Annotated in this window: 51 protein-coding genes and 1 tRNA gene (1 of these 52 running past the window's edge); 36 read left to right on the top strand and 16 right to left on the bottom strand. The window is 33.8% G+C overall.

Annotated features, from left to right (window positions below; translation table 11 throughout):
• From AB671_RS17595 to tilS, 3 genes are all read right to left on the bottom strand, one after another.
• On the bottom strand, positions 1-110 hold the 5' portion of the coding sequence (locus AB671_RS17595; protein ID WP_082987347.1) for a redoxin domain-containing protein. It extends 865 nt beyond the left edge of the window; the window shows 110 of its 975 coding nt (coding positions 1-110); the start codon lies at positions 108-110; the stop codon falls past the left edge of the window.
• Positions 111-283: 173 nt separating this feature from the next.
• Positions 284-835 (bottom strand): RNA polymerase sigma factor, encoded by a 552-nt coding sequence (locus tag AB671_RS17590; RefSeq protein WP_066674680.1) that lies wholly within the window; start codon positions 833-835, stop codon positions 284-286.
• Positions 808-2,136, bottom strand: a complete 1,329-nt coding sequence (gene tilS / locus AB671_RS17585; RefSeq protein ID WP_066674678.1) for a tRNA lysidine(34) synthetase TilS — start codon at positions 2,134-2,136, stop codon at positions 808-810. Before tilS ends, AB671_RS17590 begins: the two co-directional genes overlap by 28 nt.
• A gap of 86 nt (positions 2,137-2,222) precedes the next feature.
• Between tilS and AB671_RS17580 the strand changes: the two genes are divergently transcribed.
• The 6 genes from AB671_RS17580 to AB671_RS17555 all read left to right on the top strand — a co-directional run bounded on the left by AB671_RS17580 (position 2,223) and on the right by AB671_RS17555 (position 7,120).
• Positions 2,223-3,056: an OmpA family protein gene (locus AB671_RS17580; protein ID WP_066674676.1), complete on the top strand. Its 834-nt coding sequence runs from the start codon at positions 2,223-2,225 to the stop codon at positions 3,054-3,056.
• 366 nt (positions 3,057-3,422) lie between these two features.
• On the top strand, positions 3,423-4,070 hold the full coding sequence (locus AB671_RS17575; protein WP_066674674.1) for an O-methyltransferase: 648 nt from the start codon (positions 3,423-3,425) through the stop codon (positions 4,068-4,070).
• A 78-nt stretch (positions 4,071-4,148) separates the two neighbouring features.
• Positions 4,149-4,865: a C40 family peptidase gene (locus AB671_RS17570; protein WP_066674671.1), complete on the top strand. Its 717-nt coding sequence runs from the start codon at positions 4,149-4,151 to the stop codon at positions 4,863-4,865.
• 6 nt (positions 4,866-4,871) lie between these two features.
• Entirely contained in the window at positions 4,872-5,339 is a 468-nt protein-coding gene (locus tag AB671_RS17565; protein ID WP_066674669.1) for a DUF1648 domain-containing protein, read from the top strand.
• A 27-nt stretch (positions 5,340-5,366) separates the two neighbouring features.
• Complete coding sequence (locus AB671_RS17560; protein WP_066674667.1) at positions 5,367-5,882, top strand: hypothetical protein; 516 nt, start codon at positions 5,367-5,369, stop codon at positions 5,880-5,882.
• A complete protein-coding gene (locus AB671_RS17555; RefSeq protein ID WP_066674665.1) occupies positions 5,882-7,120 on the top strand; it encodes a 3-deoxy-D-manno-octulosonic acid transferase in 1,239 nt (412 codons plus the stop codon). Before AB671_RS17560 ends, AB671_RS17555 begins: the two co-directional genes overlap by 1 nt.
• Here the strand turns inward: AB671_RS17555 and AB671_RS17550 are convergent.
• Both AB671_RS17550 and AB671_RS17545 read right to left on the bottom strand, forming a co-directional pair.
• Positions 7,112-7,738 (bottom strand): deoxyuridine 5'-triphosphate nucleotidohydrolase, encoded by a 627-nt coding sequence (locus AB671_RS17550; protein ID WP_066674663.1) that lies wholly within the window; start codon positions 7,736-7,738, stop codon positions 7,112-7,114. The two genes, AB671_RS17555 and AB671_RS17550, sit on opposite strands and share 9 nt — an antisense overlap.
• Positions 7,738-8,490: a glycosyltransferase family 2 protein gene (locus tag AB671_RS17545; RefSeq protein ID WP_066674826.1), complete on the bottom strand. Its 753-nt coding sequence runs from the start codon at positions 8,488-8,490 to the stop codon at positions 7,738-7,740. Before AB671_RS17545 ends, AB671_RS17550 begins: the two co-directional genes overlap by 1 nt.
• Before the next feature lie 143 nt (positions 8,491-8,633).
• On the opposite strand from AB671_RS17545, the gene AB671_RS17540 reads away from it, so the two are divergent.
• The 11 genes from AB671_RS17540 to AB671_RS17490 all read left to right on the top strand — a co-directional run bounded on the left by AB671_RS17540 (position 8,634) and on the right by AB671_RS17490 (position 19,427).
• Entirely contained in the window at positions 8,634-9,101 is a 468-nt protein-coding gene (locus AB671_RS17540; protein WP_066674661.1) for a lipocalin family protein, read from the top strand.
• A gap of 197 nt (positions 9,102-9,298) precedes the next feature.
• Positions 9,299-12,367 carry a leucine--tRNA ligase gene (locus AB671_RS17535; RefSeq protein ID WP_066674658.1) on the top strand — a complete coding sequence of 1,023 codons (3,069 nt, stop codon included), beginning with the start codon at positions 9,299-9,301 and terminating at the stop codon, positions 12,365-12,367.
• A gap of 238 nt (positions 12,368-12,605) precedes the next feature.
• Positions 12,606-13,469 carry a MotA/TolQ/ExbB proton channel family protein gene (locus AB671_RS17530; protein WP_066674655.1) on the top strand — a complete coding sequence of 288 codons (864 nt, stop codon included), beginning with the start codon at positions 12,606-12,608 and terminating at the stop codon, positions 13,467-13,469.
• Positions 13,470-13,529: 60 nt separating this feature from the next.
• Positions 13,530-14,138, top strand: coding sequence for an ExbD/TolR family protein (locus tag AB671_RS17525; RefSeq protein WP_066674652.1), 609 nt, complete (start codon positions 13,530-13,532; stop codon positions 14,136-14,138).
• Positions 14,139-14,151: 13 nt separating this feature from the next.
• On the top strand, positions 14,152-14,694 hold the full coding sequence (locus tag AB671_RS17520; RefSeq protein WP_066674645.1) for an ExbD/TolR family protein: 543 nt from the start codon (positions 14,152-14,154) through the stop codon (positions 14,692-14,694).
• Positions 14,695-14,735: 41 nt separating this feature from the next.
• Complete coding sequence (locus AB671_RS17515) at positions 14,736-15,578, top strand: energy transducer TonB (protein WP_066674643.1); 843 nt, start codon at positions 14,736-14,738, stop codon at positions 15,576-15,578.
• Positions 15,579-15,657: 79 nt separating this feature from the next.
• Complete coding sequence (locus AB671_RS17510) at positions 15,658-15,846, top strand: DUF308 domain-containing protein (protein ID WP_228390879.1); 189 nt, start codon at positions 15,658-15,660, stop codon at positions 15,844-15,846.
• Positions 15,847-15,934: 88 nt separating this feature from the next.
• A complete protein-coding gene (locus tag AB671_RS17505; protein WP_410492660.1) occupies positions 15,935-16,708 on the top strand; it encodes a PstS family phosphate ABC transporter substrate-binding protein in 774 nt (257 codons plus the stop codon).
• Between the two features lie 101 nt (positions 16,709-16,809).
• A complete protein-coding gene (locus tag AB671_RS17500; RefSeq protein ID WP_066674636.1) occupies positions 16,810-18,459 on the top strand; it encodes a tetratricopeptide repeat protein in 1,650 nt (549 codons plus the stop codon).
• 134 nt (positions 18,460-18,593) lie between these two features.
• Positions 18,594-19,313: a bacillithiol biosynthesis deacetylase BshB1 gene (gene bshB1, locus AB671_RS17495; protein ID WP_066674634.1), complete on the top strand. Its 720-nt coding sequence runs from the start codon at positions 18,594-18,596 to the stop codon at positions 19,311-19,313.
• A 37-nt stretch (positions 19,314-19,350) separates the two neighbouring features.
• Positions 19,351-19,427, top strand: a tRNA-His gene (locus AB671_RS17490).
• A gap of 136 nt (positions 19,428-19,563) precedes the next feature.
• Here AB671_RS17490 and AB671_RS17485 read toward each other — a convergent pair.
• Positions 19,564-19,899, bottom strand: a complete 336-nt coding sequence (locus AB671_RS17485; protein WP_066674632.1) for a DUF3276 family protein — start codon at positions 19,897-19,899, stop codon at positions 19,564-19,566.
• Between the two features lie 102 nt (positions 19,900-20,001).
• Positions 20,002-21,663: an ABC transporter ATP-binding protein gene (locus AB671_RS17480; RefSeq protein ID WP_066674629.1), complete on the bottom strand. Its 1,662-nt coding sequence runs from the start codon at positions 21,661-21,663 to the stop codon at positions 20,002-20,004.
• Between the two features lie 90 nt (positions 21,664-21,753).
• On the opposite strand from AB671_RS17480, the gene nusB reads away from it, so the two are divergent.
• The 5 genes from nusB to AB671_RS17455 all read left to right on the top strand — a co-directional run bounded on the left by nusB (position 21,754) and on the right by AB671_RS17455 (position 26,245).
• Entirely contained in the window at positions 21,754-22,659 is a 906-nt protein-coding gene (gene nusB, locus AB671_RS17475) for a transcription antitermination factor NusB (protein WP_066674628.1), read from the top strand.
• An 18-nt stretch (positions 22,660-22,677) separates the two neighbouring features.
• Positions 22,678-23,205, top strand: coding sequence for a DUF1573 domain-containing protein (locus tag AB671_RS17470; RefSeq protein WP_066674625.1), 528 nt, complete (start codon positions 22,678-22,680; stop codon positions 23,203-23,205).
• Positions 23,206-23,209: 4 nt separating this feature from the next.
• Positions 23,210-23,566 carry a preprotein translocase subunit YajC gene (gene yajC / locus AB671_RS17465; RefSeq protein WP_066674825.1) on the top strand — a complete coding sequence of 119 codons (357 nt, stop codon included), beginning with the start codon at positions 23,210-23,212 and terminating at the stop codon, positions 23,564-23,566.
• A gap of 201 nt (positions 23,567-23,767) precedes the next feature.
• Complete coding sequence (locus tag AB671_RS17460) at positions 23,768-25,318, top strand: hypothetical protein (protein ID WP_066674621.1); 1,551 nt, start codon at positions 23,768-23,770, stop codon at positions 25,316-25,318.
• Between the two features lie 201 nt (positions 25,319-25,519).
• On the top strand, positions 25,520-26,245 hold the full coding sequence (locus AB671_RS17455) for an SDR family NAD(P)-dependent oxidoreductase (protein ID WP_066674620.1): 726 nt from the start codon (positions 25,520-25,522) through the stop codon (positions 26,243-26,245).
• A 50-nt stretch (positions 26,246-26,295) separates the two neighbouring features.
• Here AB671_RS17455 and recQ read toward each other — a convergent pair whose 3' ends face one another.
• The 3 genes from recQ to AB671_RS17440 all read right to left on the bottom strand — a co-directional run bounded on the left by recQ (position 26,296) and on the right by AB671_RS17440 (position 29,131).
• Positions 26,296-28,482, bottom strand: coding sequence for a DNA helicase RecQ (gene recQ, locus AB671_RS17450; RefSeq protein WP_066674618.1), 2,187 nt, complete (start codon positions 28,480-28,482; stop codon positions 26,296-26,298).
• Between the two features lie 124 nt (positions 28,483-28,606).
• Complete coding sequence (locus AB671_RS22340; protein WP_157444243.1) at positions 28,607-28,783, bottom strand: hypothetical protein; 177 nt, start codon at positions 28,781-28,783, stop codon at positions 28,607-28,609.
• Between the two features lie 3 nt (positions 28,784-28,786).
• The gene (locus AB671_RS17440; RefSeq protein WP_157444242.1) at positions 28,787-29,131 is read right to left on the bottom strand and encodes a hypothetical protein; all 345 of its coding nucleotides are present in this window, start codon (positions 29,129-29,131) and stop codon (positions 28,787-28,789) included.
• Positions 29,132-29,541: 410 nt separating this feature from the next.
• Between AB671_RS17440 and AB671_RS17430 the strand changes: the two genes are divergently transcribed.
• Positions 29,542-30,147, top strand: a complete 606-nt coding sequence (locus AB671_RS17430; RefSeq protein ID WP_066674609.1) for a hypothetical protein — start codon at positions 29,542-29,544, stop codon at positions 30,145-30,147.
• 133 nt (positions 30,148-30,280) lie between these two features.
• Here the strand turns inward: AB671_RS17430 and AB671_RS17425 are convergent, their stop codons facing one another.
• The 5 genes from AB671_RS17425 to AB671_RS17405 form a co-directional block, all read right to left on the bottom strand.
• Positions 30,281-30,826, bottom strand: a complete 546-nt coding sequence (locus AB671_RS17425) for a hypothetical protein (RefSeq protein WP_066674606.1) — start codon at positions 30,824-30,826, stop codon at positions 30,281-30,283.
• Positions 30,827-30,873: 47 nt separating this feature from the next.
• Positions 30,874-32,628, bottom strand: a complete 1,755-nt coding sequence (gene aspS, locus AB671_RS17420; protein ID WP_066674603.1) for an aspartate--tRNA ligase — start codon at positions 32,626-32,628, stop codon at positions 30,874-30,876.
• A 142-nt stretch (positions 32,629-32,770) separates the two neighbouring features.
• Positions 32,771-33,205 carry an ankyrin repeat domain-containing protein gene (locus AB671_RS17415; RefSeq protein ID WP_066674600.1) on the bottom strand — a complete coding sequence of 145 codons (435 nt, stop codon included), beginning with the start codon at positions 33,203-33,205 and terminating at the stop codon, positions 32,771-32,773.
• 333 nt (positions 33,206-33,538) lie between these two features.
• Positions 33,539-34,198, bottom strand: coding sequence for a DUF937 domain-containing protein (locus tag AB671_RS17410; RefSeq protein WP_066674598.1), 660 nt, complete (start codon positions 34,196-34,198; stop codon positions 33,539-33,541).
• A 108-nt stretch (positions 34,199-34,306) separates the two neighbouring features.
• Entirely contained in the window at positions 34,307-34,816 is a 510-nt protein-coding gene (locus tag AB671_RS17405) for a DUF2480 family protein (RefSeq protein WP_066674595.1), read from the bottom strand.
• A 121-nt stretch (positions 34,817-34,937) separates the two neighbouring features.
• On the opposite strand from AB671_RS17405, the gene lpxB reads away from it, so the two are divergent.
• The 10 genes from lpxB to AB671_RS17355 all read left to right on the top strand — a co-directional run bounded on the left by lpxB (position 34,938) and on the right by AB671_RS17355 (position 48,411).
• Positions 34,938-36,047 (top strand): lipid-A-disaccharide synthase, encoded by a 1,110-nt coding sequence (gene lpxB, locus AB671_RS17400; RefSeq protein ID WP_066674592.1) that lies wholly within the window; start codon positions 34,938-34,940, stop codon positions 36,045-36,047.
• A 55-nt stretch (positions 36,048-36,102) separates the two neighbouring features.
• A complete protein-coding gene (locus tag AB671_RS17395; RefSeq protein WP_082987346.1) occupies positions 36,103-37,902 on the top strand; it encodes a ComEC/Rec2 family competence protein in 1,800 nt (599 codons plus the stop codon).
• Positions 37,903-38,047: 145 nt separating this feature from the next.
• A complete protein-coding gene (locus AB671_RS17390) occupies positions 38,048-38,710 on the top strand; it encodes a succinate dehydrogenase cytochrome b subunit (protein ID WP_066674590.1) in 663 nt (220 codons plus the stop codon).
• A gap of 15 nt (positions 38,711-38,725) precedes the next feature.
• On the top strand, positions 38,726-40,738 hold the full coding sequence (locus tag AB671_RS17385) for a fumarate reductase/succinate dehydrogenase flavoprotein subunit (RefSeq protein WP_066674588.1): 2,013 nt from the start codon (positions 38,726-38,728) through the stop codon (positions 40,736-40,738).
• A 24-nt stretch (positions 40,739-40,762) separates the two neighbouring features.
• Complete coding sequence (locus tag AB671_RS17380; protein WP_066674586.1) at positions 40,763-41,530, top strand: succinate dehydrogenase/fumarate reductase iron-sulfur subunit; 768 nt, start codon at positions 40,763-40,765, stop codon at positions 41,528-41,530.
• Between the two features lie 141 nt (positions 41,531-41,671).
• Positions 41,672-43,207, top strand: coding sequence for a TlpA family protein disulfide reductase (locus AB671_RS17375; protein ID WP_066674583.1), 1,536 nt, complete (start codon positions 41,672-41,674; stop codon positions 43,205-43,207).
• Positions 43,208-43,375: 168 nt separating this feature from the next.
• Complete coding sequence (gene rlmD, locus AB671_RS17370) at positions 43,376-44,782, top strand: 23S rRNA (uracil(1939)-C(5))-methyltransferase RlmD (protein WP_066681677.1); 1,407 nt, start codon at positions 43,376-43,378, stop codon at positions 44,780-44,782.
• A 42-nt stretch (positions 44,783-44,824) separates the two neighbouring features.
• The gene (locus AB671_RS17365; RefSeq protein WP_185114137.1) at positions 44,825-47,302 is read left to right on the top strand and encodes a zinc-dependent metalloprotease; all 2,478 of its coding nucleotides are present in this window, start codon (positions 44,825-44,827) and stop codon (positions 47,300-47,302) included.
• A gap of 10 nt (positions 47,303-47,312) precedes the next feature.
• Entirely contained in the window at positions 47,313-47,783 is a 471-nt protein-coding gene (locus tag AB671_RS17360) for a DUF6452 family protein (RefSeq protein ID WP_066681681.1), read from the top strand.
• On the top strand, positions 47,749-48,411 hold the full coding sequence (locus AB671_RS17355) for a DUF6048 family protein (RefSeq protein ID WP_066681682.1): 663 nt from the start codon (positions 47,749-47,751) through the stop codon (positions 48,409-48,411). Before AB671_RS17360 ends, AB671_RS17355 begins: the two co-directional genes overlap by 35 nt.
• 15 nt (positions 48,412-48,426) lie before the next feature.
• Here the strand turns inward: AB671_RS17355 and AB671_RS22335 are convergent, their stop codons facing one another.
• Positions 48,427-48,873 (bottom strand): hypothetical protein, encoded by a 447-nt coding sequence (locus tag AB671_RS22335; protein ID WP_157444240.1) that lies wholly within the window; start codon positions 48,871-48,873, stop codon positions 48,427-48,429.
• Positions 48,874-49,017: 144 nt separating this feature from the next.
• On the opposite strand from AB671_RS22335, the gene AB671_RS17345 reads away from it, so the two are divergent.
• From AB671_RS17345 to AB671_RS17330, 3 genes are all read left to right on the top strand, one after another.
• Positions 49,018-51,024, top strand: a complete 2,007-nt coding sequence (locus AB671_RS17345) for a M43 family zinc metalloprotease (protein ID WP_066681684.1) — start codon at positions 49,018-49,020, stop codon at positions 51,022-51,024.
• 141 nt (positions 51,025-51,165) lie between these two features.
• Positions 51,166-54,174: a reprolysin-like metallopeptidase gene (locus AB671_RS17340; RefSeq protein ID WP_066681687.1), complete on the top strand. Its 3,009-nt coding sequence runs from the start codon at positions 51,166-51,168 to the stop codon at positions 54,172-54,174.
• 391 nt (positions 54,175-54,565) lie between these two features.
• A partial coding sequence (locus AB671_RS17330; protein ID WP_185114138.1) for a fibronectin type III domain-containing protein occupies positions 54,566-57,671 on the top strand: 3,106 nt, incomplete at its 3' end.

Raw genomic sequence — 57,671 nt, 5'->3', positions numbered from 1 at the left:
GCAATCTTTTTTGCTTCTTCCAAATTTATATTTTGAAAATTAATGCCTTTTTGTGCACTTACAGAAATCCCTACCAATAGGAAAATACTGTATATAATTGTTTTGAACATAATAATTTTTTTAAGTTCTGGTTAATATTTAATCATGTATTGCTAGTTTTTTAGATGTTGAATATTAATCAATCAACCATCAATCAAAAACTAGCAGCTATTTATTAAGTTCCTCAGAAAAAGAAAAATCACCCGAGAGGTAGGTGATTTGTTTTAATTTATTGATTTTCAGATTAAAAACTTTCGTTTTTTATTTTTCGAATCTGTTCTACGCATTTGTACTTTTGGTTTTGCGCATTATGCTTGCTAGAATATTTATATTTGTCTTGAATCTCCTCGATACTTTTATTTCGGATGAAAATATCATGAATTAGATTCTGGCAATGAGTAGATATAGACTGTAGGTAGCCGGTAAGTTTTTCCCAGTAATATTTTTCGTTTTCAATAGCCGAATTTATTTCCTCTTGATGCTCTATAAAGTAGGTTTCGGGAAATTCAATATAAAAACTTCTGTTTTTTAGTTTTTTCAACCACAGATTTTTAGAAATTCCCACAATATAATTACCTAGACAGGTGTAAACTTCAAAATTATCTCGATGTAGTTTTTCATAAAGGATTAACAAAGAATCTTGAAAAACGTCTTCAGCATCTTCCAAGCCTCCTTTATTATTGAGAATGAATTTTTTGGTAAAGACAAAATACTGTTGGTATAAAATACCAAAGGCGGTGTTGCTGTCTGCTATAAAATCTTCGATGGCTAAAGAATTGGCAGTTCTTCTATCCATTGTACAATTACTTTTTTGGGTGTATCGTTGTTTGCCTGAAATCTGCGGTCTTGTCGGTAAGGAATTATTCCTAAAATCTGGTCTTCACCGTCGCACAAAATCCAGATGTTTTCTTTTTCTAAAACAGAGATTTTTTCGTCTTTAAAAAATTTCGATACTTTCTTTTTTCCAGTAAACTTTACAGGATAAAAAATATCCCCCTCTTTTTTTGTTCTTAATTTTAGGGGAAAAATAAGTTTTTCAGCATCAAATTGCCAGATAAAATCTTTAGGCGCATTGATGTGCTCAGAAATATCAATGTTTAAGCTATTTTGATTCAAATCAAGACCATTAGTTAAAATGATTTCTTCTGTTTTTTTTGATTCTGAATTCAAGTTGCTGAAAATTAATTCGTTTCTATTGGTGCTTAGCTTGAATTCTTTAGAGTGAAAAGAACTTCCCGTTTCTGCTGAGAATATCTTTTGAGTTTCCTCAGGCTGAGTAAATCCATATTTTTTTAAAATCTCAAACTTTACAAAATCGCTTTCCAGAGCCAGTTTTTCTTTTGATAAAATTTTGTATTCTTTATTGCTAATTAAAAGTTTTGATTCGATCTCCTGAATTTGTTTTTCTACAAAATCTTTTGTTTGATTTAAATAGAAAATACTTTTACCAAAATTTTCCAAAAAGTTTTCATTGGTTTCAGATAATTTAGGAACAATTTCGTTTCGTATCTTGTTTCTTAGATAATCGCTTTTTTTATTGGAAAGGTCTTCGCGAAATTTGATCTTGTTTTCTTCTGCAAAACGGTAGATTTCTTCTTTTGAAACACTTAATAGCGGTCTGAGTATATTATTTTTATTGGCAGGAATTCCGCTTAAACCATTGATGCCGGAAGCTTTTGAAAGATTAATCATAAAGGTTTCCAACTGATCATTCAAGTGATGAGCGGTGACCAAGAAGTCTAAATTCTCTTTCTCCTGAATTTTTCTGAAAAATTGGTAGCGAATTTCTCTTGCCCAAAGCTGAATAGAATTTTCCGGCTTGTTATCAATTTCTGAAACTTCATATAAATGAAATTTAATATTGCTGTTTTTACAGAAATCTTCCACTACTTTTTGATCAGAATCAGAATCTTCACCCCGAAGTTTATAATTAATATGCGCAACCTGAAACTCGTATCCCGAATCTCGTAATTCGTTAAAAAGATAGGCTAAAACCATAGAATCTGCACCTCCGCTTACTGCTAAAAGATAGGTTGGGTTACCTGATGATCGGGTAAGATTTTGAAGCTGTTTTTCAAATGCGGATTGTGTAAGCATAATGCTCAGAATTTCTTTTGAACAAAGATAATCCTATTTATTAAAATGAATTTTGTTACCTTTGAAATCGTTTAAAAAGTTTATTTATGAAGATTTTTAAAGTTTTATTGGCTTCAGTAGTGGTGTTGGGAATGACATCTTGCGTTAGTAAGAAGCAGTATGATGCTCTAAGTGGCAACTACAAACAGTGTATTGAAAATATTGGTGAGAGACAACGTGAAATTCAGGATCTGAAAGGTCAGAATTCTACATTGACGGCGGAAAATAACTTATTAAAAAGTCAGCATGATGCTTTGAAATCATCTTTGGATGCTTGTCTTTCAAATACAGGAAAAAGTTCATCGAATATTGATAAATTGGTTGGTGAGATTAATGCATCAAACTCTTATATCAAACAGCTTATTTCTGCAAATGCGAAAAATGACAGCTTAAATTTAGCGCTATCAAACAAGCTAAAGAGATCTTTGGATAATATGGCTGATCAGGATGTTCAGGTAAAAGTTCTTAAAGGTGTTGTAATGATTTCATTATCAGATAAATTGTTATACAAAACTGGTGACTATAATGTTTTGCCTGCAGCTCAGGAAGTTTTGGGGAAAGTAGCAAAAGTAATCAACGATTATGATAAATATTCTGTATTGATTGAAGGAAACACAGATAACGCACCATTGAGCTCTGCAAACTTGCCAAGAGACAACTGGGATCTTTCTGCATTAAGAGGTACGGCAATTGCTAAAGTATTACAAAGTCAGTTTGGAGTGGATCCTGCAAGAATTACAGCAGGTGGTCGTTCTGAATACAATCCTAAAGCGACAAACATGAGCGTTTCTGGAAGAGCTGAGAACAGAAGAACAGAAATTATCATCATGCCTAAGCTAGATGAGTTTATGAAATTGATGGATATTGCTCCTAAAAAGTAATAAAACAAAATTTAAATAAAAAAATTCCGATAATCACTTATCGGAATTTTTTTTGTCAAACTACATCTTCTTTTTTCAAGAGTTTTATAATTTGATCCCAGAAATAACTGCGTTTTCTTTTTGGGAAATTATTTTTTGTGGATGACTTGGTGGTCGTGTAATTCTTATCGCCATTCACGGGTAATAAATTTGTTTTCATCATCTTCATTTAAGTATTTTTACCTCCTTTCTTTTGTTTTTGCAGTGTCGCAAAGTTATTGAGCTTTTGCCAACAAAACAATCCGTATTTTTACGGATGTTTTTTTGAGGTATATTCATAATAAGACACAGAATTATTTTAATTAAATTTGAGCAAATAAAAAAATAATGAGTTTTTTTGAAGAAAAAAATCCTGAAATGGATCGATATCTGGAAAATCACGCTTCTTCGGAGCCCGAAATTCTTAAAAAATTAAGAAGAGAAACGTTTCAGAAAACCACTCAGCCGCATATGATTTCCGGTTATCAGCAAGGAAGACTTTTATCTATTATTTCTAAAATGCTGAATCCTAAAAATGTTTTAGAAATAGGTACTTTTACAGGATATGCTACACTTTGCCTTACAGAAGGCTTATCTTCAGAAGGGAAAATAACGACGCTTGATGTGAATGAAGACTTAGCTTATCTTCCAAGAAAATATTTTTCTGAGAGTAAATTTTCAAAGCAAATTAATTTTCAAATTCAGGATGCAAAAGAATTTCTGCGAAATACCGATGAGGTTTTTGATTTGATTTTTATTGATGCTGATAAAGAAAATTATGCCGAATATTTTAGATTAGTTAAACCAAAAACAAAATCGGGCTCTGTCGTTCTGTTTGATAATGTACTTTGGTATGGGAAGGTTTTAGAAGAAAACCCGAAGCAAAAATCTACACAGGTTATTAAAGAGCTTAATGATTTGGTGGCAAAAGATGATGATTTTGAAAATCTTATTTTACCTTTGCGTGACGGAGTGAATTTCCTCAGAAGGAAATAATTTGAGGTTGAGTTTAAGGTTCAAATTTCACAGTATTATTTTTCTCAACCTAAGCCTTAACCTTTTAATTAAAATACAATGAATAAAGGAATTTGTACAGTAACTGTTGCGCCTGTTCGTGCTGAAAATTCAGATAAAGCTGAAATCGTTACCGAAATTTTGTATGGTGAAAGTGCTGATATTTTGGAAGTAAACAAAAACTGGACGAAAATAAAAATGCACTACGACGGCTATGAAGGCTGGATGGATACCAAACAAATTAAACCTGTCACTGAAGAATATCTTGCCAATAGAAAAGTAAATTTAATTACTGAAGATTTTTCTTCGGTAATGACACTTGATGGGAAAACATTATTGTCAATGGGTTCTGAAGTCGAGTTTCCTGCAGTTGCATCAAGAAGAAGCCACGATGTGCGTGAAAGTATTGCCTTGACAGCTAAAGAATTTCTCAACATCCCTTATTTGTGGGGGGGGAAAAGCTTTTTTGCGGTTGATTGTTCTGGCTTTGTACAGTTGGTGTATAAAATCCACAATGTAAAAATGCCAAGAGATACTTATCAACAAGCGGAAATAGGGGAGACATTGAGTTTTGTAGAAGAGAGTCAACCTGGAGATTTAGCTTTTTTTGAAAATTCTGAAGGAAAAATTATCCACGTCGGAATTATGCTTGAAAACCAAAAAATCATTCATGCTTCCGGGAAAGTGAGAATAGACACGCTCGATTCTAGTGGGATTTTTAATAAAGAGATGAATAAGCATACTCATAAACTAAGGGTTATTAAAAGCATCCTTTAAATCTTTATGGAAAGCATTATTTCTACTGTTTTTGATGTGCTGAACTTAGTATTAATCCTTTTTTTATGGATTTATACTTTAAGAGTATTTAAAAAACTTCCGGAAAAAATTCCTACCCATTTTGACTTTGAAGGTAAACCAGATTCTTTTGGTGGAAAAAGATTTATTTTTTTTCTGCCTATTTTGTCATTGATTTTTTACATCGCTTTTTATTTTATTACCAGACATCCCGAGGCTGGAAATTTTCCTGTTGAGATTACCACATCCAACAATGAAACTCAGTTTTTTATCATGATTCTTTTGATGAAATGGCTTATGCTTCTCGTTGTACTTCTGTTTTTAAATCTTCAGGATTATACGATAAGGTATAGTTTTAATGCTGACTCAAAAGCGAGAGTTCATATCTTATTATTTATTCCTTTCATTTTTATAAGTGTAATGGTGGCGATTGTCACCGCTTATATTTATGAATAAAAACCAATATCTTTTTTAAAATTAATAATGAAAACCATAAAAACATTAGCTCAGATTTCAAGTTCTAAAGGGTTTCAGCTCTCAGAAATTTTGGTGAGTTGGCAATATTATACCGAAGAAACGGTAATTCTAGCATATTCAGAGATTAAAAGAAGAGGTATTCAAATCAATGAAGAAATTGAGAAATTAATTACGGCATTTTCTGAATCTCAGGGAAAACCTATTTCTCAACTTGAAACAGAATTGTTTGAGACTAAAAATGTAGCCAATTATCAGGAATATTATGACTCTTTACCTAAATTTTCAGAAACGTCGAATGAAGAAACTAAAAGGCTTGAAAAATTGAGAAGAGATCAAATGTTCCAAAGGGAAGTGATAGAAAAAAAGCAGGCCAATAAAGATATTCTTTACGGCGGATTGTGGTTTGGAGGTGGTCTTGTGGTAACTTTAGTTTCTGTCGCAAGCGGAAAAGGTGGGCCTATTGCTTATGGTGCTGTTATTTTTGGAGGAATACAGTTCTTTAAAGGTTTAATGAAAAGCTAATGAATTTTTTATACAACATATTTGTACATCTCCTCATTTTCGGAATGAGGGTTTTGTCGTTGTTTAATAATAAAACTAAAAAAGGCGTTGAAGGCAGAAGGCGATCTTTAGAGGTTGTAAAAAAAGCATTTTCAAAGACTGATAAAATTTTGTGGATGCATGCTGCAAGTCTAGGAGAATACGAGCAGGGGCTTCCTGTTTTAGAAAAACTTAAAGAAGAATTTCCGACCCATAAAATTTTAATTACATTTTTTTCTCCTTCGGGATATGACAATGTGGTTAAGAAAAAACATATTGCAGATGCGATTTGTTATCTTCCTTTCGATAGAAAAAGTACCGTAAAAGAATTTGTCTCTCAGTTTGATTGTGAATTGTTTTTCACCGTTAAATACGATTATTGGTATAATCTTTTGGCAGAGCTTAAACATAAAAATGTAAAAGCATTTGTTATTTCTGCATTGTTTTATGAAAGACAGTCTTTTTTTACAACCTATGGAAAGTGGTTTGTAAAACAGCTGAAGCAGAATATAACATGGTTTTTTCATCAGACACAGCATTCCTATGTTTTAGCTAAAAGTATTGGTCTACTAAATTCTTCGGTAACTGGAGATACCAGGTTTGACAGGGTAAAGCAATTGAGAATTAGAAACAATCATGTTGATTTTGTTGAAGAATTTCTCAGAAAAGAAAAGGTAATTGTTTTTGGAAGCTCATGGCAAGCGGAAGAAAAAATCGCAAAAATAGTTTCAGAAAAAAATGAGCGTTTAAAAATAATTATTGCTCCACATGATTTGAAAAGAGTAGAAAATTTAAAACAAATTTTTCCTACTGCAATTTTATACAGCGAATTAAAAAACTCTCCAACGCTCCAACGCTCCAACTCTCAAACTCTCATCATCGACAGTATTGGGCTTCTTTCAAAACTCTATTCTTACGCTGATGTTGCAATTGTTGGGGGTGGTTTTCACGATGCAGGCCTTCATAATATTCTGGAAGCTGCAACTTTTGGTGCTCCTGTGATCTTTGGAAATCATTACAGGAAAAATCCGGAAGCGGATCTATTAATTTCTGCAAATGGTGGTAAATCTTTTGAGAACGAAAACTCAGCGGCTCAATTTGTTTTAGATTTATTTAAAGATGAAAAAATACGATTAGAAATGTCTGAAAACGCAAAACAGTTTGTAGATAAACAACCAGATTCTTCAGAACTTATTCTTCAGAAAATCTTATCACTTTAAAAATCCCTGGTTCTTAATGTCTTTTATAATTAAATCAAAATTATCAGGAATTCTCTCGATATTTAACCAATTGAAATCTATTCCGTTATTGATGAAAAGTTTTTCAAGATAAATATTAGCGGTGATTTTATCGTGTGTAACTAAAAGATAGTCATCGATTTCCATCCAATAATCTTCATCTAGTTTTTTAGTTAAAACCAGTGCTTTTACAATTTTATTAATGATATAAAGATAAAGTTTGTAGATGTCATTGAATCTCTGTCGGCTCAGTTTTTCATTACTTTCCAGTATTTCGTTGATCAATAAAAGGTTTAAACTAATATCACCAAATTTATCGGTTGTCACTTTTACGTGTTCGGTAATTTGAGCGCTTATTTTTCGAATCAGTACAATGAAATATTTTTGATTACTGATGTATTTGGAAGCATATTCTACCTTTTCCTTGATCAATTCTTCCATTGCATCGCGTTTCTGGTCAACGGTTTCTTCATCAATCAATTCGAAGTATAATTTTTTAGATAAAATTTCATCCTTTCTCAGGAGCCTGAAAATCAATCGATCTTTTTCAGTTGGTGAAAGTTGACTTAAAGCTGTTTTAAATTCTTTAGAATATTCCATTAATTAAATATTTTTGAATATTTTAGAAATCCGTTCAATGCCCAATTTGCGGTGTAATAAAGAGACTTTAAGATAGAAAAATTCATGAAATCTTTATAAACAAGATATTGGTCTTTTACAATATTCTGTTTTTTTCTCGAGATACTATTTTCACGCATTCTATATTTTGCCATGGTTTTCGGAAGTGGTTTTCCGTTGGGAATTTTCTTTAATAAATTCAGCCACATGACATGGTCTTCTCGTTTACTTCCTTCAGGAAAAAACTCTTTCCCGACTCTTTGAGAATCATACATTGATGAAAGAAGTGAAAATCTACAGGTTTTAAGCAAACTATTAAAATCAACTTCTTTGTCCGCTTTAAAATCTTCAATCTGTGGAACTAAATTTTCATCACATCTTGCATAATTAGAATAAGCAATTTCGGCATTTTCACGCTTCATAAAACTGATCATTTCTTCAAGAAAGTTGGGTTCCCAAAAATCATCAGCATCAAGAAAAGTTATGAATCTTCCGGAAGCCTTTTGCAATGATAGATTCCTTGCATGACCTGCACCACCATTTTTTTTAGCAATAATTAATTTTATTCTAGAGTCTGTATGTTTTTGAATGATCTCAACGGAATTATCTGTTGACTGGTCATCTGTAATGAGCCATTCCCAATCGGTAAACGTTTGATCCATTACAGAGCTGATCGTTTCCTCTAAAAAAGGAGAAGAATTGTAACAAGGCGTAATGATGGAAACTTCAGGCACGTGTTTTTTTGCAAATATAAGGCTTTGTGAATATATTTTCTTCGGAGAATTTTTAATGAAATGTAAATTATAGTTCAAAATTCAAAAAAAATGATTGGATTTTTAAAAAAAATCATAATTTTAACGCTTGAAAAATTTGATCTATGAAGAAATTAGCATTATTTGCAGGATTATCATTATTAGCTTTTACAGGATGTAACGACGACGACGCACCAGAACAGGTGTTTCCTCTTGTTGGAACGTGGTCTCCTACCCAAGAAGTGAGAACACAGGTTCCTGCGGATGGAATTGGTTTTTCTGACCAAATAACATATACAGATTGTCAGAAAGAAGGAAGATGGGTTTTTAATGAAAATGCTTCAGGTAAAAGAACCAATAAAGATATGGTGGGTATGACTCCAACTTGTAGTACTACTTCTGAGCGTAACTTTACGTATGTTTATAATTCTTCTGAGAAAAATTTCGAAATCAAATATCAGGGTACAGTTGTTTCAGATAAAGGTAAAGTGACTTTACTTGACGCTGAAACTTTAAATCTTAAAATTGAAGATACTACAGATCCTACTATTTACAAGTCTACAACTTATACTTTTAAAAGAATTCCGCAATAATAATCAGTGTTTCGATTCTAAATATATGATCTCATCTTTTTGATGAGATCTTTTTGTTTGTAAGAATTACATTGTAATTAATTCAAAATTAAATTTACATTTATTTTATAATCATTATTTTTGTGAAACTAGATTGAGAATTGATAGTGAAATTAATTCTAATATCTAAAGTCTAACATCTAACATCTATAATAAAAGTGTTTTACGATCATCAGCAGATAGAAAAAAAGTGGCAGAAATACTGGGAAGACAACCAAACGTACAAGACTTCCAATAACACAGATAAACCAAAATTTTATGTTCTCGATATGTTTCCGTATCCGTCGGGAGCGGGGCTTCACGTAGGTCATCCGCTTGGATATATTGCATCGGATATTTACGCAAGATATAAAAGACATCAGGGATTTAATGTGCTCCACCCAGTTGGTTACGATAGCTTTGGGCTTCCTGCAGAGCAGTATGCGATTCAAACCGGAACGCATCCCGCGGTTACAACTGAGCAAAACATTACAAGATATGAAGAGCAATTAAGAAAAATTGGTTTCTCTTTCGACTGGAGTAGGGAGGTGAGAACTTCAGATTCTTCTTATTATAAATGGACACAATGGATTTTTATTGAATTGTTCCATTCTTGGTATAATAAAGATACAGACAAGGCAGAATCTATCGATACTTTGATCAAACATTTTGAAGAAAAAGGAACAGAAGGTTTAAATGCCAATCAAAATGACGAATTAAACTTCACTTCAGAAGAATGGAAAAATGCTTCTGAAATTGATAAAGAAGATATTTTATTAAACTATCGTTTAGCTTACAGAGCAGAAACGACGGTGAACTGGTGTCCCGCTTTGGGAACTGTTTTGGCAAATGACGAAATAAAAGACGGAAAATCTGAAAGAGGAGGTTTCCCTGTTTTCCAAAAGAAAATGATGCAGTGGAGCATGAGAATTTCTGCTTACTCTGAAAGATTATTACAAGGTCTAAAAACTTTAGACTGGCCACAACCATTGAAAGATTCTCAGGAGTACTGGATTGGAAAATCTCAGGGAGCGCAGGTTAAATTTTTAGTTGATGGTTTAAAGTTGTCAGTTGATGGTTCTGAAAATCCCGACAACCAACAACCAACAACCAACAACTTTATTGAGGTTTTCACAACGAGGCCTGATACTATTTTCGGAGCGACTTTTATGGTTTTAGCTCCTGAAAATCCTTTAGTGGAAAATATTACTACAGCCGAACAAAAAGCTGAGGTAGATACTTATATAGAAGAAACTTCTAAGAAAACCGAAAGAGACAGAATGGCTGACGTGAAAAACGTTTCAGGAGCTTTCACAGGAACTTATGCAATCAACCCGTTCAGCGGAGAAAAGATGCCAATCTATATTTCAGATTATGTTTTAATGGGTTACGGAACGGGAGCTGTAATGGCAGTTCCTGCACATGACGAGCGTGACCATAGATTTGCGAAAAAATTTAATTTAGAAATTAAAAAAGTTGTAGAAACAGAAGAAGACGTTCAGGAAAAATCTTTCGATTCTAAAGATTCTGTTTGCGTAAATTCTGATTTCTTAAACGGATTAAAATATAATGAGGCAAAGGCATTAATTATTGATGCTATCGAGAAAAAAGCAATCGGTCACGGAACTACGAATTACAGACAGCGTGATGCGATTTTCTCAAGACAAAGATATTGGGGTGAGCCCGTTCCTATATATTATAAGGATGGAATGCCTTATACTTTACCAAATTCTGCGCTGCCTCTAGAACTTCCTGAAGTTGAAAAATATTTGCCAACAGAAGATGGTGATCCGCCATTAGGAAATGCAAAGACATTTGCTTGGGACGAAGCGAACCAAAAAATTGTTGATACTAATTTAATTAACGATAAAACTGTTTTCCCATTAGAATTATCTACCATGCCAGGTTGGGCGGGAAGCTCTTGGTACTTCCTTAGATATATGGATCCTAATAACGGTGAAGTTTTTGCTAATAAAAACTTATCAGACTATTGGGGACAGGTAGATCTATATATTGGAGGTAGCGAACACGCAACCGGTCACTTATTATATTCCCGTTTTTGGAATATGTTTTTAAAAGACAGAGGATATATTAGTAATGATGAGCCTTTCCAAAAATTGATCAATCAGGGGATGATTTTGGGGATGAGTGCTTACTCTGATATTATTCAGATTTCTGGTCTTAATGACCAATTGTCAGAAGATTTGAGAAGTGATATTCTGTCAAGTTTATTAGGCGGCAATTTAACTGATATTTACATTTCGAATAAACTTTCTAATTCATTAGAAAATAAAAAACATTTTAAGTTAAAAGATTTAAAGAATGAATACTTAGTTGATCAAATTAATTATCATTTCTTAAGAATGAATATTAATGCATCCTTAGATGATGTATTTTTTTCAATTGTAGAAAATTATTATCCTATCAATATCAACGGGCTTAATCCCGATGATTCCATTGATTTTGAAAAGTTGTTAACTGTTGAAAATTTTGCTTATTATCTTAATTTTGAAAGAAATTGTATAAAAGAAGAAAATGGGAAATTTTTTACAAGTCGAGTTCCTGAAAAAATGTCTAAGTCTAAATACAATGTTGTAAATCCTGATGATATCTGTAATGAGTATGGAGCAGATGGTTTAAGATTATATGAAATGTTCTTAGGTCCATTAGAACAATCCAAGCCTTGGAATACACAAGGTCTTAGTGGAGTGTATGGTTTCTTGAAGAAGTTCTGGAATCTTTATTTCAATGAAGATACTTTTGAAGTTTCCGAAGAGGAACCTACGAAAGCAGAATATAAAGTATTGCATACCTTAATAAAGAAAGTAGTTTACGATATCGAAAACTTCTCTTTCAACACTTCTGTGTCATCATTTATGATTGCTGTAAACGAATTACAGAAATTAAAATGTAACAAACGCAATATTTTAGAGCCTTTAGCCGTTATAGTTTCCCCTTACGCTCCACATATTTGTGAAGAGGTCTGGAATTTGCTGGGTCATAACACTTCAATTGAGTTTGAAAAGTTCCCAATTTTGAACGAAGATTATTTAATTGAAGACGAAATTGAGTACCCTGTAAGTGTAAATGGTAAGATGAAATTTAAAATTGCTCTTCCTGCAACATTATCTGCTAAAGAGGTTGAAGATTTAGTGCTTCAAAATGAGAAAATGGGAGCTCTCTTGGAGGGTAAAACCCCTAAAAAAATCATCGTAGTGCCAAAAAAAATCGTTAATATCGTAATTTAAAAGAAATTTAACATTGGTAAAATCAAAATTTTAGAGTATTTAAATTTTTGATTTTCTAACGTATTTTATAAAATTGAGAAAAATTAATAAAATATTCAAGGATAATTACGATATCGGAATCTTATCAAATTATCATTATGAAAAAAAGGCAAAATGTTATTTGATACTATTGGATTTTAATTAATTTTGCCTTTATTTTACAACTCTAAAATTTTAAAACAATATAATTTAGTTAAATATGGAAATGAATGTTTCAAAAAATGATGAGCAAGTAGTTGCTAGAAAAGCAGGAGGTCTTAATCCAGCTGTAATTCTTCCTATCCTTTTGGTTTTAGGATTTTGTGTTTGGTTATTTGTCTTAGGTAACCCAGGTAATTTTAAGGCTGATCCAAAATTGTCAGGACTTTCAGCTGCCTTTACAGATGTAGACCGTAAAGATTTACATCCATTAGGATTTATGGGTATGATTTATATGGGAGGGATTATTGTACCATTCTTGGTTTCATTCATGATTATTGTAATCGTTTTCTCATTTGAAAGATATTTTGTATTAAACAAAGCTTCAGGTGCAGGTAACGTAGATAACTTCGTTGTGAAGGTAAGAAGTTTATTAAATAGCAATAAAGTTGACGAAGCTTTAGAAGAGTGCGACAGACAACAAGGTTCTGTAGGGAACGTTGTAAAAGAAGGTCTTATAACTTACAAAGCTTTAGCTCACGATACTACTCTAAACAAGGAGCAGAAAATGGTAGCTCTAAACAAAGCTATCGAAGAAGCTACTACTCTTGAGATGCCAATGCTAGAGAAAAACATGATGATTCTTTCTACTTTAGGTACAGTTGCAACATTAGTAGCACTATTAGGAACAGTAATCGGGATGATTGGAGCGTTCTTCGCTTTAGGTGCTAGTGGTGGTACTCCTGATGCTGCTGCTTTATCAATAGGTATTTCTGAAGCATTGATTAATACAGCTTTAGGTATTGGTACTTCTGCGGTAGCGATTATTCTTTACAACTTCTTTACTTCTAAAATTGACGGATTGACTTATAAGATCGATGAGATCGCTATGAGCATTCAGCAGTCTTTTGCAGAATTTCACTAAGAAATAGTGATCCTGTGTTTTACACAAAAAAAGAAGTTTTTAATAATTAGATAATAAATAATGGCGAGAATAAAACCAAAAAGACATGGTGTAGTGACCGATATGACAGCAATGTGCGACGTTACGTTCCTACTACTTACGTTCTTTATTATGACCACTCAGTTCAAAAAACCTGATGTGGAGCAGATCAAACCGCCATCTTCAATCTCAGAGAAGTTGCTTCCTGATGCAAGTTTAATGACCATTAACGCTACTCCGGACGGAAAATTTTATTTCCAGCCAGTAGAAAATGCAAAAGAGAGATTAGAGCTTTTAGAAAAAATGGGTGAAAAGTACAAAGTTACTTTTGATGATAAACAAAAAGCTTCATTCCAAAAAGTACAGGCTATTGGTGTTCCTATGAACCAATTGAGAAGCTATTTGGATTTGCCAGAAGATGAGCAAAAAAAATTTAAGAGCCCTACGGGGGTTCCTATGGATAGTACAAATAAGCAGTTAACTGACTGGGTAGAACAAAGTTTAAGCGTAAATCCTGATTACAAATTAGCAATCAAGGGTGACGTTACAACAGAATATCCTAAAGTGAAAAGTTTATTTGAGGGTTTAAGAGATATTAACTTTCTTAAATTTTGGTTGATTACGTCACAAGAAGGTAAACCTAACGAATAATTAAGAATAAGAAATGGCACAAGTACAAGTACAGGAGAAGAGCGCCAAAGGTGGCAAAGTTCGTTCCAAGAAAAACAACCCTGCCGTCGATATGACGCCAATGGTTGACCTTAATTTCTTACTATTGATGTTTTTTATGTTTACATCAACGTTTAGTAAACCGAATGTGATGGATTTAGGGCTTCCTGCAAAACCGGATCCCACTAAGCCTCAACCAGCTCCAACAGAAATTGATTTATCCAATTCTATCACTTTGCTTTTAGGAAAAGATAATAGAGTGTTCTGGCATCAGCAAGACCAAGCAGGTCTTAATGATCAGACAATGACTGAAACTTCTTTCGACAGAGAAGGGATTAGAGAAATTATCAAGCAAGCAAAAGCCAGAGCTAAAAAGAAAGATCTGTTTACAGTGATTATTAAGCCAACGGATGATGCGGTATATAAAAACTTTGTAGATATTCTTGACGAGATGGCAATTACAAAAAGCGAAAGATATGGGGTAACTGATCTTAAGCCTTATGAAAAAGCTGTGTACGATAAGAAAGTGGGTAACTAATCAGTTGCTGCAAAGTGTTTAACATTTAAATTTGCAATACAATGGCAGATGAAAATATATACAGTCAGAATCTTACTTTAGACGAGATTGTATTTGAAAATAGAAATAAAGCATATGGTGCTTACGATCTTAGACATCAGTATCCTAGATTACTGACAAAGTCTTTTATTATTGGCACAGGATTGTTCTTGGTTACTGCTTTATCTCCTTTAATTTATATGACTATTAAAAGTATGAATGAAAAGGAAGCTGTAGAGGTAAAATCTGATTTGGTTGAAATTATCGAAGAAGATCCTATCATAGAGCAACCAAAAGAAGAAGAACCACCACCTCCACCACCACCAGTAGAAGAGGAGAAAATTGAAATTATTCAAAACGTAGTTCCGGAACCGGTGAAAGCTCCTAAAATTGAGACTCCACCACCACCGATTTCTGAGCAGCTAAAAACTACTACAGGGGCGGTAGCTCAAGAAGGAGTAAGAGCTCCTGCTTACACACCGCCACCACCGCCACCATCTACAGGTACTAAAGCTTCAACAGCGGAAGTTAAACCTCAGGTGAGTGATACCCAGGTGTATAGTGAGGTTGAGCAGACTGCAGAATTCCCTGGAGGTATTAATGCTTTCAGAAGAAAAGTTCAAGATAATTTTGATTCTTCAGCAATTGAAGGTGCAGACGGAGTGGTAAAAGGAGAAATTACTTTTGTAGTTGAAAGAGACGGAAGTATTACTGACGTTAAAGTAACGGGTAAAAACTCAGACTTTAATTCTGAAGCAGTAAGAACCGTAAAATCTATTAAAAACAAATGGGCTCCTGCAAAAATTAATGGTCAATCTGTACGTTATAGATATAGACTTCCATTAGCGATGCAACCGCCAGAATAAGTTATTAGTTTATTTTAAATAATAATTAAAAAAGAGAAGCTTATGCTTCTCTTTTTATTTTTTTTAATATTTTTGTTGTATGATGTTCAACTGGTTATCTTTAGTCGCAGGAATTTGTTACGTAGCCCTAGGAATCGTAATGATGGTTTATAAATTCCTCGAGCCAATATATGCATACGCTCTGGGAGCTGTATTAATACTTTACGGAATCTTCAGAATCTGGAGAGCAATATCGAAATTCAGAAACACAGCCAAAGATGAAGATTAGTCGTTTTTTTTCATTAACTTTCTTTGCAGTTTTGCTTATAAACTGTTCAAAAAAAGTAGAAAGTACTGTATCCTATAATAAAGGGGAAATGACAATTTTAACGGATGAATCTTTTAAAAGTGTTACAGAAGCTTTAGCAGAAGGGTATATGATTAGTTATCCAGACACTAAAATAAAAGTGGTGACTAAAAAAGAAGACTTAGGTTTTCTTGATTTATTGAATAATAAAGCAAGAATTGCGGTGATGTCTAAAGTATTATCTCCTGAAGAGGTTAAAGCTTACGAAGATAAAGTGGATATGAAGATTGAGCCTGCAAATTTCGCAGCAGACGCTGTTGTGTTTTTTGTTCCGAAAAATTCGGAAAGATTAAGCATTACTATGGAAGAAATAACTTCCGGTTTACAGTCTGATGATAAGAATTTTGTATTTGACGGCACCAATTCTAGTAACCTTAATTTTGTTGCTCAAAAACTAAATAAACTTCCTAAAGATTTAAAGTTTTCAATTATTCCGGGGAGTGTAAATGTTATAGAAGAATTGAGTAAATATCCGAATAAAATAGGAGTTATCGGATTAAATACAATCAGCAGACCTTATGATAAAGAAGCTGAAAAGCTAAGAGGAATGATAAAAATTCTTCCTGTAGTAAGTGGGGGGCAATCTTATTCTCCTGATTTTAGTGGACTTCGTGAGATGAAGTACCCATTCACCAGAGTTTTGTATTTCCTTACCAATGAAGGCAGTTTTAATATTGCCAATGGTTTTATAAGATATTCTTGTACCCATTTGGGACAGAAAATTGTTCAGAAAGAAGGGTTACAACCTTATAATATTTATCCGAGACAAGTACAAATGCGTTAAAAAATATTAAAAAGTAGCAACTTTCAAACCGATTTATTATATTGGTCTGAAAATTGTGTATTTGTAATTCGGATTTTTAGAATATAGAATTAAAAATAATAATGAAAGATATAATGATTATGAATGTAAAGAAGATTGCTTTAGGAGCATCAGTGGTATTTTTTACCAATTTTGCCTTTGCACAGACGTTGCAGGATGGTATTAACAGCATAGATAGCGATAAATTTGCTGCTGCTAAGACCAATTTCACGTCTATGATTGCAAAAGAACCTACAGCAGAAAATTATTTCTACTTAGGAAATACTTTTTTAAGACAAGGTGAGCCGGATTTTGCTGCAGCTACAGAAAACTTCAATAAAGGTTTAGCTGCAGATAAAAAAAGCTATTTAAATCAAATTGGTTTAGCTGCGGTTAAGCTTGGTAAAGGTGATAAATCTGCTATTGCAGAGATTCAGAAAATAGTTACAGATTCTAAAGAAAAAGATGCTGCAGTATTGTTCAGAGCTGCTGAAGCATTAACTTTATTTGAAAAAAATAACGCTCCGGATTTAGCCATTCAATTTTTGAATAAAGCAATCGAAAGAGCTTCTAGAAAAGAAGTTCCTGCTTACTATTATTATACGTTAGGAGATGCCTATAGACTAAAAAGAGTTCCTGGAGATGCAATGACAGCTTATGACAATGCATTACCATTGGCTAAAAATAAAGCTTCTGTTTATACCAGAATTGGTACTTTATGGATGGCTGCTCAACTATGGCAACAAGCAAAAACAAGTATAGAGAAAGCAATTTCAACTGATCCTACATATGCACCTGCATATAAAGCTTTAGCGGCTTATGATATTAAATATCAAGAGAATGCAAAAGCAACTCAAGATTTAATTAACTATACAAAGTATGCTGATGAAGATCCTTATACTCAATTAGAAATTGCAAAATTGTACTTTACTAACGAAGATTACGCAAATTCTAAAATGATTTTAGATAAAATCTTTGATAAAGTTGACGATCCTATTAAATTCAAATTAAGAGCCTATGTGAATTATGCAGACGGTCAATATGCTGAAGCAAAACAAAACATGGATTCTTTCGTATCTAAAGCTGAAAAATCAAGAGTTCAGCCTGCAGATCAAGGTTTGATGGGGTTAATCGCTGCTGGTTTGGCTAAAACTGAATCAGATGCAGCTAAAAAAGCTGCCTTGCAAGCTGAATCTCAACAAAAAATTGCTATTGCGAAAGCTGCTAAAGACCAAACAATGAAGTGGGATTTGGAAATGATTAAAATCAATGGTGGTGGTGCTACGCAGGCAAGTATCAGTGCAGGACCAACTTCTCCTGAAGTAGAAGCTGCAAGAAAAGAGGTAGCTGCTAATCCTGAAAGTTCGGATGCATTGTATAAACTTGCAAATGCTTATCAGGATGTGAAAAATTGGGACGGAGCAATTTTAACTTGGCAGAAAATGAGCAGCTTATTACCTGATTGGGCACCTGCTTATTACAGCCAGGGTTATGCGTACCAACAGAAAGGAAATAATGAGACCGCAAAAATTTCTTACGAAAAATTTATTTCAACTGTAAAACCTGCTGAAGTGGAAACTAACAAGCAAACTTTAGCTTATGCTTATTTTGCAGTAGCATATCTTGAAAAAGATAAAGATTTGGCTAAGGCTAAAGACTATGTTGCAAAATCGTTACAGCTAGATCCTTCTTATCAGGATGCTGTGAAATTAAATGCAGAAATTAATAAGTAATTTAAAAATTAAATTATTCATATATAAACTTCCCATTCGTAATGTTTGGGAAGTTTTTGTTTAAATCTTATCTTTGAAAAACAACGAAATCATTTGGCCTTCATCTAAGTGATTGTAATTCTAAAAATAAATAAATGAAAACAGATATACTTGCTTTTGGAGCTCATCCAGACGATGTTGAATTAGGATGTGGCGGAACAATAGCTAAATTAATTTCAGAAGGAAAAACCTGTGTTATTGTTGATCTAACAAAAGGAGAGCTCGGAACAAGAGGAACCGATCAGACCAGAAAAGAGGAAGCTACCGAGGCTGCCAAAATTTTAGGAGTAGCAGCAAGAGAAAATTTAGGATTAAAAGATGGTTTCCTTGTCAATTCTGAAGAATATCAGATGGAGATTGTAAAAATGATTCGCAAATATAGGCCAGAAATCGTTTTGGCCAATGCAATTGATGATAGACATCCAGATCATGCAAAAGCAGCGAAATTAGTATCGGATGCGTGCTTTTTATCAGGGCTAAGAAAAATTGAGACCGAACTTGATAGAGAAACTCAGGAAGTGTGGAGACCTAAGCAAATTTTCCATTATATTCAATGGAAACATATTCAACCGGAATTTGTGATTGATATCTCAGAACATCTTGAGAAAAAGCTTGAAGCGTGTATGGCATTTAAAACTCAGTTTTATGACCCAATTTCTAAAGAACCTGAAACGCCAATTACCTCAAAAGACTTTTATGAAAGCTTAACGTACCGTGCTCAAGATTTAGGGAGGTTGTCGGGAGTTGCTTATGCTGAGGGATTTACGTCTGAGAAGTTAATTGCAATGAAAAATTTTGACGGAATTGTTTGGTAATTAAAAAATCTTTCCTATATTTGCAGCACCAAAAACGGTGATTGTAGCTCAGTTGGTTAGAGCGCCGGATTGTGGTTCCGGAGGTCGGGGGTTCGAGACCCCTCATTCACCCCACAGTAAACGCATTTTCTTTTGAAAATGCGTTTTTTTTATTTTTAAAAATGGAAAAACTGTCTGAGAATTTAAATGTTATCAGCATAAAAAAAGCATCTTTTTTCAGATGCTTGTGTTTTTTTAGATATGTTTTGATCTATATTTCGTCGTCAGAATCTATAGTGTACGTTCTGCTTTTGAAATCTTTATCATGCTTTTCTGAAATAACATCTTCACCTTTTTCGTTAATGATGAAATCTGTAGACTCATTAAACATCTCCTGAAAACTCTTAAAATCTTCTTTATAAAGATAAATTTTATGCTTCTCGAATGTAGCTTCTCCATTCTCTCCGAAATTCTTTTTGCTTTCGGTAATCGTAAGATAATAATCTCCTGCTTTAGTCTCTCGCACATCAAAGAAATAAGTTCTTCTCCCCGCTTTTAACACCTTAGTGAAAATTTCATTTTCATGGCGTTCCTTGTATTCACTCATTATTAGATATTTTTTTTAAATCTTGTTAAGAACAAATATAAAATATTTCTTTTAATCACAAAGTTTTTTTTATGATTTATTTAACAATTCAAAATGTTTTGGCTATGCGGTTGCAGAATTGCTAATTTCACTAAGATTAAGAATCTTGTCTGCTCTTTGAGCGCTAGACTCTCTATGTGTGATAATTATGGAGGTTGCGTTATTGATTTTCGTGTCAATATTTTCGAGAATATTCTGTTCGGTTTCTGAATCTAATGCAGATAGTGAGTCGTCAAAAATAATGATATTGGGGTCTTTTATTAAGGCTCTTGCAATACAAATTCTCTGTTTCTGACCTCCCGAAAGCATTACGCCACGTTCGCCCACCATCGTTTTGTACTGGTCTTTAAACTCGACTATGTTTTTGTGTACATCAGCTATTTTAGAATATTCAACCACTTTTTCATGCGTAGGATGGTCGATAGAGAATCCTATATTATGTTCTATAGAATCTGAAAATAGATAAGATTCCTGCGGAATATAGCCAATGAAATTTCTGTAATTTTCGAGATTATGGTCTTTTAAATTTTTGCCGTCAATTAAAATTTCGCCTTCAGTAGGATCTATCAATCTGCAAAGAAGTAAAGCGATGGTCGATTTTCCACTACCGGTTTTTCCCATGATGGCTAAAGATTTTCCGGCTTCTATTTTAAAGCTTAAATTATCTAACGCTTTAATTCCTGTATTCGGATAAACATACGACACATTTTTAAATTCTATATCTCCTTTAATAGGATAGTTTTCAAAGTTTTTATTGTAAATCTCAGACTGTTTTTCCAAAAATTCGTTAATTCTCTGCATTGAAGCTTCTGCTCTCTGGTTGATTGAAGTAACCCAACCCACCATTGAAAACGGCCAAATCAAAATGTTGATGTACATAAAGAAATCTGCAATTTTACCAACGGTAAGCTCGCCTGCGATATATTTTTGTCCGCCAATTAAGATAACAGCAACATTCAGTAAACCAATTACAAATAAAATAATGGTAAAAAAATAGGCTTCTGTTTTTGCTAAATCTAAAGCTTTGTCTTGGTAATCACTTACTTTAATGCCATAATTTTTTTGAATATATTTTTCCTTTGCAAAATATTTTACTACTCTTATTCCGGAAAAACTATCTTGTACAAAAGTGGAGATTGCAGACTGGCTTTTCTGCATCACCTTTGATTTTTTATTAATAATTGAGCTTACTTTAAATATGATAAAAGATAAGATAGGAAGTGGCAACAATGTCCAAATCGTCATTGAAACATCTGTTTTTAGCATGTAAAAGCTTGTAATCAATAACAAGATAATAAGATTGATAACATACATTACGCCCGGTCCCAAATACATTCTTACCGCAACAATGTCTTCACTTAATCTGTTCATTAAGTCTCCGATGGTTGTTTGTTTATAATCAGTAAGCGATAAATCCTGATAATGTCTATAGATTTTATTTTTCAGCTCATATTCAATCCTTCTTGAAGCAACAATGATGGTTTGTCGCATCATAAAAGTGAAAAATCCTGTAAGAAGAGAGCAACCAACAATAATGGCAACGTAGATTAAAACTTGTTTGTTAAAGCCGAGATTTCCATGCTTTGTAAGCTCGTCAACTGATTTTCCTACAAACTGTACCTTATATATATTAAAAAAATTACTGGCGATGATGAATAGTAACCCCCAAAACAATAATATTTTGTGCTTCCAAAAGTAAGGGTTCAGAGTTTTGAGTGCTTTCATAAAGTTTCACAAAATTACAAAAATTGAAGCAGACTGAGAATTTCATAAATTTTAAATTTCATATCTTTGCACCCATAAAAAGCTCTTTGAATGTTAGGAAGAAGACAAATCCGTGAAAAAGTAGTAGAATCCGTGTATTCGTACTACCAAAATCCGATAAAATTTGATGTGTTAGAAAAAAACATGTTTTCGGGAATAGAGAAAATCTATAATCTCTATATTTTTCAGTTGAATTTTTTGGTGGGTCTGAAAGATCTTGCCGAACATCAAATGGAAATTGGTAAGAACAAGTACATCAAAACTGATTCAGATGTTAATCCCAATCAAAAATTTATCAATAATCAGGTTTTAAAAAAGCTTGATGAAAATCCTGAGAGATTGTATTTCTCTGGTCAGCATAAAGATTTAAAATGGGATCTGCACGATGATATGTTGGTGAAAACTTTCCAGCGTATGACAGCAGGAAAGCGTTATCAGGATTTTATGAAGGAAGATGGCTATTCTTTCGAAGATGACCAAAAGTTTATCGGGAAGTTATTTTTAAGGTATGTTGCTGAAAATGATGATTTCCATGATTATATCAGCGATAGAGAACTGACTTGGTCAGATGATATTCACATTGCTAATTCGATGGTTCAAAAAACAATCGGGTTTTTGAAAGAGGATGAGGAAAGCCGTACTTTAATTAAAATGATTAAAGATGAAGAAGATAAAACTTTCGCAAGCAAACTTCTTAGAGATACGTTGAATAACTGGGAAACCAATGAGAAAAAGCTTTCTGAGCGTCTAGAAAACTGGGATTTGGAAAGAGTGGGATTGATGGATAAAGTTATTTTAACGACGGCTATTTCAGAGTTAGACAATTTTCCTTTTACCCCTTCAAGAGTTATTATTAATGAATATATTGAGATTGCAAAAGTATATGCAACAGATCGTTCTAATATATTCATCAACGGTATTTTAGATAAATATTGTAAAGATTTAAATAGAATATAAATTAAAAATTAATTTAATATGAAAAAGACATTATCAATTATTGCTTTGTCTGTAATCGGATTCGGATTGGTTTCTTGTAAAAAAGAAGAAAATAAAGAAGTGCAAAATGCAGAAGTAATTGGTGTAGATTCTACCAATGCACCTGCTGTACCTTCAAATGATTCTACAGTTGCACCTGTAGCTCCTACAGTTGCCGGAACTGAAGCTGCTGCTCCTGTAAAATCTAATCAACCTACCACCACAATTGCATTATCTGAAAGCAATTTCGATTTTGGAACTATTAAAAAAGGAGCAAAAGTAAACCACGTTTACGAAGTAACCAATACAGGTAAAAACCCTTTAATTATCTCTGAAGTAAAGCCTGGATGCGGATGTACTGCTCCTGAATTTACTAAAGATCCAATTATGCCGGGTAAAAAAGGAAAAATTACTTTGAGCTTTGATTCTACAAACTTTGACGGTGCTGTACAAAAATATGCTGATGTTTTTGCTAACGTAGAAAATACTCCGATAAAGCTGACGTTCAATGCTAATATTCAACCTTAATATCATGAATATGTTAACCTTATTTTTACAAGCACCTGCACAAGGAAACTCTACGACCATGTTGATGATGATGGGAGTAATGGTTGTTGGTTTTTATTTTCTGATGATCAGACCTCAGATGAAAAAGCAGAAGCAGGAGAAAAAATTTCAGGAAGATCTTAAAGTGGGAAGCAGAGTAGTACTTACTTCTGGTCTTCACGGAAGGATTGCTCAAATTCAGGAGGATGGAGTGGTTATTGAAACCCTTTCAGGAAAACTGAAATTCGAAAAAGCAGCAATTTCAAGAGAATTTACAGCAAATAGATTTGGAGACAAAGCCGCAGCTGATAAAAAAGAAGTTGTAGAAACTGAAAAAAAATAATTTAGTTTTAAATAATATTGCGAATCGGCGCGGTGAAAGAAGTTCACCGCGCCGATTTTTTTGTGCCGTGATGCCTCAATATTCTGAATTTATTTTAAATTTCATTTCAGAGTGATGAAATTTTTGCTTATTTGCAAAAATGCTTGTGGAATTTATGTTAAAAAAATATATTTGCCGCATTAATAAAAGACTAAGAAAACCATGAAAAAAACTCTTCTCTGCTTGGCGTTTATCTTGCTAAGTATTATTTCTTTTGCACAGAAAATTCCGTTTGAAATAAAAAAAAGTGCCATTTTCAAAGATGAATACAAACGTTCATCGATTGTTCTTGTAGAAGATGACGGAAAAGGTGGAGTGGTGGTTATCCGTTCGTATGTTGGGGGTGCTTTTTCTACCGGGTCTGGCTATTATTTTGAGCATTATGACTCCAATCTTAAATTGATTAAAGAATCTGAATATGAAATAAATTATTCAAAAGCGGTAAGGCAGAGTTCTGTGTTGGGTGTTATTATGGATGGTGAGAATGTGCATATCATCGATTTTATCTACGAAAAAGACCAAAAAGCTTACATCTGCTCTGCGATGTCATCTAATATTAATGATTTTAATTTCAAAAAGAACGAACTGTTTAGGGTAAATAGTGATGAGATAAAACAATTTGTTTTTTTTGACGCAGGCGCTTTTGATGGTGATTCTGGAGCAAGCATGATTGTTAATGAAAATCGTACTGCATTTGCTATTACAGTGGATATTAAAGACAAAAATGCAGAAACACACCGAATGTTTGTGTTTGATCAATCGCTTAATAAAAACATCGATCATACGTTTAAAAGAGTTATAAAAGACAGAAAATTTGTTTATGAAAATATTGATGTTTCTAAAGACGGAAAAACAATTTACGTTCTCGGGAAAGTATATAGCGATGAAAAAAAGAAGAAAAAAGAAGGCGGAAAATATCAATATGAATTAACCAGAATTACAGGAGATAGCGAAAAAACTCAGGTTTTTGATTCTGACGAACATTTTGTGGCATCTCTTAATGCAATTGTTTTTGAAGACCGTTTGATTTGTCTTGGTTTTTATTCAGATTTGCGAGATTATAGATTCAAAGGGATTTCTTATTTCGAGCTAGATCCTGTCACTTTAGAAATGAAAAAATCCAAATACAATCCGTTTACTGAGCAATTTATTATTGATAAATATGGGAAAGACAAAGATAAAGAGCTGAAAAACCTCTCTTTTAGGAAAATAATTACCACTCAAAACGGAGATATTATTTTTAATGCAGAAGAATTTTATATGACGTCACATTATTATTCGTCACCACAAGGCGGCAGTTATTCGAGCACCAATTATCATTATGATGATATTGTCACAGCAAGACTTAATCCGAATGGTGAAATAGTTTGGGCTAGAAATATTAATAAAAGACAGGTAACCGCCGGAGACGGATCTTTCATTTCTTACACTTCAGCTGCTGTTGGTAGTGATGCTTACTTTTTTATCAATACAGGCGAAAAAGTGAAAAAATTAAGCAATGATAGGATACAATTTGGACAAGCCAGTATTAAAAAAGCTAATCTTAACATAATCCGTGTTAATCAGAATGGAGATTTTGATTATCAGGAAATATTAGATAATGAAGACAGTGAAGTTCCGTTTATGGTTTCAAATGGAGCAATTTCTGGTGATTCTGTTTATTTCATTGGAAGAAAAGGAACGAAAAAACAAATCCTGAAAGTATCTTTATAAACTGAACTCATTTAAAATATTTCGTTTCGGCGGGGTGAGCATGAATCACCTCGCCGAAATTTTTTTAATATTGATGAATTATTTTGTTATTCTTTATAACTATGATTTGAATTCTTAGTAGGAGAAACATTGCACAGAATTTTATCATCTTATTTTGTGAAAGTATTTGTAAGATTTCTATTAAAAAAATATCTTTACCTAATGAATCAAAACAAAACTGTTCTCATTCTTGGCGCAAACTCTGATGTTGCTAAACAATGCATTAAACAATATATAGCAAAAGGATTCTCAGTTGTTGCGGCGTCTAGAAATACCCAGTCTTTAGAAAACTTTATTCAGCAAAATAATCTCAATTCAAAAGTTAGGGTTTTATCTTTTGATGCTGCAGATTTTGATTCTCATCAACAATTTTACAATGAACTTCCTGTAAAACCTCATCTAGTCGTTTACGCAGCCGGATTTTTAGTTGACAACGAGAAAGCATTAAGCGATTTCAAAGGAGCTCAACAAATGATGACCGTGAATTATATGGGTGCGGTTTCTATTCTGAATATCATTGCAATGGATGAAAGCAATAAAAACTTAGAAAGAATCATTGGATTGTCTTCGCTTTCGGGAGTTCGTGGTCGCAAAAGTAATTTCGTTTACGGAAGTACTAAAGCAGCTTTTACTACATATTTGGCTGGTCTAAGACAAGAATTAGCGCAGAGAAATATTACGGTTAATGTTTTGGTTAGCGGATATATCAATACAAAAATAAACGCTGGATTAGAGCTTAATAAAAACCTTCTGATGGAACCTGATTATGTGGCAAAACATATTGTAAATGCAGGAAGTTCTTTTACCATTGTTCCCAATTTTAAATGGAAAATCATCTATTGGATATTAAAATTGTCACCGGAATTTTTTGTTGCAAAGCTGCCATAAAAAAACGAGAATGAATTTTTCGTTTTTTAATTTTTCAGATATGAATAAGGTTAAACTTCTTGCTGCGATTTATAATAGGCAATAGCCACATGAATTTCAAAATAAGAATAATTGTCACCCAACGCCTCTTTTATCACTTTTAGTGACTGAATTTTTTGAGTTTTTGCAACCTCGATGATCTTTTCTATTTTGTTCATATCCACTAGCTCACTCGCGTTTATCGTTCCATCCACGACGAAATTGATTAAATGATTTTGAATCGTATTGACTGATAGAGCTCTTATTTTAGCAATTTCCTCTATGCTGTTATTCTCTTTGTAGAGTTGAAAAGTTGTAGCAAAAGTTCCGGATGTATTTTTATTTGCCTTTTTAGGTTTCGGCTCACGCTGTTTCTTCGGCTTTTTATTCGTAATTAAACTACTCAAATTATTAAGCTTGCAATATTCTACAATAACTGACAGAAATATTTCGCCATATTTTTCAATTTTAAAAGCTCCGAAACCACTTATCTGGTTCAACTCATCATTGGTATGAGGAAGATAAGTAGCAAGTTCCATCAAGCTGGCATCAGAAAAAATCACGTAAGGCGGTACATTTTCCTTTTCGGCTTGTTCACGTCTTTTACTTCTTAGTTGGTCAAACAATTCAAAATTTGGATCGAGTTTATCTTCGGGATAATTGCTCTCTATTTCATCTACAGTAACGGCTTTGGCAAGTTCTTTTACTTTTTGTAAGTGTACTTTTTTATTTTTAAATAAAACTTGCTGGCTCTCTTCTGTTAATTTTAAAACAGGAAATTCATCTTTCGATTCCGATAAAAAGTCATTGACTAATAGTTGTTTGATAAGATTTTGCCAATAATTTTTATCACTATTGAGTCCAACACCATAGGTCGGCAAACTGCGCATATAGTCTGTGATTTTCACACTTTTAGAACCTCTCAGAAAATCAATGATTAAGTTTTTTCCATACCGTTCTTTCAATCGGAAAACAGCACTCAGTAATTTTTGACTATCTAAAGTGGCGTCCCAATTTTCAAATTCACTGAGGCAATAATCGCAGGAATTACAGTTGCCATTGTGTTTTTCACCAAAATATTCCATCAAATATTGCCTTCTGCATTTTTGCATCTCGGCAAAATCAGTCATCTGTTGCAGTTTTTTCAGCATGAGGTCAGATTGCTCTTCGTTGCCTTCTATCAGAGCAAATTTTTTCAGCTTTATCACATCGGCATTGGAGTAAAATAAAATTGCTTCACTTGGCAAACCATCTCTTCCGGCTCTTCCCGTTTCCTGATAATAACTTTCGATGTTTTTAGGAAGGTCGGCATGCATCACAAAACGGACATTACTTTTATCAATTCCCATTCCAAAAGCAATCGTAGCCACCATTACTCTTATTTTATCTTTAATGAAATCATCCTGTACTTTCGCACGTTCTATGGCGGGAATTCCGGCATGATAAAAGGCTGCATTGATTCCGTTCTCTTTTAAATTATTAGCCATTTCTTCCGTTCCTTTTCGGGATAAACAATAGATAATCCCCGAATCATCAGGATGCTCATTGAGGTACTGAATGATGTTTTGAAAAACGGACTGTTTGGGCTGAACAAAATATTTGATATTGGCTCTGTCGAAAGATGAAACTAAAACAAGCGGTTGCTGAAGATTCAGTTGTTTAATAATATCTTGCCTCGTAATTTCATCAGCACTTGCCGTCAAAGCAATAATGGGGATTTGTGGAAATTGGTTTTTTAGACCATTCAGAAATAAATAATCCGGGCGGAAATCGTGCCCCCAATGTGAGACACAATGCGCTTCATCTACCGCAAATAAGGAAATATTAACTTCATTAAGGAATTTTAAAAATGTACCGTTGTCTGCACTCAGTTTTTCGGGGGCAACATATAAAAGTTTGAGCTCTCCATTTTTTAATTGATGTAAAGTCTCATTTTGTTCTAAAGAACTCATCGAAGAGTTGATGTAGGCCGCAGAAATTCCATTCACGCGCAGTGCATCAACTTGGTCTTTCATTAAAGCAATTAATGGAGAAATAACGATGGCAGTACCTTCCAAAACTAAAGCCGGAACTTGGTAACAAAGAGATTTTCCACCGCCTGTAGGCATTAAAACTAAGGTGTCTTTTTTAGCGATTACATTTTCAACAGCATTAGCTTGCTCGAGTCTGAAACTGTCGTAACCAAAATATTGCTGTAAAACTTCTGAAGGTGATTTCATAATTCAAAATTTGTGTTGAAGTAAAAATAATAAATTGTGAGTGGTTTTTAATTAGATGAATTCAAAAAGTTTTGTAATTGTAAAAAATTATTACTTTTCAGAATATCAGCAAAAACTTTCCAATCTACTTTTCTAAATCTATTTCCTGATTTGTGTTTTTATAATATCCGTCGATGTCTTCCACATAGCGAGACATTTCTTCCAAATAATCTTTAACGGTATTGTTTTCCCATTGCTCTTTATTTTCAATGAAATCTGCTCTGAACTTGTCTATGAATTGAGTGAATTCTTTTTTTGTCATTCTTTACTGAGAATTAATAGTGTCTTTTTGAATATAATCAAATTTAGAGGTTCTTATATCTCCGATTGTTACGTCGATATTATATTTTTTAGAAATAATAATATATCTGTTCTTTTCATAACAATGTCTGATTATTTCAATAGGAATACTTTTTTTATTTTCAAAATTAATAAATCCTGTAAAGCTTTCACATCTAAAACGTCCTTCAGTAGATTCGAATTTATTAAAGACTCCATTCATATCATCTTGACTGAAAAATACATCATCAAATTCAACCGACATAATTTTATTTTCTTCTAAAGTATTTTTAAAATCTTTTTTATAATTGCTTTCGCTCCGGTAAAACAAAAAGTACTTATTGTAATTAAAGTTAATGAAGTATATGTTAACCTAGCTTTTTTGTCTGACGCTTGTTCTTGTTTGTTTGGCGGGTAATATGTCGATTTTTTTATGATCAATAAAATTAAAAATGCGACTCCAATTATCGCAAAAATAAATCCAATTGTAATAAGTATTGAGATGAATGTATCCATAATAAAAAAGCGGAGAAAAATTTCCGTTTCTAATTTATGCTTTTAAATTTAATTTCAATTCGTCTAGTTGTTCATCGGTAATTGTATCTGGTAATTTATCACCATGTTTCAGATTGTTTTCGAAGTTTTAATTTTATAAAAAACTTGCAATGATTTTGATGTGGAAAAATCAATATATTTGTTTGTAACTAAAGGCGAAATGATTTAAAAATTAAAAACAAAATGATGAAAAAAGTAACCAGAATAGAAGAAGTCAGTGATTTAGAAGATTTCGGAACTGACCTTGTTAAATTTTATATTTTCTTTGAAAAAGATGACGGAAATGAAGTCTCAATTCCCTTAATTATCTATATGTGGGATATTCTCAGATATCTTAAGGACTCGGAACCTGATGCGGCAGCATATATTGATAAAGTGAGTATGAGTATTAGAAGCTACGGAAGGAAAGATGGGAAAATTTTGGAAATTCTACATAAAGAAGAATTTCTGATTTACTCTTTCGTGAAGGAATATTTTAATAATATTTCTTCTGAAAAAATAAATAAACATATCGAATGGTCTGAAACGAAAGTGAGCCCTTCTTATATTGAAGATTTTAGGGAATTTGAACGTCAGATGCAGCCTAATTTAGCAGAAAGTAATGCGCGTCTTTTTTTGTTTGCAGAAGCTGTAGATGAAGTCGTACAAAAAGAAATTAAGAGGTTCTATCCTGAGTTTTTCGATTCGATAAATCCTGAATCTTATACAAAATATGATGAAATCCTGATGGAGAAAGTCCAAGAGTTGGTTTCCGAATTAGATAACTTCTTCTTTAAAGAATCTCAGCAATAAAAAAGCGGAGAAAAATTTCCGCTTCTGATTTATGCTTTTAAATTCAATTGTAATTCTAATTCGTCGAGCTGTTCATCAGTAATTTTTAAGGTGCAAAAATTCCATTCAATTATCTTTAAAAAATCTATTGAGATTAAATTTCTTTAAATTTCGATTTATTTTCAAGGTAGATGATGGTTTTATTGAGATTATTTTCATCAATATTAGCTTTGTCTAAAATGAAATGCACGAATGAAGAGGCTGTGATGTAAAGATATTTGTCATCTAAAATACAATATGTAATTTCTTGCCAAATAAATTTGTATTCAGACTTATAGTTTTTAAAAGAAAAATGGGTAGGAGTAAATTTCCAAATTACATCAGTTGAGTTTATTCTGAGATTCGAAACTTCTTTATCAATTATTTCTTTAATTTTTTTTTTAGAATTTTTATGGATAAAATAATAAGAAAAGTATGATGAAAATGCAGCTATACCGAACCCCAGAAAAAAACCTGTAAATTGATAATCATTAAATAGAAAAGTAAGAAGTCCAAAAGCTATTGAAAAAAGCCCCCAAAAGAGATTCCTATTGTTTTTTTTAAGGTTGCTCTTCCAAGCTCTTTTAAATTCATATTGCTGAATTTGTGTGAAAATTTCTTCAGAGATTGGAGTGTTGTAGGTTAGGGTTTCTTCGGTCATAGTCTTTGTTTAAATAAAAAAAGCGGAGAAAAATCTCCGCTTCTAATTTATGCTTTTAAATTCAATTGTAATTCCAATTCATCGAGCTGTTCATCAGCAATCGAAGAAGGCGCATCGATCATCACATCACGTCCTGAATTATTTTTCGGGAATGCAATGTAATCTCTAATCACTTCATTTCCGTCAAGAATAGCCACCAAACGGTCAAATCCGAAAGCCAAACCACCGTGAGGCGGAGCTCCGTATTTGAACGCATTCATTAAGAATCCGAATTGCGCTTCTGCTTCTTCTTTTGAGAATCCTAATAAATCAAACATTCTTGATTGCAATTCTTTATCGAAAATTCTGATAGAACCTCCACCGATCTCGTTTCCGTTCAAAACCATATCGTAAGCATTGGCTCTTGCTTTTCCAGGGTCTGTTTCCAATAAATGTAAATCTTCTGGTTTTGGAGAGGTGAAAGGGTGGTGCATGGCATGGTAACGTCCGCTTTCTTCGTCAAATTCCAATAATGGGAAGTCAACAACCCAAAGTGGTGCAAAAACGTCGCCTTTTCTTAATCCTAAACGGTTTCCAAGCTCCATTCTCAACGCTGAAAGCTGAGTTCTTACTTTGTGTTCGTTTCCGGAAAGAATCAACATTAAATCGCCTTCTTTCGCTCCGAATTTTTCGATGATTTTTGCTAAGTCTTCCTCGTTGTAGAATTTATTTACCGAAGAAGTTTTCACTCCGTCATTTTGGAATTTAGCCCAAACCATTCCTGAAGCGCCAATTTGAGGTCTTTTTACCCAATCAACCAACTCGTCGATTTGCTTTCTTGTATAATCTGCACAACCTTCAACATTGATTCCGACAACCAATTCTGCATCATCAAATATTTTGAAATCTTTTCCTTTAACTAAATCATTTAATTCAACGAATTCCATTCCGAAACGGATGTCCGGTTTGTCGTTTCCATATTTCTGCATCGCATCTGCGAATGTCATTCTTGGGAAAGTTCCGAATTCCTGACCAGTAATATCTTTGATTAACGTTTTCGTCATTCCTTCAAAAACATTCATCACATCTTCCTGCTCTACGAAAGCCATTTCGCAATCGATTTGTGTGAATTCCGGCTGTCTGTCGGCTCTTAAATCCTCATCACGGAAACATTTCACAATCTGGAAATATTTATCCATTCCACCAACCATCAACAATTGTTTGAAAGTTTGTGGAGATTGTGGCAAGGCATAAAACTGTCCCGGGTTCATTCTGCTTGGAACAACGAAATCTCTTGCCCCTTCTGGAGTAGATTTAATTAAAACAGGAGTTTCAACCTCGATAAATCCTTCGTCTGAAAGATAATTTCTAACCTTTTGCGCCATTTTGTGACGGAAAATCAATTTATCTCTTACCGGAGCTCTTCTGATATCCAGGTAACGGTATTTCATTCTTAATTCTTCACCACCATCTGTTTCATCTTCAATGGTGAAAGGCGGAAGTTGAGATTCATTAAGAACCGTTAATTTTTCAACTAAAATTTCAATATCTCCAGTTGGAATATTGGGGTTCTTGCTTACTCTTTCAATGACTTTTCCACTCACTTGAATCACGAATTCGCGTCCCAGTTTTTTTGCATTTTCCATCAATTCCGCTGTAGAACGGTCTTGGTCGAAAACCAACTGAGTAATTCCGTAACGATCTCGAAGATCTATCCAAATCATAAATCCTTTATCACGAATGGTTTGTACCCATCCTGAAAGTGTAACTTCTTCATTAAGATTTTTTAGAGATAATTCTCCGTTGGTGTGCGATCGAAACATTTGTTTTAGATGTTAGATATTAGACTTTAGATATTAGACTTTTATATGTCTAATTTTTCGTTGGCAAAGATAAGGTTTTTGAAAGTTTTAAAATAAAAAAAACTCCCCGAAGGAAGTTTAAAGTATAATATTGTATAATTTTCTAAAGAATTGCAGCCGTTTCCGGGTGGTTGTTTTCTAAAGCATAATCTTTTGCTGTTTTACCTTGACGGTCTTTAGTGTCTTTTTTAGCTCCTTTTTTTAAAAATAACTTTACAGTATCTGTGTAACCATATCTTGCGGCGTACATCAGAGGAGTGGTATCACTACAAGACTTATTAACGTCTACATTGTTTTCAAACAAATAGTTGATTACATTTACTCTTTCATATCTTGCACTTAAAGACAATAGGTTATAAGGAACTTCTTTAATGTTAAAACATTTAGTAAGCTCATCTTTCTTGAAAACCTTTTTTATATCTTCTATTTTGTCTGTCTGGAAAATTTTTGTTTTCTCACTAGAAAGTTCTTGGGCAAACAATCCATTACTAAAAATAGCAATTCCAAATAGTAAAGAAGTAGTAATTATTTTTTTCATAAATCTTAATTTTATCTAAATAATATACAAAGCTAAATATTTTTTTTGATACATGTTGCTAATTATTAATTGATTTCATTGTTTTTTATGAAATTCACTACATGAAGTTTCATATCATTGATAATTAAGAATTTCGCAAATGCAAGTTACAAAGTTTCATCGATTAAATTATAATGCTTCTTAACTAAAGATTTTCCTTTAAAATTTATACTATATTATCACTAAATGTTGAAAATTATTTTTGTTAAAAAACATTAACTATTTGTAACCATATTATCATAAAAAATACCGAAGCGTAAACTTCGGTATTCAATATTTTTAAGATGTTAGGATTTATTTACCTCCAAAAAGCCCGCCTAGAATATCTCCTAAACCTCCACTTTGTTGTTGTTTTTGTTGTCCGCCTCCGCCGAGAACGCTCCCTAAAATATCATTCAAAGGATTTCCTGATGATTGCGATTGTCCACCTCCTAAAACACTTCCAAGAATATCGTTTAAAGGATTAGACTGCTGTTGCTGAGCTTGGGTTTGTGCACCTCCTAAAATTCCTCCTAAAAGATCACCAAGACCTCCTGCTCCAACATTATTTTGTTGTTTTTCTTTTCCGATATACCCCATAATTAGTGGAGCAAGCATTGCCAGAATAGGTCCGATTTTATCAATAGAAATTCCTGTATTTTGTGATAACTGATTTTCTACATTACCTTTTTCACTTCCAAAAACATGAGAGAGAATTGATCCGCCTTCATTTTGTCTTGCTTCCAACTGTGAAGTATCATCTAAAATACTTCCATCATGGTCTTTATCTAATGCATTATTTAAAGCTTCTGCTTCTTTATTGTCTTGAGATTTGTTTCTCAGATAAGAAATTACAAGAGGTGTTGCCACCGCCAAAAGTGCGATGATTTGGTTCTTGCTGATTCCGAATTTGTTTTCAGCCTGCTCCGCAACCTGATTTCCTGTGTTTCCTGTAAGTAAATCTATTAAACTCATTTTTGTGCTTATTTTTTAGGTGTTAATAAACTCAAAGTTATCAAAAATATTGACAATGTATAATTTAATTTAAAACAAAAATCTAAGGTTAATATCTTGAAGAATAGATTAGTTTTTCAAAATGGGAACATTCGAACAAGCCTCACCAAACATCAGAGATTTTACAATCGGCTGAATTTTTTCCACCAATTCTACGTATGCATTTTCTGGAATTAGCTTGTCAGAACAGCCTTTTACCAATACTCTTTTTCCTTCCATTACAGAGAAATCATGATTGTTAATCGCATCATGCATTAAGATTATTTCTAAATTTTCTAAGTTTCCAAAAACAATTTTCTTAGTAACACCGGTTAATTTAGCAGTAATTAAAAAATAGGCCCAAAGCGGAACAATAGCATCTGCAGAGTTGTAGATGTATACGTAAGAATCTTGATATTCTTCAGTGTCGATTGCTGCCACTTTTTCACGGAAGTCTTTTTCTTTTAAAATCATTTCCATAAAAAGAAAATCTTTAAGATCAATACCTTTTCTTGCACCTTTGGGAACAAGATCAGTAAGGTCAAAGTTAATCAATCCGCTTGCGGCTACTTTATTTTTTATTTCAAATTCTTCTGACATTTTTTTATCATTATCTTTGAAGCAAATTTACTTAATTATAATTTGAATTTTGATGTTTGCAATTTGAGATTAAATGTCATTTCAATAGACAAAATCATTCATCGCCTATCAATTATCATTTATGAAATATTATATCATCGCAGGTGAAGCATCCGGAGATTTGCACGGAAGCAATTTAATGAAAGCTTTAAAAGAAAAAGACTCCAACGCAGAATTCAGATTTTGGGGCGGAGATTTGATGCAGAAACAAGGTGGTACTTTGGTGAAGCATTACCGAGATTTAGCTTTTATGGGCTTTTTGGAAGTTGCGATGAACTTGAGAACGATTTTAAATAATATTAAAATCTGCAAAGAAGATATTAAAAACAATCAGCCGGATGTTTTGATTTTGGTTGATTATCCCGGTTTCAATTTGCGAATTGCAAAATTTGCAAAAGAACTGGGGATAAAAGTAGTCTATTATATTTCTCCTCAACTTTGGGCATGGAAAGAAGGCCGTGTCGAAATCATCAAAAAATATGTTGATGAAATGATGGTGATCTTACCTTTCGAGGAAGATTTTTATCACAAGCATGGTGTAAAATCTCACTTTGTAGGACATCCTTTGTTGGATGCAATTTCTACACTTCAAGATATTTCTATTGATGATTTTAAAACTGAAAACGGTTTAAATGAAAAAGAAATCATTGCACTTTTGCCAGGTTCCAGAAAACAGGAAGTGGAGAAAATGCTTGAAATCATGCTTTCTGTTCGTCCGCATTTTGAGAATTATCAGTTTGTGATTGCGGGTGCACCAAGTCTTGAAAAGGAGTTTTATCAAAAATATGTTGATGAAAATGTACATTTCGTATCCAACAAAACCTATGATTTGTTGAGGTGTTCAAAAGCAGCTTTGGTGACTTCAGGAACAGCAACTTTAGAAACGGCTCTGTTGAATATTCCGGAAGTAGTTTGTTATCGTGGAAGCAAAATTTCTTACGCTATTGCCAAAAGATTGGTGAAAAACATCAAATATATTTCTTTAGTAAATCTGATTATGGATCGGGAAGTGGTGAAAGAATTAATTCAAAGTGAACTCAATACTAAAAATCTTGTTAAAGAATTAAATTTCATTATTGATGGTGAAAAAAGAAGTAAAATGCTTCAAGATTTTAAGTTACTCAGAGAGAAATTGGGCGGAAAAGGAGCAAGTGAAAATGCAGCTGATATTGTTTTAAATCTCAAAAAATAGAAATAAATCTATTCAGGTATTCTAAAATTTTCTAACTTAGTTTGTTCAAACACAAATGATTTTGAACAAGCAACCTCTTTTGATTGTTGTACTCTGTTTTATTCTTGGAATTTTCTTTCAGGATGAGTTTTTTCTTGAGCAAAATTCCATCATTCTAATTCTACTTTTTTCTGTCATTATTTTCGGATTATTTTTCCTGAAAAGCCAGATTTTATTTAAAATCAGAAATTTCCTTTTGATGATTTTATTTTTCGGATTAGGAATTTCTTTTCATTTTTATAATAATTTGAATGTTAAAAATGTTGATGTAAAAACTAATGAAACCATCATTTTTAAAGTTTCAAAAAAATTAAATTCGAACGAAAAATATAGAAAGTACGAGGTTTTAGCTGAGGTTGATAATCGGTCTTTTCAAGCGATTGTAAATGTTGAAAAAGCTCGGAAGGAATTAGATTTTAATCATTATTATAAAGCAAAAGCCTATCTGGTTCAGCCAAAATCACCGGAACACGATTTTCAGTTTGATTATTCAAAATATTTAAAGCGAAAAAATATTTCCTATCAATGTTATATTAACGGAGAAATCTCGTCTGCTGCAAGAAGCGATTTGAGTTTTTCAGAAAAGATCAGGCAAAAACGTCTTGAAACATTGCAGAAAATTAGCAATTCTGAAATGTCTTTCCGAAGTCGCGAATTTTTAAAAGGAATAATTTTGGCAGACCGCACAGAAATTGATGCTGAAACCGTTCAGGATTTTAACCGTTCTGGTTTGGTGCATTTTCTTGCTATTTCAGGAACGCATATCGTCGTGATTTTCGGGATGTTTTATTTCCTGATGATGAGGTTTGCATCTGTTCGCCTGAAAAAATATGCCATCATTATCAGTTTACTATTCATCTGGATTTTTGCCATTTTCATTGGATTTGGAAATTCTGTGGTGCGGTCTTGCATCATGATTTCTGTATATTTTATTTACTTATTGCTTCAAAGAAAACCAGATCTGCTCCATTCAATGGCACTTTCGGCATTTATTATTTTAATGATTGATACGCAGCAAATTTTTGATGTAGGTTTTCAGTTGAGTTTTCTGGCTGTGTTGGGGATTTATTGGTTGAATCAACCGATTTTAAAATACCTTCCGAGACAGGATAATTTTTTCAAAAAACTGATTTATAATACAATTTCTATTTCTATTGCAGCACAATTGGCGACATTGCCTCTAGTTTTGTACTATTTTCATCAGTTTTCATTGATTTCAATTATTGCGAACTTTATAATTGTTCCGTTTTCGGAGCTTATCATTATCTTTTCTTTTTTAATGACTGCGCTGATTGGTTTTAATTTAGATTTTGAAATAATTAATTGGTGTTACGATTTTATTATTAAGATTTTGCTGAATGTAATTCATTGGTTTGCTGATTTCGATGCCGTTTTCTTTGAAAATATTCCTTTAAATTTAGCTGAGGTTTTTGTGTTGTTTGGGATTGGTTATTTCCTAAAATTTATGCTTGATAAAATAAGTTTCAGAAATATTTCAAATATAGTTTTAGCCATTACCGTATTTTTAGTTATCAGAATTTCTTTTAATCTTATTGAAAACCAGAAAGATGAGTTTTTAGTACATCATTATAAAAAAGAAAATATTATTTCCATGAAAAAAGAAAATATTATTTCCATGAAAAAAGGAAATAAGGCAATTTTTTGGATGAATTCTTCGGATGATAAAAATAAAATTCAACAGTATATTATCAATCCCTATGTTTCTTCACGGAGGATAAAAAATTTAGAAATCAAAAATTTTCCGGCTTCGGCTAAAATGGTAAAGTTTGAAGGTAAAATTTATGAATTAAAGTAATCTCAAATTTTAATGCTTTTTCTTGTATTTAATATACTTATGAATCTTATTTAGAAAGATTACAAACTGTCTAATAGTGAGATTTCTCACTTTTTAGTATTGTTAACATTTCCTAATTTTGTGGAAATTCAAATTTAAACTTAATATGGCAGGTTTAACAAGTTCTACAATAGGTAGAAAATATGCTATGGCACTTTCAGCAATGTTTTTGCTGATATTCTTAGTGATGCATCTATCTACCAACATGACATCCGTTTTTAGCGAAGATGTTTTTAATGAGGCTTCTCATTTTATGGGATACAATCCGGCGGTGCAGTATCTGATGCAGCCGATTTTGATGTTTGCAGTGATTTTCCATTTTGCAATGGGGTTCGTTCTTGAGATTAAGAACAACAAGGCTCGTCCGATTAAATATGCGAACAACAACGGAGCGGCTAATTCTACATGGATGTCTAGAAATATGATTATTTCCGGAGCTGTGATCTTAGCTTTCTTGGTATTGCATTTTTATGATTTTTATTTTCCTGAAATGAACTACAAGTACATTCAGGCAAATACACCAGATGAGACAAGATATTGGGCAGAGCTTCACCACAAGTTTCACGACCTTTGGAGAGTGGCTCTTTATGTTGTTGCTTTCGGATTATTAGGTCTGCATTTGGCACACGGTTTCCAGTCTTCTTTCCAGTCGATCGGAGCTAGACACCAAAAATACACTCCTGTTATTAAAGCTTTCGGAAACTGGTATTCAATCCTTATTCCTGCAGGTTTTATTTTTATTGCAATTTTTCATTACGTAACTCAATAATATCAATATACTAATATGAGTAAATTAGATTCGAAAATTCCAGGAGGTCCTTTAAAGGATAAGTGGAAAAATCATAAAGACCATATGAACCTTGTTGCACCAAACAACAGAGATAAGATTGATATTATTGTTGTAGGTACAGGTTTGGCAGGAGGTTCTGCTGCAGCTACTTTGGCTGAGCAAGGATATAATGTAAAGGCATTTTGCTACCAAGATTCACCAAGAAGAGCACACTCTATTGCGGCTCAAGGTGGTATCAACGCTGCTAAAAATTATCAAGGTGATGGTGACTCTACTTACAGATTGTTCTACGATACCATCAAAGGTGGTGACTACAGAGCGAGAGAGGCAAACGTTTACAGATTAGCTGAAGTTTCTGCAAATATTATTGACCAATGTGTATCTCAAGGGGTTCCATTTGGTAGAGATTACGGCGGACAATTAGATAACCGTTCATTTGGTGGGGTTCAGGTTAAAAGAACTTTCTACGCAAAAGGGCAAACTGGTCAACAGTTATTATTAGGTGCATATTCTTCATTAAGCCGTCAAATCGGAAAAGGAAGAGTAAAAATGTACAACCGTCACGAAATGCTTGAATTGGTAATCGTAGACGGAAAAGCAAGAGGAATTATCGCAAGAAACCTGGTAACAGGTGAAATCGAAAGACACTCAGCTCACGCAGTGGTAATTGCTTCTGGAGGTTACGGAAACGTATATTTCCTTTCTACTAACGCAATGGGTTCAAACGTTTCTGCAGCTTGGAAAATCCACAAAAAAGGAGCGTATTTCGCAAACCCTTGTTATGTACAAATCCACCCGACTTGTATTCCTGTTCATGGAACACAGCAGTCTAAACTTACTTTGATGTCTGAATCTCTTAGAAACTCTGGAAGAATCTGGGTTCCTAAGAAAATTGAAGATTCAGTTGCCATCAGAGAAGGGAAATTGAGACCTGAAAATATTAAAGAAGAAGATAGAGATTACTATTTAGAAAGAAGATATCCTGCATTCGGAAACTTAGTTCCTCGTGACGTTGCGTCTAGAGCTGGTAAAGAAAGATGTGATGCTGGTTTCGGAATCGAAAATAATGAAACTAAAGAAGGTGTTTACCTAGATTTCTCTACAGAAATCATGAAAAAAGGTAAAGAATCTGCTATCGAAAAACATATTCACAATCCTACAGAACAGCAAATCTATGATTTAGGAAAAGCTTGGATTGAAGAGAAGTATGGTAACTTATTCGTAATGTATGAAAAAATTACTGCGGATGACCCTTACAAAACTCCAATGAAGATTTATCCTGCCGTTCACTACACAATGGGTGGTGTTTGGGTTGATTATAACTTACAATCTACAATTCCTGGATGTTTCGTTGTTGGGGAAGCAAACTTCTCAGACCACGGTGCAAACAGATTAGGAGCTTCTGCTTTGATGCAAGGTTTGGCAGACGGATATTTCGTTCTTCCTTACACGATTGCAGATTATCTTTCTGCAGACATCAGAACGGGAGAAATTCCTACCAATTCTGCTGAATTTGACGCAGCTGAAAAAGAAATTAAAGACAAAGTAAATTTCTTTGTTAATAATAAAGGAACGCATTCAGTAGATTATTTCCATAAACAATTAGGACACATTATGTGGAATAAAGTGGGGATGGGAAGAACTCCTGAAGGTTTGAGAGAAGCTATCGTAGAAATCGACGAAGTGAAAAAGAACTTCTGGAAAGATGTAAAAGTAATGGGTGAAACTGAAGGAATGAACACCGAGCTTGAAAAAGCATTCAGAGTTGCCGATTTTATCGAATTGGGTCAATTAATGGCTATCGATGCATTACACAGAAACGAATCTTGTGGAGGACATTTCAGAGAAGATCATGCGACTCCGGAAGGTGAAGCAGAAAGAGATGATGTTAACTTCAAATATGTAGGAGCTTGGGAATATCAGGGTGATGATATTAAACAAGAACTTCTTCATAAAGAAGACCTTATCTATGACAACATCGAAGTTAAAGCGAGAAGTTACAAATAATCTCCAACCTATAAATAAATAATTATGAGTGCAAAAAAAGGCCTTCATCTTACGCTGAAAATTTGGAGACAAAAAAATACAAAGACTAAAGGTCAGTTTGAGACCTACAAAATATCAGATGTTTCTACAGATTCTTCATTCTTGGAGATGTTAGACATTCTGAACGAGAACCTTATCAACGAAGGAAAAGAACCTATCGCTTTTGACCACGACTGTCGTGAAGGAATCTGTGGTATGTGTTCTCTTTACATCAATGGTAGAGCTCACGGTCCGGATACTGGTATTACAACATGTCAGCTTCACATGAGAATGTTCAAAGACGGTGAAACTATCGTTATTGAACCATGGAGAAGTGCTGCGTTCCCTGTTATCAAAGATTTAATGGTAGACAGAAGCGCATTCGACAGAGTAATGGCTGCAGGTGGATTTATCTCGGTAAACACTTCAGGAAATACTTTGGATGCCAACGCAATTCCGGTTCCTAAAGAAGATGCAGACAAAGCAATGGATGCTGCTGCTTGTATCGGTTGTGGAGCTTGTGTTGCAACTTGTAAAAATGGTTCTGCAATGTTATTCGTTGGAGCTAAAGTTTCTCAGTACGCACTTTTACCTCAAGGTAGAGTAGAAGCGAAACGTAGAGTTCTAAACATGGTGAAAGCTATGGACGAAGAAGGTTTCGGTAACTGTTCAAATACAGGAGCTTGTGAAATAGAATGTCCTAAAGGAATTTCTCTTGAGAATATCGCAAGAATGAACAGAGAATACATGGCTGCTTATGCAGACAGAGGATAATCTGTTTTAAAATAAATTATAAAAAATCGTCTTCCTTTGTGAAGGCGATTTTTTTTAGTTAAATCTTTCATAAATTACCTTCAAATATTGCATTTAGTATATTTGAAAAACTTATTTTTGTTGAATTATTTAAAATCAAAAATGAAAAAATATCTTTTGTTGTTTGTCATTGCAATATTTGCAATGTCTTGTTCAAAAAAAGTTGAAGTAAAAGGAAAAATTGCAGGCAGTTCTCCATTAGAGAGAATTGAGTTTGTAGAGGCTTCCGGTGTTGCTACCTTGCCATTGGCTAACTTTGGTATCGACAAAGATGGAAACTTTACAGGAACTTTTGAAGCTCCAAAAAACGGAATGTATGTGATCAACTATGCAGGAAAACAGAATCTTATTTTCCTTAAAGGAGGTCAGAAGCTTAATATTTCAGGTAACTCTGCTAGTTTCCCGAACGAATATGTAGTTACAGGGGATGCAAAAAGTGATAACGACTTTTTTCAAGCTTGCCAAAAATTCCTTACGACTTACGGTCAGACTTTGAATATTCAACAGTTGACTGCAGGTGATGAAGCTGCGTATGTAAAGGCAATGCAGAAAATTGAAGCCGATATCAATAAAAACATCGAAGAAAATGTAAAGAAATTCAACCCTGGAAAAGAGGTTGTTGAATGGAAAAAAATAGATGCTAAAACGGCTATTCTTAATTTATTGGTAAATTATGAAATGACTAAAAAGCAAATGTCTGGTAACAATCCTTCGTTTAAGCTGGCAAAAGTATTCACCGATTACGAAACCAAACTTCAGGAGAATAAAGATACCATGATCAAAACAAGTCCGTTTTACAGACAGTATCTTTTAACAAAAATGAGTACAGATTTCCAAACATTTGCTCAGGCAAAAGCACAGGGAAAAACAGATATTACAACTTCAGAATTATTTAATGAATTCTTAAAAGGTAAAAAAGAAGTTTCTCAAATTGAGAAAGATTATTTGTTGGCTTTTGTAATGGCTCAGTCTGATGTACATCCACAAACTCCAGCTGCTACAACTGATAAAATCAAAAAAATTATCGAAGAAGATATTAAAGACGCTACTATTAAAGCTGATTTGAAGAAAATGCTTTTCGTAATCAACGGATTCAAAATTGGTGATGATGCTCCAGAAGCTTCTTTGATAAAACAAGACGGTTCAGCTTATAAATTAAGCGAGAACAAAGGAAAACCTTACATGATAGTATTCTACGCATCTTGGAATCCTTATATTGCTGAAGGTACAATGCCTGTTTTAAAAGAAGTTGTGAATTTCTATAAGTCTAAAATGAATTTTGTATTCGTAAATTTAGATGATACCAAAGATCAGTTTACAAAAACAAGCAATGCTTTATTAAAAGGAATTCCTGGAACTAATGTGTATGGTGACGGAGGCTTAAACTCTGATATTGCTAAAAAATATGGAGTATACGGTTTTAAATTACCAAGCTTCATCATAGTTGATAAAAATGGTAAAGTAGCAAGCAGATCTTTTGTAAATCTAGGTGATCAAGATTTGATTACAATCTTAGATAAGCAAACAGGTCTTTCAGCTCCAAAAGTAGATCCTGCAGCTCAATTGCAGATTGATCCTTCAGCTTTACAGCAACAAGCGGCTCCTCAAGTTGAGAAAGTTCCGGTTGAAGCAAAATAATTAGCTTAAACAAAATATAAAAAAAAACCTTGTCTTCGGATAAGGTTTTTTTTTATTGTATTTTTGCAGACAAAATTGAAACTGAAAGGTTTCAGAGAAAATTATTAGAAAAAATAGAAAATAGATGAAGGTAGGGTAGAAAGCTATCTTCATCATACTGAAATTGATATGAGAAAGAAGAAAGACGTAATTCTTGAGAATATAAAACTTTTTGCAGCAGGTGCAAAAGGGGTTGCGATAGGAAAAACTGAAGAAGGGAAAACTGTTCTGGTTTCCGGAGCGATTCCTGGAGATGTGGTGAATGCAAGAGTAAAAAAATCAAAATCAAAATATTTTGAGGCTGAAGTAAAAGAAATTGTCGAAAAGTCACCGTTCAGAGTTGAGCCGAAGTGTATTCATTTCGGAACTTGTGGTGGTTGTAAGTGGCAAAATATGAGCTACGAAAAGCAGCTTGATGTTAAACAGGAAGAAGTTTATAACAATATCAAAAGAATTGGTGGAATCGATGATTTTGAAACCATTCCTATTTTGGGTGCTGAAGAGCAGTATTTCTACAGAAACAAAATGGAATTTTCTTTCTCGAATGCAAGATGGTTGAGTCATTACGAAATAAGTTCTGAAGAAAACTTTGGAAGCAGGGACGCTTTAGGTTTCCATATTCCGGGAATGTGGAGTAAGATTTTAGATTTAAAAGAATGTTTCCTTCAGGAAGATCCATCGAATGCGATTCGTTTGGCAGTAAAGAAATTTGCTGAGAATAAAGGATTAGACTTTTTTGATGTTAAAGAGCAAAAAGGTTTCCTAAGAACTTTGATGATGAGACAAAACTCCAAGGGAGAATGGATGGTTTTATTCCAGCTTTACAGAGAAGAAAAAGAAAACCGTACAGAACTTTTTGACTTCTTGTTGGAGCAATTCCCACAAATAAAAACATTGGTTTATGCCATTAATCCTAAGCAAAACGATTCAATCTACGATCAAAATATCAAAATATATTTCGGTGACGGGTTTTTAATGGAAGAAATGGATGGTTTGAAATTTAAAATCGGTCCGAAATCTTTCTTCCAAACCAATTACAAACAGGCTTTAGAATTATATAGAAAAACACTTGAGTTTGCTGATTTAAAAGGTGATGAAGTGGTTTACGATTTATATACAGGAACCGGAACAATTGCTCAATATGTTGCAAGAAACGCAAAACATGTAATTGGAATTGAGTCTGTACAGGAAGCAATTGATGCAGCCATCGAACATGCTGAATTGAATGGCTTAACCAACACGACTTTCTATTGTGGTGATATGAAAAACGTTTTCAATGACGAATTCTTAGAAAACCATCCAAAAGCAGATGTATTAATTACCGATCCACCAAGAGACGGAATGCACCAGAAAGTAGTTGAGCAGATTTTGAAATTGGCTCCTGAAAAAGTGGTGTATGTAAGCTGTAATTCTGCAACGCAGGCAAGAGATTTAGCTTTAATGAAAGAGCATTATACTTTGGTGAAGATTTTACCAGTAGATATGTTCCCACAAACCCACCACGTGGAGAATATTGCACTGCTTATCAAGAAATAATTACTTAAATTTGAAAATAGAAAAATAAAAAGTTTAATGAATATGATAAAGAACTGTAAAGCTGTTTTCTTAGTTGGTACATTATTTTTTACTCAGCAGAATTTATTTTCTCAAGAAAAAGAGAAAGATTCTACTGTTGTAAAAAAAGATACTGCCGTAGTAAAGAAAGATGATAAAAAGAAAAGCCTGATTAAGCCATTTAAAGAAATTATTACTGATAAAGCGGTTTCAGATCAGGGAGTTTTTACGGTTCATAAAGTCGATGACAAATATTATTTTGAAATTCCGGATTCTATGCTGAAAAAGGAATTTCTTTTGGTAACAAGATTAACGAAAGCAGCTGCGGGAATGCGTTCAGGAACTTCTGGTTATGCAGGTGACCAAATCGGACAGCAAGTGATTGCTTTTGAAAAAGGACCGAAAGATAAAATCTTGTTGCGTTCGATTTCTCATGTGGATTATGCGAAAGATTCTACCTCGCAGATGTATAATTCGGTGACGAGAAATAATGTGCAGTCTATCATTAAATCTTTTGATGTAAAAGCTTACGGAGTAAAGAACAACTCTTCTGTAATTGAAGTTACAGATGTTCTGAATTCTGATAATGAGTTGACTTCTTTTTCGGTTTGGTCTAAAGATTCGTATAGAGTCGGGGCTTTCCAGAAAGATATGTCATTCGTGAATTTTGTGAAATCTTTCCCTACGAATATTGAAATTAATACCACTAAAACTTTTGCAAGAACTTTAGGAACGCCTGCAACACCTGCAATTCCGGGAAGACCTGCACCAAAAATCAGTGGAAATTATACTGTAGAGATCAATTCTTCATTTGTACTTCTTCCTGAAAACAAAATGCAGGCAAGATATTTTGATCCGAGAGTAGGATATTTTACAGTAGGTTATACCGATTTCGATTTAGATCCTCAGGGAGTAAAAAGGATTTCATTAGTGAAAAGATGGCGTCTTGAACCAAAACCTCAGGATTTAGAAAAATACAATAAAGGTGAGTTGGTAGAGCCTGCAAAACCGATTGTTTTCTACATCGATCCTGCGACTCCAAAAAAATGGGTTCCTTATTTGATGAAGGGAGTTAATGATTGGCAAAAAGCTTTTGAAAAAGCAGGATTTAAAAATGCAATTGTTGCTAAAATTCCAGATCCGAAAGTAGATACAGAATGGAGTTTGGAAGATGCAAGATTTTCAGCAATCGTTTATAAACCTTCAGATGTACCGAATGCTTCAGGTCCTTCAATTGCTGATCCAAGAACGGGTGAGATTTTAGAAAGTCACATCAATTGGTATCACAATGTAATGTTGTTGCTAAGAAACTGGTATTTTGTACAGGCTTCTCCAAATGATGAAAGAGCAAGAAAAATGGAGTTTGACGAAAAACTGATGGGTGAACTTATCCGTTTTGTGTCTTCTCACGAAGTGGGTCACACTTTAGGTTTAAGACATAACTACGGTTCAAGCTCTACGGTTCCTGTTGAAAAGTTGAGAGATAAAAAATGGTTGGAGAAAAATGGTCACACTCCTTCAATTATGGATTATGCAAGATTTAATTATGTTGCACAACCAGAAGATAAAATTGGTGATGCCGGAATTTTCCCAAGAATTGGTGATTACGATGATTGGGCAATCGAGTGGGGATATAAAAGATTTAATCAGTTTAAAACTCCGGATGCCGAAAAGCAATTTCTGAATCAATGGGTAATCAAAAATCTTAAAAACGAAAGACTTTGGTTTGGTACAGAGACTAATCCTTTAGATCCAAGGTCTCAAAGCGAGCAAGTAGGGGACAATGCGATGATTGCAAGTACTTACGGAATCAAAAACCTACAAAGAATTGTTGATAACTTAGATCAATGGACAAAAACACCAAACGAAGATTATAAAAATCTCGATATGATGTATGATCAGGTGACGACACAGTTTAAAAGATATTTAGGTCACGTTTCAAAATATATCGGTGGACAAATGGAAACTCCGAAAACTGCAGAACAATCTGGTGCAGTCTATGAAGTGGTAGCCAAAAAAGATCAGAAAGAGGCGATGAAATTCTTAAATGAAAATGTTTTCACCACTCCGCAATGGTTGCTTAAGAAAGATATTTTTGAGAAGACAGGTAAAACTCCTGTAAAAACGGTTGAAGAAATTCAGAATGTTGTTTTAGGAAGAGTTTTAAGTCCAATGGTGCTTCAAAGTCTTTATCAATCTGAAGCAGTTGACCAAAATTCATATCCATTGGTTGAATTTTTCTCAGATCTTAATAATTCAATTATTAAAAAAGATAACGCAGATATTTACGGAAGAAATCTTCAGAGAAATTACGTAGATACTTTAATAAGATTAATTGATAACAAAAATTCTGATAAATCTGATGTTTCTGCTATCGTAAGAGGAAATTTAAATACCATTAAAAAAGATCTTTTAGCAAAAAATAATTCTAATGATTTGGTCAACAAATATCATAATGAAGACTTGGTTTTCCGTATCGAGAAAGCTTTAGATCCAAAATAAAGATTTAAATATGAAATATTTTAAATTTATCATATTCATTCTTGCATTGTCATCGGTCATTTCATGTGGAAGTGATGATGATATCTGCGATAGTGGTGAGGGTACACCACGAATGAAAATTGCATTTAAAAAGGGCAATCAGATTACAAAGATTGAGAAAATAAAAGTTTTTGTAGATTACGGTTCAAAAATTGTAACCTTGGGAACTTTTTCACAAGTTGATTCTATCTTTGTTCCATTACGTGTAGATGAATCTCCTTTTACTGATATCTATGTAAAGACACTCGATTCAGAGGATTCTACAAGAGTAAGAGTCAATTACACAACCAAAGGTATTTACGTTTCTCCAGCATGTGGTGTCAAGAAAAATTACGAAAATGTAAATTCAGTATTATCAGCTCCGAACTCATTGAAAAGTGTTGAACAAGGGCAAAATTTTATAGAAAATGAAGACAAGACTAATTTATTCTTTAATTTTTAGTGTTTTCGGTTTGCTGAATTTTTCTGCACAGGAAAAAGAAGAAGCTGATAAACCAAAATGGAAATATGAACCCAATTTTATTGTAGGAGTTGATATTTTGAATGCCGGTGCTTCATTTTTCTCAGACCGACAAATGTTTCAGGGATTTATTTCATCTAAAGTAAAAGATAATCTTCACGGAATTGTAGAGGCTGGTTTTGATAAAAATATTTACCAAAATAACGGTTATGATGCTAAAGCAAGCGGTCCCTTCATTAAAATCGGAGCCTTTTATATGTTGGCAAGAGATCCTGAAAATGATTTCAACGGTTTCTACGGAGGCGGAAAAATTGGCGGGTCGTTTTACACTCAGGAATATATGAAGATTCCGGTGCGTGGTTTTGCTGGAAACAGTTCTTCCGTTTCAATGCCTTCTTCTTCACAGTCGTCTTTTTGGTTGGAAGGAAACTTAGGTGGAAGAGTACAGTTATTTACCTCTAATTTCTACATTGATGTCAGTATGCAGCCACGCTATTTAATGGTAACTTCAAAACAGGATGACGTTGTTCCGATGATCGTTCCCGGTTTTGGAAAAAGCTCCAATAAGTTTAATATGGGTTTTGCTTGGAATATAGCGTATAAGTTTTAAAAGAAAGAGCAGGTTTTACTTGCTCTTCTTTGTTTCTATTATTCTTTGAATTTCATTGTAGAGATTTTTAAGTTCTAAAGGCGGATTTCCAGAGTCAAATGTTGAAGATTGATAGTCAATCCCATTTTTTGTAATCGTAATGTGCGAGGCTAATGCTGCATCGCTGAATCTTTTAGTAGATAGTGCTTCTAATTTTGAAATACCTTCTACGTTTATTTCTTCCGTGTATTCTACAATTTTAGACCAGTCATTTTGAGATATTTCTTGGGTAGTAATATTTCCATTAATAGAAGATACCATTTTTCCATTTGATAGAGTAAAATCTCTTATAGTACCTCTTGTACGCTCAGAGAGTGATATTTTTTCAGTTTTAAATATTGTTTTTTCATGAGAAGCTGTATTTGTTTTGCAACTTGATATGATAAATAATATTAGTGATGTCATAATGATAATATAACGCATTGTATTTATTTTTTTAATAATTTATAAGTGTTTGTTATTGTTTGTTACTTAAGCAAAGTAATGGTTTTTTTAAAATAAAATTAATAGAATATTAATGTAATTGTAATTTATATTATATTTGCGAGATATTTAAATTAATTTAAAATGAAAAAAATTACTATTTCAAAATTGGTTTTTCTATTCTCAGCAGCTGTAAGTGCAAATATGTACGGACAAAAATTTGATGATGGAAAGCAAGGTTTTGGCAAAGCATACATCATGAACGAGGTTAAAAGCCCCAATGGTGTAATTCGTTGTGCTTCTACAGGATATGAAAAGTATTTACAAGATACTGATCCTAAAAGGTTGACCGATGCTCAGTTTGAAGCTTGGATCAATCCTTTGATAGAAAATGCAAAATTAAATAAGTCTCAAAATGGAGGTATTGTTACAATACCAGTGGTAGTACACGTTATTCACTCAGGTGAAGCATACGGTACTGGTGCAAATATTACAGATGAGCAGGTTCAGTCTCAGATTACTGTAATGAATCAAGATTTCCGTAGAATGGCGGGAACTCCAGGATTCAATACAACTGCTGTAGGTGCAGACACGATGATACAATTTGCATTGGCAAAAGTAGATGCTAATGGCAATCCCACGAATGGTATAGACAGAGTTAATTTGTGTTATCCAGATTGGTCAACGGGTAATATCAATGGTTATGTAAAACCATTAACTATTTGGGCTCCTACACAATATATGAATATGTGGAGTGTGAATTTTTCTGATAACACATTGTTAGGATATGCACAATTCCCTTCTAACTCTGGGCTTGGTGGTCTTAATACTTCTGGTGGTGCGGCAAACACAGATGGTGTAGTTGCTAATTATTCTACTTTTGGAAGTACAGACTTTGGAGCTTTTCCTATGAATGCTCCCTATGATAAAGGAAGAACAATGACCCATGAAGTTGGTCACTTTTTGGGATTAAGACATATTTGGGGTGATGCTAACTGTGGAAATGACTTTTGTGCAGATACACCTACTGCTCACACTGCTAACTATTTATGTAACACTAATATAGTAGGTTGTACAGAGGGAGAGATAGAGATGGTGCGAAACTATATGGATTATACCAATGATACATGTATGAATATTTTCACACAGAATCAGAAAGATAGAATTACAGCTGTAATGAATAACTCTCCTAGAAGAGTTGAATTAAAAACATCTACAAAAGATGTAGCAATTCCATTATTTCCTAATGATGCTGAAATAAAGTTTGAAAGTGTATGTTCTTTAGATAATTTGTGTTCTGGATCTACAATTAAGATTATTCTTACAAATAGAGGTACTTCTGCTCTTACTTCTGCAGTGATTCCTTATACAATAAATGGGACTGCTTATTCTTATAACTGGACAGGTAATATAGCATTAGATAAGTACGAAATCGTGTCATTGCCAGTTCCTACAACAGCAACAAACGGAGCTTTGACAATTAATCTTACCTCTGTAAATGGTGTAGCTGATCAAAGAGTTGCTAATAATGCACTAACTGGAACTTTTAATAATCCTGCTGTTGCTACAAATACAGCAACTAATTTTGTATTTAATTTACAATTAGATTATTGGGGTACTGAGGTAAATTGGAATCTGAAAAATAGCGCAGGTACAACTGTTTATAGTAGCGCTGCATACCCTGACGTTCCTAATCCGACGGCTTCTACTCCTCTTCCTGCTTTAATTACACAAAACTGGCAGTTAAATACTAATGATTGTTATACATTCACTATTAATGATTTGTATGGTGATGGTATTTTTGATAATGGAGGATATTATAATATTAAAACGACAGGAGGAGCTGATGTTATTGTAGGTTCTTCATATGCGAAAAAACAGACTAGAGCATTGTCATTAGGCGTATTAGGAACTAATGAAATAGTTAAAGAAACATTTGCAATTTATCCAAATCCTACAACGGATGTATTAAATATCACAAAAGTTTCAAACAAAGCTAAATTTGAAATTCATAATGCTGTTGGACAGATTGTAAAAGCTGGTGAAATTAACAACAACCAAGTTAGAGTTTCTGAATTGGTGAGAGGTACATATATCATTACAGTAAGTGATAAAGGTGTATCTGAAAATATAAAATTTATCAAGAAATAACAAATTTTCTTTGTAATACGAATGGATCCTCAGGAAAAACCTGAGGATTTTTTGTTTATAGTATTGGCGTTAATCTTTAGTTTTTTGTGTGAAAAATGAATGAAAACAAGTATATTTGGCAATTAAAAATAATTCAATTTTATGAAAAAACTCATTACTGCTTTATTTTGCGGGTTGATGGGAACTGTTGCTTTTGGGCAATGGACACCAACTACTCCAAAATTAGATTCAAAGAATAGAGCATCAGATTTAAAAGCCGGTACATTAAAGGTTTACTACAAGTTAGATTTAGAACAAATTAAATCTCAATTAAAAAATGCTCAGGAAAGTGGACCTAATGCTAAACCTGTTTATATTTCCTTACCAAACTTAAATGGTAAGATTGAGAAGTTTGCTGTTTACAGTTTTCCAGTTATGGCTAAAGAATTAGCAGATCAATACCAATTAGGTTCTTATACGGGGGTAAGTTTGGATGATCCTACAAAATTTGTGAGATTTTCAGTGGCTCCGAATGACTTTCAATCTATGATTAGTAAAGCTGGAGAATATGAATTTATAGAGGCTACTGATTCTTCTAAAACAGTATATGCAGTACACCCAAAGACGAATAAGCCAACTGGGCAAGCATTTACGTGTAGTACATCAGAAAATCCTATTTCAGTGGCAGAATTGGAAAAATTAAAAGTTCCAGGACAGTCATTTACAAATCAGGGGTCAAATTTTGCGAAAAGTTCTGATAAAAAATTCAGAACAATGAGATTGGCAATGTCTGTGACTGGAGAATATACTCAGTTTTTTGGTGGTGTAGCTGGAGCGCTCGCTCAAATTAATGCTACAATGACAAGAGTAAATGGAGTATTTGAAAAAGACTTTGCTCTTCACTTAAATGTATTGAATTTTCCTACACTAATTTATGACAATCCGGTAACTGACGGATATGCTACAGTTACGAATGCTAATAATTTTCCAACTTCATGGAATTTAACATTACAGCAAAAACTTACCGCAACAGTTGGGGATGCAGGTTATGATATAGGTCATTTGTTTGGTGCTTCTGGAGGTGGTGGAAGTGCAGGTTGTATTGGTTGTGTTTGTATTAACCCAACAACTGCAAATCCTTATGGAAAGGGTTCTGGTATTACATCTCCAGCAACGGGTTCTGTAAATCCTACGGTAGCTAATCCTCCGTCTGGAGATACTTTTGATATTGACTATGTTGCTCATGAGATGGGGCACCAGCTAGGTGCTAATCACACTTATTCACATGTTATAGAAGGAACTTATGTAAATATGGAGCCGGGATCGGGGTCTACTATCATGGGGTATGCAGGAATTACTAACGCTAATGTTCAAATGAATTCAGACCCTTATTTCCATGTTGCGAGTATACTTCAGGTTGAGGATAATTTGACTGATAAAACTTGTGATGTTGAGACATCTATCAATAATAATCCTCCTGTTATAACTCCATTAACAACATACAGTATTCCAAAAGGTACTGCATTTGTTCTTACAGCTTCTGTAACTGATCAGGAAAATGACCCAATGACATATACTTGGGAAGAGTTTGATGATGCAGCAGGTGTTATTACAGGGAATCAATACACTGGTAGTCCTGTTACTGCTTCAAATTTAGGAAATACAATTTTTGGGGCGTCATTTAGATCAGTTCTTCCAACGACGAGCCCAACTCGTTATTTCCCCAAACTTTCATCAGTTCTTAATGGGGTTTTAAATAGTGGAGCAACAGGTTGGGAAGCTGTCTCTACAGTTCCAAGGACCTCTAGTTTTGTTATTACTGTAAGAGACAATCACCCGATTGTTAGCCAGCAGCAAACACAGTCGGATATACAAACGATTAATGTTGGTAATGACGGACCTTTTAAAGTTAATACTCAATACGCAAATGGGGGATTTGCTTCTCCAATAGAATGGGCTGTTGCAAATACTACCGCGGCTCCATATAATGTAGCAAATGTGAAGATTGATTACACCACAAATGATGGTGCTTCTTGGACTGTTTTAGTGGCCTCTACTCCTAATGATGGAACTGAAAATTTAGTTTTCCCAGCATCATTAAATGGGCAAATTGTTAAATTGAGAATCTCATCTATTAATAATGTATTTTATGCAATAGGTCCAATCAATGTAGCAGCATTTACTTCATGTGATGGTACCGCTCCTATAGGAGTAGTTGCTAATAATATTACTGTAAATGGCGCAACTATTAATTTGACACCAGTTTTAAATGCTACCTATATTTTCAGATATAGAAAAGCGGGAACAACTATCTGGACAGAGGTTACATCTACTACGCCTACTGTAACTTTGACAGGTCTTACTGATCTTACAGCATATGAGGTGCAAGTAGCATCGGTATGTTCAGGTACTACAGGTTCATATTCAACAACAGTTAATTTTACGACCCTTCCTATAAATTATTGTACTGCATCATCAACTACTAGTGCTAACTTATTTATATCAAATGTAACGGTTGCAAACCTTAACAATACATCCGCAGGAAGTATTTATTCAAATTTTACAACTAACCCTGCTCTTCAGGTTAATCTTATAAAGGGAGTTCCTAATACAATGACTGTAACTGCTAATGTTGCTGCTGCAAATTTAGCAATGGTATTTATTGATTATAATAGGGATGGTGTTTTTAGTGCAAATGAAAGAGTATTAAACTTTCCTGTGACCAATGCTTCTTCATTTACAGGTACATTTACAGTGCCAGCAACTGCTGTAGAAGGTCAGACTTTACGAATGAGAGTATTTTTTGGTTTCGCAGGTGCAGATAATCTAGGATTATCAGGTCCAGCATCTTGGGCTTGCGGAATTAATGTAAATGATGGAGAAGTTGAAGACTATAATGTTGTTGTTGCTCCTACATTAAGTACTTCTGAAACGTCTGCTGCAAATAGCGGTATTCAGATTTATCCTAATCCAGCAACTGATTTCCTAAATGTTACTAAAGTTTCTGATAAAGCTACTTATAAGATTTACAGTGCAGCTGGTCAGTTAGTTGGTAATGGAAATATTAGCAACGGAAAAATTAATGTTTCATCATTAATAAAAGGAGCTTATGTAATATCTATTGAAGATAAAGGAAAAGAAAGTTTCAATTCTAAATTTATCAAGAAATAACAAATTCTTTTTAATAATAATAAATCCTCAGGAAAACCCTGGGGATTTTTTTGTTTTGAAATCATAAGCTTGGTTTTGATGAAGTAATTGTAAAAAAAAAAGTTTAATCTTTATTTTAATTATAGAAAATGATTAGATTTGTATTTAATTAATAAATAAATAATGCCTATGAAGAAATTCTTTACATTTTTAATACAATTTCATGATTTAATAGCGTTAAATTTTATAAAAAGCAATTATGCTATTCTATTTCAGAAATTGTCATTTTATCTATTTCCTATAAAAGGAAACTCGATTATGAAAATAATTACAGTCAATGATTCTACAGAAAAACGCATTGATGGCCTTTAAAATTGTTTTAATACTTCATTAGATTCTTAATTTACTATTTATGAAGAAATTTTTATTCTCGTGTCTATTATTTATAGTCACATGTATAAATGCCCAAATCAATTTGGGTGTTGGAAGTACTACTACGGGAATTGCCCCGATTAGTACTTATTATGGATATTCCTACGTACAACAGATTTTTCCTAAAACGGAAATAAATGCTGCTGCTGCTGGGAATATAACTGGTGTTAAGTTTTACTTAAGCCCATCATCAGTACTTACTAATTCCTCAAGCTGGACTGTTTTTTTAGGTCATACTAACAAAACTACCTTTGATTCTGATACAGATTGGATAGCGGCAGCGGGGTTAACTCAAGTGTTCACGGGAACAGTAACCAATACCGCAGGTGTTGTAGAAATTACTTTTCCGACACCTTTTGCTTATAATAACGTAGATAACTTAGTGATTGCGGCAAGAGAAAATTCACCTGATTACGATTCAAATGGATTTGCAGATGCTATGTATGTTTACAACACAGCAACAAATAGATCAATCTATTATAGAAGCGATTTTACTATTCCTAATCCTGCTTCTCCACCAACTGCTGGAGGACGAAATGGGTATAACTCTGCGACCACACTTTTAGGCCTGGCTCCAAGCCCAATTCCTGCTTGCCCTACGGTGACTGCTCCTGCAGCTGCTGCAACTGGAGTATCTGTGCTTCCTACTTTTACTTGGAACTCAGTGAGTGGTGCAACAGGATATAGATTATCTATAGGAACAACTCCGGGAGGAACTAATGTCTTGAATAATCAAAATCTTGGAAACGTTACAACCTACACTCTTCCTGCAGCATCAACATTGCAGTTTAGCACGCAATACTATTATACTTTAAGTTCTTACAGTGCTACAATGCCTTCTGCTACATGCTCAGAGAGAAGTTTTACCACTCAAAATATTCCTTGTCCTACTGTTTCTGCACCAGCTGCTGGGGCTGTGGGAGTTTCTCTTACACCTACGATTACTTGGGCAGCCGTTGCAGGTGCCACAGGTTATAGATTAACAGTAGGTACAACGGCAGGTGGAACACAAACATTAAATAATGTAGATTTAGGAAATGTAACGTCATATACTTTCCCTACAGCATTAGCTAATAGCACACAATACTTTTATAAAGTAAACTCTTATCATGCCGGTGGTACATCAGCGTCATGTACAGAAAGAAATTTTAGAACTGTATGTGCACCAACTCCTTTACCTTGGACCGAAAAATTTGATGGAATGACGACTCTAGGTGCAGGAATTGTCCCTGCTTGCTGGGCGCAGGTTACTGGAACTAATGCATGGACATCTTCAAATGCAGCAGGATCGACCACGTCTCCAGGACCAAGATCTCCAGCAAATTATGTTAGGATTCAATGGGGTAATACAAATGCAAGCCAGCTATGGACACCAGGGTTTGCATTAACAGCTGGAACGACTTACGAATTTTCATTCTATTATCATAATCCTGAGTATACTGGATTTACTGGAAGTGTTTTAGTAAATTCTTCACAATCTTCTACGGGAGCTACAAACTTAGGAACGTTTATCACTGCTACACAAACTACAGCTAGCTATACTCAGTATAAAGTATATTACACTCCTACAGCTACTGGTACTTATAATTTTGCGGTAAGTGCATCTGCTAATTCAGTACCTTATTATTTAGGTGTTGATGATTTCAGAGTGAGAGTTGCTCCTACTTGTATAGAGCCACTAGGGGTTGTTGCCGTTAGTGCAACAGGAAATACCGCTACGGTATCATGGAATCCACCAGCAACGCAGCCAGCAAACGGATATCAAATATATTATAGTACAACAACGACTCCTCCGGGAGCACCTCAGGTACCATTTGTTGCAGGTACAGCTACTACCTATACAATTCCAGGGTTAATTCCAAGTACTACGTATTATATTTGGATTAAAGCAATATGCAGCGGAACAGATTCGAGTGATTTATCTGATGTTGTATCTATTATGACAACACAGATTGCGGCAACACTTCCTTATATTCAAAACTTTACTACAGCTAATGATTTAGGATTAGTAAACGGAACACAGACAAATAAATGGGTACGCGGTAATGCAATAGGAAATCCTGCCCAATCATTATATATATCTAATGATAATGGGGTAACAAACGCATATACTCACACAGCAAGTACAGTACATGCATTCAGAGATATTCAAATTCCAGCAGGAACTACACTTGCATCATTCTCTTTTGATTGGAAAGGTCAAGGAGAAGGAACAACTTTCAAGTATGACTATTTGGAAGTTTGGTTAGTGCCATCTACATATTTACCGGTTGCAGGAACTTTAATTACTGCGGGAACTGGAAGAGTTTCTTTAGGACAGTATAACCTACAAGGTACTTGGCAGTCTTATTCTAATAATAGTTTAAATCTTACCAATTTCGCCAATAGTGTAATGCGTTTAGTATTCCAATGGAGAAATAACGGTAGCGCTGGTACACAACCTCCAATGGCAATTGATAATATTGTACTAAGAGTTTGTAGTAATGCAACTCCTGTAGTGACTGTAGTGCCAGCTTCTATTACCCATAATTCAGCAACTCTTACTTGGCCTCTAGATCCAGGGGGAGCTACTTATCAAATAAGATACAGACCTTTAGGTACAGGTAGTGCTTGGTTGCCAAACACTGGTCCTATTACAGTAACAGCAGGTACTTATACTTTCCCTCAAAACTTGCTACCATTTACTGATTATGAAGTAGAAGTTGCAGCAGTTTGTAATACGACGAATGTAGGTGTATTCTCACATAGTGAATTTAAAACCAAATGTGATCCTACTCCTCCAAATGTGACAGTAACTAGCATTACTCCAACATCAGCTTTAGTAACTTGGAGCCCGCTTGCAGCTGGTGCTACTTACGAATTGCAATGGAGAGAAGTTGGCACACCAACATGGTGGCCTGCATTACCTTCAACTCCGCAACCTCCTGCGAATACTTACGTTCTTACCGGTTTAAGTTCTTATAAAACTTATGAAGTACAGGTAAGAAATAAATGTATTGGATCTTTAACATTCAACCCTTGGTCTACATCTCAGGTGTTTACTACGGTTAGAGTTTGTGAAATTCCGCCTCCGGGATTAACCATTA

The organism is Chryseobacterium sp. BGARF1 (assembly GCF_001677955.1).
Classification (GTDB): domain Bacteria; phylum Bacteroidota; class Bacteroidia; order Flavobacteriales; family Weeksellaceae; genus Chryseobacterium.
Note: the sequence above shows the minus strand (reverse complement) of the source record. Positions and strands in the feature narration are given on the sequence as shown.

What these genes read in the sequence shown, in the direction of transcription:
- AB671_RS17590 (WP_066674680.1), bottom strand. Translation starts at nt 835, where the DNA reads ATGGATAGAAGAACTGCCAATTCTTTAGCCATCGAAGATTTTATAGCA.
- tilS (WP_066674678.1), bottom strand. Translation starts at nt 2,136, where the DNA reads ATGCTTACACAATCCGCATTTGAAAAACAGCTTCAAAATCTTACCCGA.
- AB671_RS17580 (WP_066674676.1), top strand. Translation starts at nt 2,223, where the DNA reads ATGAAGATTTTTAAAGTTTTATTGGCTTCAGTAGTGGTGTTGGGAATG.
- AB671_RS17575 (WP_066674674.1), top strand. Translation starts at nt 3,423, where the DNA reads ATGAGTTTTTTTGAAGAAAAAAATCCTGAAATGGATCGATATCTGGAA.
- AB671_RS17570 (WP_066674671.1), top strand. Translation starts at nt 4,149, where the DNA reads ATGAATAAAGGAATTTGTACAGTAACTGTTGCGCCTGTTCGTGCTGAA.
- AB671_RS17565 (WP_066674669.1), top strand. Translation starts at nt 4,872, where the DNA reads ATGGAAAGCATTATTTCTACTGTTTTTGATGTGCTGAACTTAGTATTA.
- AB671_RS17560 (WP_066674667.1), top strand. Translation starts at nt 5,367, where the DNA reads ATGAAAACCATAAAAACATTAGCTCAGATTTCAAGTTCTAAAGGGTTT.
- AB671_RS17555 (WP_066674665.1), top strand. Translation starts at nt 5,882, where the DNA reads ATGAATTTTTTATACAACATATTTGTACATCTCCTCATTTTCGGAATG.
- AB671_RS17550 (WP_066674663.1), bottom strand. Translation starts at nt 7,738, where the DNA reads ATGGAATATTCTAAAGAATTTAAAACAGCTTTAAGTCAACTTTCACCA.
- AB671_RS17540 (WP_066674661.1), top strand. Translation starts at nt 8,634, where the DNA reads ATGAAGAAATTAGCATTATTTGCAGGATTATCATTATTAGCTTTTACA.
- AB671_RS17530 (WP_066674655.1), top strand. Translation starts at nt 12,606, where the DNA reads ATGGAAATGAATGTTTCAAAAAATGATGAGCAAGTAGTTGCTAGAAAA.
- AB671_RS17525 (WP_066674652.1), top strand. Translation starts at nt 13,530, where the DNA reads ATGGCGAGAATAAAACCAAAAAGACATGGTGTAGTGACCGATATGACA.
- AB671_RS17520 (WP_066674645.1), top strand. Translation starts at nt 14,152, where the DNA reads ATGGCACAAGTACAAGTACAGGAGAAGAGCGCCAAAGGTGGCAAAGTT.
- AB671_RS17515 (WP_066674643.1), top strand. Translation starts at nt 14,736, where the DNA reads ATGGCAGATGAAAATATATACAGTCAGAATCTTACTTTAGACGAGATT.
- AB671_RS17510 (WP_228390879.1), top strand. Translation starts at nt 15,658, where the DNA reads ATGATGTTCAACTGGTTATCTTTAGTCGCAGGAATTTGTTACGTAGCC.
- AB671_RS17505 (WP_410492660.1), top strand. Translation starts at nt 15,935, where the DNA reads ATGACAATTTTAACGGATGAATCTTTTAAAAGTGTTACAGAAGCTTTA.
- AB671_RS17500 (WP_066674636.1), top strand. Translation starts at nt 16,810, where the DNA reads ATGAAAGATATAATGATTATGAATGTAAAGAAGATTGCTTTAGGAGCA.
- bshB1 (WP_066674634.1), top strand. Translation starts at nt 18,594, where the DNA reads ATGAAAACAGATATACTTGCTTTTGGAGCTCATCCAGACGATGTTGAA.
- AB671_RS17485 (WP_066674632.1), bottom strand. Translation starts at nt 19,899, where the DNA reads ATGAGTGAATACAAGGAACGCCATGAAAATGAAATTTTCACTAAGGTG.
- AB671_RS17480 (WP_066674629.1), bottom strand. Translation starts at nt 21,663, where the DNA reads ATGAAAGCACTCAAAACTCTGAACCCTTACTTTTGGAAGCACAAAATA.
- nusB (WP_066674628.1), top strand. Translation starts at nt 21,754, where the DNA reads ATGTTAGGAAGAAGACAAATCCGTGAAAAAGTAGTAGAATCCGTGTAT.
- AB671_RS17470 (WP_066674625.1), top strand. Translation starts at nt 22,678, where the DNA reads ATGAAAAAGACATTATCAATTATTGCTTTGTCTGTAATCGGATTCGGA.
- yajC (WP_066674825.1), top strand. Translation starts at nt 23,210, where the DNA reads ATGAATATGTTAACCTTATTTTTACAAGCACCTGCACAAGGAAACTCT.
- AB671_RS17460 (WP_066674621.1), top strand. Translation starts at nt 23,768, where the DNA reads ATGAAAAAAACTCTTCTCTGCTTGGCGTTTATCTTGCTAAGTATTATT.
- AB671_RS17455 (WP_066674620.1), top strand. Translation starts at nt 25,520, where the DNA reads ATGAATCAAAACAAAACTGTTCTCATTCTTGGCGCAAACTCTGATGTT.
- recQ (WP_066674618.1), bottom strand. Translation starts at nt 28,482, where the DNA reads ATGAAATCACCTTCAGAAGTTTTACAGCAATATTTTGGTTACGACAGT.
- AB671_RS22340 (WP_157444243.1), bottom strand. Translation starts at nt 28,783, where the DNA reads ATGACAAAAAAAGAATTCACTCAATTCATAGACAAGTTCAGAGCAGAT.
- AB671_RS17430 (WP_066674609.1), top strand. Translation starts at nt 29,542, where the DNA reads ATGAAAAAAGTAACCAGAATAGAAGAAGTCAGTGATTTAGAAGATTTC.
- AB671_RS17425 (WP_066674606.1), bottom strand. Translation starts at nt 30,826, where the DNA reads ATGACCGAAGAAACCCTAACCTACAACACTCCAATCTCTGAAGAAATT.
- aspS (WP_066674603.1), bottom strand. Translation starts at nt 32,628, where the DNA reads ATGTTTCGATCGCACACCAACGGAGAATTATCTCTAAAAAATCTTAAT.
- AB671_RS17415 (WP_066674600.1), bottom strand. Translation starts at nt 33,205, where the DNA reads ATGAAAAAAATAATTACTACTTCTTTACTATTTGGAATTGCTATTTTT.
- AB671_RS17410 (WP_066674598.1), bottom strand. Translation starts at nt 34,198, where the DNA reads ATGAGTTTAATAGATTTACTTACAGGAAACACAGGAAATCAGGTTGCG.
- AB671_RS17405 (WP_066674595.1), bottom strand. Translation starts at nt 34,816, where the DNA reads ATGTCAGAAGAATTTGAAATAAAAAATAAAGTAGCCGCAAGCGGATTG.
- lpxB (WP_066674592.1), top strand. Translation starts at nt 34,938, where the DNA reads ATGAAATATTATATCATCGCAGGTGAAGCATCCGGAGATTTGCACGGA.
- AB671_RS17395 (WP_082987346.1), top strand. Translation starts at nt 36,103, where the DNA reads ATGATTTTGAACAAGCAACCTCTTTTGATTGTTGTACTCTGTTTTATT.
- AB671_RS17390 (WP_066674590.1), top strand. Translation starts at nt 38,048, where the DNA reads ATGGCAGGTTTAACAAGTTCTACAATAGGTAGAAAATATGCTATGGCA.
- AB671_RS17385 (WP_066674588.1), top strand. Translation starts at nt 38,726, where the DNA reads ATGAGTAAATTAGATTCGAAAATTCCAGGAGGTCCTTTAAAGGATAAG.
- AB671_RS17380 (WP_066674586.1), top strand. Translation starts at nt 40,763, where the DNA reads ATGAGTGCAAAAAAAGGCCTTCATCTTACGCTGAAAATTTGGAGACAA.
- AB671_RS17375 (WP_066674583.1), top strand. Translation starts at nt 41,672, where the DNA reads ATGAAAAAATATCTTTTGTTGTTTGTCATTGCAATATTTGCAATGTCT.
- rlmD (WP_066681677.1), top strand. Translation starts at nt 43,376, where the DNA reads ATGAGAAAGAAGAAAGACGTAATTCTTGAGAATATAAAACTTTTTGCA.
- AB671_RS17365 (WP_185114137.1), top strand. Translation starts at nt 44,825, where the DNA reads ATGATAAAGAACTGTAAAGCTGTTTTCTTAGTTGGTACATTATTTTTT.
- AB671_RS17360 (WP_066681681.1), top strand. Translation starts at nt 47,313, where the DNA reads ATGAAATATTTTAAATTTATCATATTCATTCTTGCATTGTCATCGGTC.
- AB671_RS17355 (WP_066681682.1), top strand. Translation starts at nt 47,749, where the DNA reads ATGAAGACAAGACTAATTTATTCTTTAATTTTTAGTGTTTTCGGTTTG.
- AB671_RS22335 (WP_157444240.1), bottom strand. Translation starts at nt 48,873, where the DNA reads ATGCGTTATATTATCATTATGACATCACTAATATTATTTATCATATCA.
- AB671_RS17345 (WP_066681684.1), top strand. Translation starts at nt 49,018, where the DNA reads ATGAAAAAAATTACTATTTCAAAATTGGTTTTTCTATTCTCAGCAGCT.
- AB671_RS17340 (WP_066681687.1), top strand. Translation starts at nt 51,166, where the DNA reads ATGAAAAAACTCATTACTGCTTTATTTTGCGGGTTGATGGGAACTGTT.